General features: G+C 72.9%; 44 protein-coding genes and 3 pseudogenes (1 of these 47 running past the window's edge). 13 read left to right on the top strand and 34 right to left on the bottom strand.

The window, feature by feature from the left end:
* Nucleotides 1-131 precede the first annotated feature (131 nt).
* Nucleotides 132-518 (bottom strand): TOBE domain-containing protein, encoded by a 387-nt coding sequence (locus IO33_RS0116985; RefSeq protein WP_031165568.1) that lies wholly within the window; start codon nucleotides 516-518, stop codon nucleotides 132-134.
* Between the two features lie 584 nt (nucleotides 519-1102).
* Here IO33_RS0116985 and IO33_RS0116975 point away from each other — a divergent pair.
* Nucleotides 1103-1474, top strand: coding sequence for a winged helix-turn-helix transcriptional regulator (locus IO33_RS0116975; RefSeq protein ID WP_078963710.1), 372 nt, complete (start codon nucleotides 1103-1105; stop codon nucleotides 1472-1474).
* 48 nt (nucleotides 1475-1522) lie between these two features.
* Here the strand turns inward: IO33_RS0116975 and IO33_RS0116970 are convergent, their stop codons facing one another.
* The 3 genes from IO33_RS0116970 to IO33_RS0116960 all read right to left on the bottom strand — a co-directional run bounded on the left by IO33_RS0116970 (nucleotide 1523) and on the right by IO33_RS0116960 (nucleotide 4399).
* Nucleotides 1523-2167, bottom strand: coding sequence for an FMN-binding negative transcriptional regulator (locus IO33_RS0116970; protein WP_031165566.1), 645 nt, complete (start codon nucleotides 2165-2167; stop codon nucleotides 1523-1525).
* Nucleotides 2168-2249: 82 nt separating this feature from the next.
* On the bottom strand, nucleotides 2250-3206 hold the full coding sequence (locus IO33_RS0116965; protein WP_031165565.1) for a MerR family transcriptional regulator: 957 nt from the start codon (nucleotides 3204-3206) through the stop codon (nucleotides 2250-2252).
* Between the two features lie 47 nt (nucleotides 3207-3253).
* Complete coding sequence (locus tag IO33_RS0116960; protein WP_031165564.1) at nucleotides 3254-4399, bottom strand: permease; 1146 nt, start codon at nucleotides 4397-4399, stop codon at nucleotides 3254-3256.
* A 151-nt stretch (nucleotides 4400-4550) separates the two neighbouring features.
* Here IO33_RS0116960 and IO33_RS0116955 point away from each other — a divergent pair, with 151 nt between their 5' ends.
* Nucleotides 4551-4988: a hypothetical protein gene (locus tag IO33_RS0116955; RefSeq protein WP_031165562.1), complete on the top strand. Its 438-nt coding sequence runs from the start codon at nucleotides 4551-4553 to the stop codon at nucleotides 4986-4988.
* Nucleotides 4989-5169: 181 nt separating this feature from the next.
* On the opposite strand, the gene IO33_RS52500 is transcribed toward IO33_RS0116955, so the two are convergent.
* The 3 genes from IO33_RS52500 to IO33_RS0116940 form a co-directional block, all read right to left on the bottom strand.
* The gene (locus IO33_RS52500) at nucleotides 5170-5343 is read right to left on the bottom strand and encodes a hypothetical protein (RefSeq protein ID WP_245235821.1); all 174 of its coding nucleotides are present in this window, start codon (nucleotides 5341-5343) and stop codon (nucleotides 5170-5172) included.
* A gap of 68 nt (nucleotides 5344-5411) precedes the next feature.
* Nucleotides 5412-7808 carry a glycoside hydrolase family 65 protein gene (locus tag IO33_RS0116945; protein ID WP_031165560.1) on the bottom strand — a complete coding sequence of 799 codons (2397 nt, stop codon included), beginning with the start codon at nucleotides 7806-7808 and terminating at the stop codon, nucleotides 5412-5414.
* Nucleotides 7805-8548: a beta-phosphoglucomutase family hydrolase gene (locus IO33_RS0116940; protein ID WP_031165558.1), complete on the bottom strand. Its 744-nt coding sequence runs from the start codon at nucleotides 8546-8548 to the stop codon at nucleotides 7805-7807. The genes IO33_RS0116945 and IO33_RS0116940 overlap by 4 nt, the downstream gene beginning before the upstream one ends.
* Before the next feature lie 191 nt (nucleotides 8549-8739).
* Here IO33_RS0116940 and IO33_RS0116935 point away from each other — a divergent pair, with 191 nt between their 5' ends.
* Nucleotides 8740-9075: a hypothetical protein gene (locus IO33_RS0116935; protein WP_031165556.1), complete on the top strand. Its 336-nt coding sequence runs from the start codon at nucleotides 8740-8742 to the stop codon at nucleotides 9073-9075.
* Between the two features lie 196 nt (nucleotides 9076-9271).
* On the opposite strand, the gene IO33_RS0116930 is transcribed toward IO33_RS0116935, so the two are convergent.
* From IO33_RS0116930 to IO33_RS0116915, 4 genes are all read right to left on the bottom strand, one after another.
* Nucleotides 9272-10072: a cytochrome c oxidase assembly protein gene (locus IO33_RS0116930; protein ID WP_031165554.1), complete on the bottom strand. Its 801-nt coding sequence runs from the start codon at nucleotides 10070-10072 to the stop codon at nucleotides 9272-9274.
* A 20-nt stretch (nucleotides 10073-10092) separates the two neighbouring features.
* Nucleotides 10093-10650: a DUF2243 domain-containing protein gene (locus IO33_RS0116925; RefSeq protein ID WP_031165552.1), complete on the bottom strand. Its 558-nt coding sequence runs from the start codon at nucleotides 10648-10650 to the stop codon at nucleotides 10093-10095.
* A 155-nt stretch (nucleotides 10651-10805) separates the two neighbouring features.
* Nucleotides 10806-11363, bottom strand: coding sequence for a pyridoxamine 5'-phosphate oxidase family protein (locus IO33_RS0116920; protein ID WP_031165550.1), 558 nt, complete (start codon nucleotides 11361-11363; stop codon nucleotides 10806-10808).
* Between the two features lie 56 nt (nucleotides 11364-11419).
* Nucleotides 11420-11893, bottom strand: a complete 474-nt coding sequence (locus tag IO33_RS0116915) for a MarR family winged helix-turn-helix transcriptional regulator (protein ID WP_031165548.1) — start codon at nucleotides 11891-11893, stop codon at nucleotides 11420-11422.
* An 85-nt stretch (nucleotides 11894-11978) separates the two neighbouring features.
* Between IO33_RS0116915 and IO33_RS0116910 the strand changes: the two genes are divergently transcribed.
* Nucleotides 11979-12824: an SDR family NAD(P)-dependent oxidoreductase gene (locus IO33_RS0116910; RefSeq protein ID WP_031165546.1), complete on the top strand. Its 846-nt coding sequence runs from the start codon at nucleotides 11979-11981 to the stop codon at nucleotides 12822-12824.
* A 90-nt stretch (nucleotides 12825-12914) separates the two neighbouring features.
* Here the strand turns inward: IO33_RS0116910 and IO33_RS0116905 are convergent, their stop codons facing one another.
* From IO33_RS0116905 to IO33_RS0116885, 5 genes are all read right to left on the bottom strand, one after another.
* Nucleotides 12915-13745: an EamA family transporter gene (locus tag IO33_RS0116905; RefSeq protein WP_031165544.1), complete on the bottom strand. Its 831-nt coding sequence runs from the start codon at nucleotides 13743-13745 to the stop codon at nucleotides 12915-12917.
* 173 nt (nucleotides 13746-13918) lie between these two features.
* Nucleotides 13919-15346: an alkaline phosphatase family protein gene (locus tag IO33_RS0116900; RefSeq protein WP_031165542.1), complete on the bottom strand. Its 1428-nt coding sequence runs from the start codon at nucleotides 15344-15346 to the stop codon at nucleotides 13919-13921.
* A gap of 219 nt (nucleotides 15347-15565) precedes the next feature.
* Complete coding sequence (locus tag IO33_RS0116895; RefSeq protein WP_245235820.1) at nucleotides 15566-16717, bottom strand: LmeA family phospholipid-binding protein; 1152 nt, start codon at nucleotides 16715-16717, stop codon at nucleotides 15566-15568.
* Nucleotides 16718-16935: 218 nt separating this feature from the next.
* Entirely contained in the window at nucleotides 16936-18465 is a 1530-nt protein-coding gene (glpK, locus tag IO33_RS0116890; protein WP_031165538.1) for a glycerol kinase GlpK, read from the bottom strand.
* Nucleotides 18466-18509: 44 nt separating this feature from the next.
* The gene (locus IO33_RS0116885; protein WP_031165536.1) at nucleotides 18510-19277 is read right to left on the bottom strand and encodes an IclR family transcriptional regulator; all 768 of its coding nucleotides are present in this window, start codon (nucleotides 19275-19277) and stop codon (nucleotides 18510-18512) included.
* 194 nt (nucleotides 19278-19471) lie between these two features.
* Here IO33_RS0116885 and IO33_RS0116880 point away from each other — a divergent pair, with 194 nt between their 5' ends.
* Nucleotides 19472-19897: an ATP-binding protein gene (locus IO33_RS0116880; RefSeq protein ID WP_031165534.1), complete on the top strand. Its 426-nt coding sequence runs from the start codon at nucleotides 19472-19474 to the stop codon at nucleotides 19895-19897.
* Here IO33_RS0116880 and IO33_RS54085 read toward each other — a convergent pair.
* The 3 genes and pseudogenes from IO33_RS54085 to IO33_RS0116870 all read right to left on the bottom strand — a co-directional run.
* A pseudogene (locus IO33_RS54085) lies at nucleotides 19894-20013 on the bottom strand (IS481 family transposase); the annotation flags it as partial. The gene IO33_RS0116880 and the pseudogene IO33_RS54085 overlap by 4 nt on opposite strands.
* 121 nt (nucleotides 20014-20134) lie before the next feature.
* Nucleotides 20135-21319: a PP2C family protein-serine/threonine phosphatase gene (locus tag IO33_RS0116875; protein WP_209438867.1), complete on the bottom strand. Its 1185-nt coding sequence runs from the start codon at nucleotides 21317-21319 to the stop codon at nucleotides 20135-20137.
* A gap of 98 nt (nucleotides 21320-21417) precedes the next feature.
* Nucleotides 21418-22176, bottom strand: a complete 759-nt coding sequence (locus IO33_RS0116870) for an IclR family transcriptional regulator (protein ID WP_031165530.1) — start codon at nucleotides 22174-22176, stop codon at nucleotides 21418-21420.
* 204 nt (nucleotides 22177-22380) lie between these two features.
* Here IO33_RS0116870 and IO33_RS0116865 point away from each other — a divergent pair, with 204 nt between their 5' ends.
* From IO33_RS0116865 to IO33_RS44225, 4 genes and pseudogenes are all read left to right on the top strand, one after another.
* Nucleotides 22381-22644 (top strand): hypothetical protein, encoded by a 264-nt coding sequence (locus IO33_RS0116865; protein WP_157857868.1) that lies wholly within the window; start codon nucleotides 22381-22383, stop codon nucleotides 22642-22644.
* A gap of 221 nt (nucleotides 22645-22865) precedes the next feature.
* Nucleotides 22866-23228, top strand: coding sequence for a helix-turn-helix domain-containing protein (locus IO33_RS44230; RefSeq protein ID WP_245235818.1), 363 nt, complete (start codon nucleotides 22866-22868; stop codon nucleotides 23226-23228).
* 215 nt (nucleotides 23229-23443) lie between these two features.
* Nucleotides 23444-24001 carry a DoxX family protein gene (locus IO33_RS0116850; protein WP_031165526.1) on the top strand — a complete coding sequence of 186 codons (558 nt, stop codon included), beginning with the start codon at nucleotides 23444-23446 and terminating at the stop codon, nucleotides 23999-24001.
* A 210-nt stretch (nucleotides 24002-24211) separates the two neighbouring features.
* Nucleotides 24212-26283 (top strand): annotated as a pseudogene (locus IO33_RS44225) (SpoIIE family protein phosphatase).
* Nucleotides 26284-26350: 67 nt separating this feature from the next.
* Here IO33_RS44225 and IO33_RS0116840 read toward each other — a convergent pair.
* Complete coding sequence (locus IO33_RS0116840; RefSeq protein WP_051926812.1) at nucleotides 26351-29155, bottom strand: SpoIIE family protein phosphatase; 2805 nt, start codon at nucleotides 29153-29155, stop codon at nucleotides 26351-26353.
* Nucleotides 29156-29301: 146 nt separating this feature from the next.
* On the bottom strand, nucleotides 29302-30018 hold the full coding sequence (locus IO33_RS0116835; protein WP_031165522.1) for a hotdog fold domain-containing protein: 717 nt from the start codon (nucleotides 30016-30018) through the stop codon (nucleotides 29302-29304).
* A gap of 90 nt (nucleotides 30019-30108) precedes the next feature.
* On the opposite strand from IO33_RS0116835, the gene IO33_RS0116830 reads away from it, so the two are divergent.
* From IO33_RS0116830 to IO33_RS52485, 3 genes are all read left to right on the top strand, one after another.
* Nucleotides 30109-30618 carry a DinB family protein gene (locus IO33_RS0116830; protein WP_031165520.1) on the top strand — a complete coding sequence of 170 codons (510 nt, stop codon included), beginning with the start codon at nucleotides 30109-30111 and terminating at the stop codon, nucleotides 30616-30618.
* A 395-nt stretch (nucleotides 30619-31013) separates the two neighbouring features.
* On the top strand, nucleotides 31014-31394 hold the full coding sequence (locus IO33_RS52490; RefSeq protein ID WP_245235817.1) for a phosphotransferase: 381 nt from the start codon (nucleotides 31014-31016) through the stop codon (nucleotides 31392-31394).
* A gap of 3 nt (nucleotides 31395-31397) precedes the next feature.
* The gene (locus IO33_RS52485; protein WP_245235816.1) at nucleotides 31398-31610 is read left to right on the top strand and encodes a hypothetical protein; all 213 of its coding nucleotides are present in this window, start codon (nucleotides 31398-31400) and stop codon (nucleotides 31608-31610) included.
* Here IO33_RS52485 and IO33_RS0116820 read toward each other — a convergent pair.
* From IO33_RS0116820 to IO33_RS0116780, 9 genes and pseudogenes are all read right to left on the bottom strand, one after another.
* Nucleotides 31591-32529 carry an NAD-dependent epimerase/dehydratase family protein gene (locus IO33_RS0116820; protein WP_031165518.1) on the bottom strand — a complete coding sequence of 313 codons (939 nt, stop codon included), beginning with the start codon at nucleotides 32527-32529 and terminating at the stop codon, nucleotides 31591-31593. The two genes, IO33_RS52485 and IO33_RS0116820, sit on opposite strands and share 20 nt — an antisense overlap.
* Nucleotides 32526-33665 (bottom strand): cytochrome P450, encoded by a 1140-nt coding sequence (locus IO33_RS0116815; protein ID WP_037685537.1) that lies wholly within the window; start codon nucleotides 33663-33665, stop codon nucleotides 32526-32528. The genes IO33_RS0116820 and IO33_RS0116815 overlap by 4 nt, the downstream gene beginning before the upstream one ends.
* The gene (locus IO33_RS0116810) at nucleotides 33662-34423 is read right to left on the bottom strand and encodes a glycosyltransferase family 2 protein (RefSeq protein WP_031165515.1); all 762 of its coding nucleotides are present in this window, start codon (nucleotides 34421-34423) and stop codon (nucleotides 33662-33664) included. Before IO33_RS0116810 ends, IO33_RS0116815 begins: the two co-directional genes overlap by 4 nt.
* A complete protein-coding gene (locus tag IO33_RS0116805) occupies nucleotides 34420-35901 on the bottom strand; it encodes a class I adenylate-forming enzyme family protein (RefSeq protein WP_037685536.1) in 1482 nt (493 codons plus the stop codon). Before IO33_RS0116805 ends, IO33_RS0116810 begins: the two co-directional genes overlap by 4 nt.
* Nucleotides 35901-36641, bottom strand: a complete 741-nt coding sequence (locus IO33_RS0116800) for a glycosyltransferase family A protein (protein ID WP_245235815.1) — start codon at nucleotides 36639-36641, stop codon at nucleotides 35901-35903. The genes IO33_RS0116805 and IO33_RS0116800 overlap by 1 nt, the downstream gene beginning before the upstream one ends.
* Complete coding sequence (locus IO33_RS0116795) at nucleotides 36638-37585, bottom strand: 3-oxoacyl-ACP synthase III family protein (RefSeq protein ID WP_245235814.1); 948 nt, start codon at nucleotides 37583-37585, stop codon at nucleotides 36638-36640. Before IO33_RS0116795 ends, IO33_RS0116800 begins: the two co-directional genes overlap by 4 nt.
* A 231-nt stretch (nucleotides 37586-37816) precedes the next feature.
* On the bottom strand, nucleotides 37817-38071 hold the full coding sequence (locus IO33_RS0116790) for a hypothetical protein (protein ID WP_051926810.1): 255 nt from the start codon (nucleotides 38069-38071) through the stop codon (nucleotides 37817-37819).
* A 391-nt stretch (nucleotides 38072-38462) separates the two neighbouring features.
* Nucleotides 38463-38810 (bottom strand): annotated as a pseudogene (locus IO33_RS53795) (SDR family oxidoreductase); the annotation flags it as partial.
* A gap of 278 nt (nucleotides 38811-39088) precedes the next feature.
* Nucleotides 39089-39499, bottom strand: a complete 411-nt coding sequence (locus IO33_RS0116780) for a hypothetical protein (RefSeq protein ID WP_031165505.1) — start codon at nucleotides 39497-39499, stop codon at nucleotides 39089-39091.
* A gap of 126 nt (nucleotides 39500-39625) precedes the next feature.
* Here IO33_RS0116780 and IO33_RS0116775 point away from each other — a divergent pair, with 126 nt between their 5' ends.
* Nucleotides 39626-40018, top strand: coding sequence for a hypothetical protein (locus IO33_RS0116775; RefSeq protein WP_031165503.1), 393 nt, complete (start codon nucleotides 39626-39628; stop codon nucleotides 40016-40018).
* 42 nt (nucleotides 40019-40060) lie between these two features.
* Here the strand turns inward: IO33_RS0116775 and IO33_RS0116770 are convergent, their stop codons facing one another.
* The 4 genes from IO33_RS0116770 to IO33_RS0116755 all read right to left on the bottom strand — a co-directional run.
* Nucleotides 40061-40837 (bottom strand): hypothetical protein, encoded by a 777-nt coding sequence (locus IO33_RS0116770; RefSeq protein WP_245235811.1) that lies wholly within the window; start codon nucleotides 40835-40837, stop codon nucleotides 40061-40063.
* A 386-nt stretch (nucleotides 40838-41223) separates the two neighbouring features.
* A complete protein-coding gene (locus tag IO33_RS0116765) occupies nucleotides 41224-41652 on the bottom strand; it encodes a hypothetical protein (RefSeq protein WP_031165499.1) in 429 nt (142 codons plus the stop codon).
* Between the two features lie 104 nt (nucleotides 41653-41756).
* Nucleotides 41757-42185 (bottom strand): VOC family protein, encoded by a 429-nt coding sequence (locus IO33_RS0116760; protein WP_031165497.1) that lies wholly within the window; start codon nucleotides 42183-42185, stop codon nucleotides 41757-41759.
* Nucleotides 42186-42297: 112 nt separating this feature from the next.
* Nucleotides 42298-44273, bottom strand: partial view of a HelD family protein gene (locus tag IO33_RS0116755; protein WP_031165495.1) — the 3' portion only. The gene runs 139 nt beyond the window's last position; only the last 1976 of its 2115 coding nucleotides appear in the window; the start codon falls outside the window, past its right edge; it ends in the stop codon at nucleotides 42298-42300.

The following is a 44273-nucleotide window of genomic DNA, read 5'->3' as shown; positions in this document are numbered from 1 at the left end:
CGGAGGAGGAGCAGGCGCTGAGTGCCATCAGGGCGGCGGCTCCCGCACCGGCCAGCTGCAGCATTCGCCGGGTCCGGCGCACGGAACGGGTCATCACGGGTCCACTCCCTCAAGGTCCTTGACGGACTCATCTACGGTCTCTCGACGACCACGTTGGTCGACTTGATCACGGCAACCGCCGGAACACCGGGCTCCAGCTTCAACTCCTCAGCCGACTCGCGGCTGACCATCGCCACCACCCGGAACGGTCCGGCCTGGATCTCCACCTGCGCCGACACATCTCCGAGGATCACCTCGGTGACGATGCCGGAGAACCGGTTGCGGGCGGAGGAGCCGGTGGACTCCCGCTCGGCCTGGTGCAGCTGCCTGGCGTAAGCGGCGAGAGCCGGCCCCGGGATGATCCGGCGGCCCAGCGCGTCGCGTGCGGCGGTGAGCTTCCCGCCGTCCACCAGACGCCTCACGGTGTCGGCGCTGACGCCGAGTAAGGCGGCCGCGTCCCCGATCCGGTAGGTGTGCATGCGCCGATGATACTGCCGCAGATGCGAGGGAAAAGTCATCTGTCGCTTTGCATGAGCCGAAGCATCCCTCCGTCTCCTTGGCATGTGCGTTTGTACGTGAGGAGCGGCCGGGTACGGTCACCCGGGAGGTGGGAGCCCGCGAGTCAGCCCCTCGCAGCCGCGGGTACGACCGTCGGACCGGTGCCGGAACGTGCCCTGACCGGCGGCCGGGGTGCCGGTGCTCGGCGTGTGCCTGGGCGCGCGGCTCCTGGCCTCGGCGGCGGGCGGAAGGGCCCGGGCCTGTAGCGGCGCTCCCGTCGGCTGGGCGCGATCCGCCGCGCTCCGGCCGCGCGCGGCGACCCGCTCTTCGCCGGCGTGCCCGAACGGCTCCGCGTTCCGCACGGGCACGCCGGCACCATGGAGCTGCCTTCCGGGGCCACCCTGCTGGCCTCCTGCGAGCGTTCCCCGGTCCAGGCGTCCCGGGCCGGGGGCTCGGCCTGGGGTCTGCGGTTCCCTCTGGAACCGGACGAGAGGACCGCCGACGCGTTCGCCGCGGCGTGCCCGGACGAAGCGGCCACTGGTCGCTGCTGGTACTGCGGGACGCCATGAACGGCGTGCGCCGTTTCGACGACTTCCGCCGGCACGTGGGACTGTCGGATGCGGTGCTGGCGGACCGGCTGCGCAAACTCGTCGCCGCCGGGATCCTGGACACCGTCCCCTATCGCGAGCCCGGCCGCCGTACGCGCCACGAGTACCGGCTCACCCGCAAGGGCTGGGATCTGTGGCCCGTGATGATCGCCCTCAAGCAGTGGGGCGACCGCTACACCGCGGACGCGGAGGGGCCGCCCCTGGAGGTACGGCACCGTGACTGCGGCGAACCGGTGGAAGCCGTCGTCGTCTGCACGGCCGATCACGGGCGTCTCGATCCGCGGCAGGCATACACCAGACCCGGTGCCTCGGCGCGCGCGGCGAACTGAGGGGGCGTCAGAGCCGCGGGTGGGCCGTGGTGCCGTAGCGCGCGCTGCTCAGGACGTGGTGGTGTGCGGGTCGTGGGCACGGACCGCGGCGGCGAGCGCGGTGTCACCGGCCCGGCCGCGGGCTTCGAGCCCCGCGACGACCCCCTCGACGTTCTCCCGCGGCTGGTTCTGGCTGAGCTTGAACTTCGCTTCGACGCGGCTGATGAGCAACTCGACGCCGACGACAGCCCGCAACCGGCCCGCGATGTACCGGGCCGGGGCCTGGTCGACCGACCAGGGCTCCTCGGAACCGGCCTCGTGCCGGTCGGCCAGCCGACGCATCTGTGCCTCGATCCAGGCCGGGTCGTCGTGGACGACAAGCCGCCCGTAGACATGCGCGGCCATGTAGTTCCACGTGGGCACCACCCGATGGTGCTCGCGCTTGGTGGCGTACCAGGTCGGCGTTATGTACGCCTCGGGCCCACGGACGATCACCATGGCCTCGCCCTGCACCGGCTCGCGCCACTGGTCGTTGGCGCGGGCCATGTGCCCGATCAGGGCGCCGTGCTCCCCGGCGTCCGGGTCGTACTCGAAGGGCAGCAGGGTGGACAGCAGGCCCCGCGCGGTCATGGTGACCAGGTCGGACGCCCCGTGATGGGCCAGCAGGTCACGGACGGCGTCCTCGTCGGGCACGAAGTGCTTCGGAACGTACACGGGCGGGCCTCCGTCGGCGATCGTGAGAAGGGGGAAGAATGCCTCCGCGGGCGTCGGACGGCCCATGGCCGCCGGCACCGCCCTACAAGGGGTTCTCGCGCAGCCAGGTCAGCACCTGCTGGGCGTGTTCGTCCGGCGGGAAGACCGGGTAGAAGGCGTGCTCGATCACGCTGCCGCGGACGACGAGGGTCAGCCGCCTGAACAGCCGGGCCCCGTCGGCCTCGAAGGTGGGCAGGCCCAGGGTGTCGGCGAGGCCGAGGGCCGGGTCGGAGAGCATGTCGAAGGGCAGGCCGAGCCGCTCCACGACCTCGTTCTGGTAGCCGGTGTCCTGGCTGGACAGCCCGTACACGCGGCCGGCACCGGCTTCGAGGAGGTCCTGGAAGTGATCGCGGAAACCGCACGATTCGGGGGTGCAGCCGCGGGCGCCCGGGATGGAGTTCCAGCCCTCTGGCAGGTCGGTGCCGGGACGGCCGGTGAGAGGGTAGATGTAGATCACCGTGCGCCGGGACCCGAGTGCGTCCAGGCGGACCGCTCTGCCCGCGGTGTCCGGCAGCGCGAGGGGCGGCATCGGCGTGCCGGGCAGGTGGGCGGCGGCGCCGTCGTCCTCGGGGACGGGCAGGTCCGCGGGCAGGGTCAGGTAGTCGCTGCCTGCCGCTCCGCCCGCCTTGCGCGGTACGACACCGCTGCCGCGGTGGGCCGCGATCTGCAGGTGGGCGATCAGTGTGGCGCGGCGCGCGCTGAGCGCCTCGATGCGCCCGGTGAGTTCGTCGATCGCCTCACGGTAGGTGGCCAGCGAGGCGGGGCAGTCGTCGGCGTGCAGGCTCCCGGCGGCCAGGCACTCCAGGAAGGGCCGGGTCCGTTCGACGGGGATGCCCAGCTGGTGGAGGGCCCTGATCTCGCGCACGAGGCGCACATCGGCGTCGCCGTAGTCGCGGTAGCCGTTGGCGAGCCGCTCGGGCGTGATCAACCCGAGTGATTCGTAGTACCGCACCGCTTTCGTCGTCACGCCGGCCTGACGCGCGAGTTCACCGATCTTCATGCCGCTCACCTCGTCGCTCACGCTAAACCCTGCCCTTGGGGGCAAGGTCAAGCGCCGGGGCGCTCGGGTGCCCCGCCCATCATCCGCAGCATGGCCGGGCCGCCGGTGCGCAGGAAGCGTACGAGCATGGCGGCGGCCGGCAGCAGGAAGGCGATGTTGAGCCAGGTCGTGTAGTTCCAGCTGACACCCTCCTGGGGAAGCCTCGCCCCGGACTGGTCCGGGATGAGACCCAGGCCCCCGAAGGCGAACTCGACGAGGTATCCGGCCAGGGCCATCGCCGTGAAGAAGGTCAGGAACAGGAACGCCGCCATCCGTGCCCCGTAGTACTTCCGGTAGATGTTCAGGATCGGCAGGATCAGCAGGTCCGCGTAGATGAAGGCGATCACGCCGCCGAAGCTGATGCCGCCCTTCCACAGCACGACGGCCAGCGGCACGTTGCCGATCGAGCACACGAAGGTGGCGATCGCGACGAGCGGGCCCACGAGCGGACCGATCAGCTTCGCCGCGAGCGGATGGTCGGCGAGGAAGAACGCGCGCCAGAATTCGTCCGGCACCCATGCGGCGATCGCCCCCGCGATCAGCAGGCCCGCCACCAGGTCGCGCAGGATCGCCGCCCACTCCATGACGAAGATGTGCGACACGGAGGTGAAGCCGTCCCGGGAGAGCAGCCGGCGGAGGAAACCGCCCTCGCCCCGCATCGACATGTCCATGGCCGCGTGGCCTTCCATGGAGCCGGCCAGCCCCCGTTCGGCCTGCTCCCCGGCGCTGCGCAGAAGTCGCTGCCGCAGGAGGAGACGGAACAGGACGGCAAGCAGAATGATCATGACAGGTCCGCCGGTGAACTCCGCCACGGTGAACTGCCAGCCCATGAGCAGCGCGAGGATCACGCCCAGCTCGATCACCAGGTTGGTGGAGGCGATCTCGAAGGCCATCGCGGCCGTGAAGTCCGCGCCCTTGCGGAACAGCGAGCGGGCCAGGGCGACGGCCGCGTAGGAGCAGGACGACGAGGCCGCGCCGAGCCCCGCGGACAGGGCCAGGGTCCGCGGTCGGTCGTCGCCGAGCAGACGTACGACGGTCTCGCGGCGCACCGCCGCCTGTACGACGGCGGACAGGCCGAAGCCGAGGACGAGGGCCCAGGTGATCTCCCAGGTCATCGCCCCGGCAACGGCCAGGGCGTGCCCGATCGCATGCATGGCTTGCGCACCCTTCGCCGAAGCGGTTCCTTACCCGGAATCCTTTCCAACGTCGTTTGCGTATCCCCTCACAGGAGGCGCCGCCTCCCGGGACGGAGCAACCCCTTCGTCCCGTAGGTCTCTTGCGCACATATCAACGGCTGGAGTCATCATGACCTCCCTCTCCGTCACCGACGTCACCCTCAGAGGGCTGGGAGCGTGCTGCGCCATCGGCAACGTCGTGCTGCACGGCCTCCTTGTCCCCGATCACCTGGAGGAGAAGTTCTACATCGGCCTGCTGTTCGCCCTGGGCAGTGCCGTCATGCTCGTCGTGGCCGCGGCACTGCTGAAGCTGAGGCGTCCGGCGGCCGCGTGGCTGGCCGGATCCCTGGTCAGCCTGGGCATGATCATCGGTTTTCTGTTGTCCCGCACCGTCGGTCTGCCCGGCGGCTACTACGAACCCGGTTGGGAGTCGCCGTACGGCCCGCTCTCCCTGCTCGTCGAGGGGTTGTTCGTCCTCACCTGCCTCGCCTGGCTGGGAGCGAGGCCGACGGCCGCCGTCGCGCCGACGCCGTCACACAGGACGGCGGCCGGTTCGGTACCCCGCTAGGGAGTTGGGCCGAAGCGGGCCATGACAGTCATCGTCGGCCGGATGTCCCGCACGACCGGCAGCCTTCGCCGCACCGGCCCCGCCGTCTTCATCGCGCCGCGCAGGGTGCGTCCGCTGCACCACCGGGGCACCGCGTCGAAGACCAGGCCCCCGCCGGGAAACGCCCCGGCGCAGCCGGCGATCAGATCCCGTCTCCGAAGGGATAGTCGATGCGCTCGACGAGCTCGATCGCCTTCGCGTCGTCGAGCACCGGGTGCGGCTGCCGTGCCGCGAAAGCCCGCTGGTGGAGATTCCACAGCAGCGTCTCGGGGACGCCCTCCAGGTCGATGCGCCGCCGCCCGCCGTGGTCCGTCACGCCTTCCCCCGGTACCGGTCGCCGTCCGCCTGCCGAGGGCGGCCGTACGCAGCAGGTTCCCCGCCGCGCTACTCGAGTGTCTCTGTCCGGGAGTCCTCGTCGGCGGGCAGGCCCACCGGGTGGCGGCCCGGCGGCTGTTGCGGCTCGGGGCGCGGGGGCACGGGGGGCATCGGGCGGACCACCGGCTCGTCGCCGGTGACGGTCGTCGGCTGCCCGTGGTGCAGCACGACCAGCGGGTCGCCTGCCACCAGCTGGTATCGCGCATGGGCCGGGCCGATGTCCACCTTCAGTCTGCGTCCGCGCACCAGCACGGTGAACGCCACCCTGGACAGCGCTTCCGGCAAGCGTGGTGCGAACGCCAGCTGGTCCGGCTTTCCGTCCTCGCCGATGTGACGGCGCATCCCCCCGAAGCCCACGACCACGGCGATCCAGGTTCCGGCGAGGGAGGCGATGTGCAGCCCGTCGCGGGTGTTGTGCTCGAGGTCGTCCAGGTCCATCAGCGCGGCCTCGCCGAGGTAGGCGTAGGCCAGTCGCAGATGCCCGGTCTCGGCGGCGAGTACCGCCTGGGAGCACGCCGAGAGGGAGGAGTCGCGGACGGTCAGGGCGTCGTAGTAGGCGAAGTTGCGCGCCTTCTCCTCGTCGGTGAAGGCGTGCGGGCACTCCAGCATCGCCAGTACCAGGTCGGCCTGTTTCAGCACCTGCTTGCGGTACAGGTCGAAGTAGGGGTAGTGCAGCAGCAGCGGATAGTTCTCGGGCGGGGTCGCCTCGAAGTCCCAGCGCTGGAAGGACGTGAAACCGGCCGACTGTTCGTGGACGCCGAGAGCGTCGTTGTAGGGCACCGCCATGCGGGCCGCGGCGTCCCGCCACACCGCGGCCTCCTCGTCGTCGACACCGAGTTCCGTGGCGCGGCCCCGGTGACGGACCGCCGCGTCCGCGGCGGCGAGCAGGTTCTGCCGGGCCATCAGGTTGGTGTACAGGTTGTCCCGGGCCAAGGCGCTGTACTCGTCGGGGCCGGTGACCCCGTCGATGTGGAAGACGCCCTCCGCGTCGTGGTGACCGAGGGAGCGCCACAGCCGGGCGGTCTCCACGAGCAGGTCGAGCCCCTCCGCGCGCTCGAAGTCCTCGTCTCCGGTCACCATGACGTACCGTACGACGGCCGCGGCGATGTCGGCGTTGACGTGGAAGGCGGCCGTCCCTGCGGGCCAGTAGGCGGAGCACTCCGCGCCGTCGATGGTCCGCCAGGGGAACGTCGCCCCCGACAGCCCCAGTTGACGCGCGCGCTCCCGTGCCGCCGGCAGCGTCCGGTGCCGCCATCGCAGCGCCGACGCGACGGCATCCGGCGCGGTGAACGTCAGCACCGGCAGCACATAGGACTCGGTGTCCCAGAAGGAGTGGCCGTCGTACCCGGTGCCGGTCAGGCCCTTCGCGGGAATCGCCCGGTTCTCGCCGCGGGCCGCCGCCTGGAGCACATGGAAGAGGGCGAACCGCACCGCCTGCTGGATCTGCGCGTCGCCCTCCACCACGACGTCCGCGCCGTCCCAGAAGCGGTCCAGGTACGCCCGCTGCGCCGCGACCAGTCCGTCCCAGCCGGTGCTGACCGCGGCCGCCACCGCCCCGTCCACCTGGTCGTGCACGGCCGGCAGCGAACGCTCCCCGGACCAGCCGTAGGCCACGAACTTGACCAGCCGCAGCGGCTGTCCGGGCTCCAGGTCCGCGGTCACCGTCAGCCGGCTGACGTCGGGCTCGCTCTGCGCCGTCCAGCTCGTGCTCTCGGGCCCCTCGATCAGATGGTCGGCCGCCGCTCCCACCCGCAGCGCGCTGCGGTCGGTGCGGTGCACGAGCCGCAGCCGGGTGTCCTGCGCGAAGTGCTCCTCGGGCCTCAGCGGGGACTCGGTCGCCGCGGCGACACGCGGGTCGCCCGCGAAACGGGGCAGCTGTTCGTTGGCGACGAGTTCGGACTGCACGGCCACCGTGGTCGGTCCGTCGACCGGCTCCACCTCGTAGACCACCGCGGCCACCGCCCGCTGGGTGAAGGACACGAGCCGGCGTGACGTGATCCGGACGGTACGCCCGCCGGGCGAGGTCCACCGCGCGGTCCGGGTGACCAGACCGGAGCGGAAGTCCAGGACCCGCTCGTGGGCCAGCAGCCGGCCGTACCGCAGATCGCACGGGTGGTCGTCGACGAGCAGCCGGATGATCTTGCCGTCGGTGACGTTGATCATCGTCTGGCCGGACTCGGGATACCCGTAGCCCGCTTCCGCGTACGGCAGCGGATGCGTCTCGTAGACGCCGTTGAGGTAGGCGCCGGGCAGTCCGTGCGGCTCTCCCTCGTCGAGGTTCCCGCGCCACCCGACGTGCCCGTTGGACAGCGCGAACACCGATTCGCTCTGGGCGAGCACATCGAGATTCAGCTCGGTCTCGCGCAGGCACCACGGCTCTACCGTGAAGCTGGGATGAGTGATCACCGCGACTCCAGCAGTTCCGCCAGGTCCCGGACCACCACGTCCGCCCCGTGCGCCCGCAGTTGCTCCGCCTGGCCCACCCGGTCGACCCCCACGACCACGCCGAACCGGCCCGCCCGGCCCGCCGCGACGCCGGCCAGGGCGTCTTCGAACACGGCCGCCTCGTTCGGCTCCGTGCCCAGCCCGCGGGCCGCCTCCAGGAAGGTGTCCGGGGCGGGCTTGCCGCGCAGATGACGCTGGTGCGCCACGACTCCGTCGATCCGCTCGTCGAAGAGGTCCTCGATCCCGGCCGCGACCAGGACGTCCCGGCAGTTCGCACTGGACGAGACCACCGCGCAGCGCAGCCCGGCCTCCCGCACCGCGTGTACGAAACGGACCGATCCCTCGTAGGGTTCCACCCCGTCCTCGCGGATCCGCCGCAGCACCAGGTCGTTCTTCCGGTTGCCCAGTCCGTTCACGGTCTCCGCCTCCGGCGGGTCGTCGGGCGACCCCTCGGGCAGGCGCACCCCGCGCGCGGCGAGGAACGTGCGCACGCCGTCCTCACGGGGGCGCCCGTCCACGTACTCGTCGTAGTCCTCGACCGCGTCGAAGGGCACGAACGGGCTGCCCTCACGGGTCGCGCGCTCGCGGAGATAGCCGTCGAACATCTCCTTCCAGGCGGCCGCGTGCACTTTCGCGGTCTGGGTGAGCACCCCGTCGAGGTCGAACAGGCAGGCACGGACGTGATCAGGAAGCCCCAGCATGCCGCCGAGGCTAGAAGCCCGCTGCGCTCTGCTGCGGCAGGACACCGCCCGGCCGGCCGGAAGGCACCCACTCGGTGGAGGCGGGGCGGCAACCGGGCAGGCGGCCCACGGCGGCGCCGCGGAGAGCAGCTGCCTCTGAGGTTCCTCAAGTGGTTTGGCGGAACGGGCAGGTGACAGGCACAGTGATCAACATGAAGGCATTCACGGGGCTGACCAAGAGGCACGACGCCGTACTGCTCATCCGCGACTCCGACCTGGTCGCGGCCACCCTGCGCCAGGCGCTGGCGGAGGCGTCCGCGGAAGAGCGCCCGGGCCTGGAGCGGGCCGCCGCCCTCGTCGAGGCAACGGCCGCCGCCACGGACACCCAGCTGCGCGCCCGCTGGGTCCGTTCCCGGCTGGAGGCCGTCGGCTTCACCGGGGCCGTCGACTCGGTCGCGGCGGTGAAGGCGCTGCGCCAGGCAGAGCCCGCGCTGAGCCTGCTGGCGGCCGTGCAACTGCAGAGGGACGCGGTGGCCCACCCGGAGTGACCGGCACGCTGCGAGGCGCCCCGGCCGTGCCGTACGAGCACCGGGCGGACTACGGCGCCTTGACCGCCCGGTGCCGGTCGGAGCCGGCCTGCCGCGGTGTGCGGCTCTCCCGGAGCCCCGGCGGACTGGCTCGGGCCGGGTGAGTGGCCGCCCGCGGCCCGCTGACATCCCGGGGTGCCGCTCCCGAGGTGGTCCGTCAGTCCCGCACCGCCGCGTAGGCCAAAGACGTCCGCGGTGCCCGGTCCGGGCGCCAGGTGGCGACGAGGGCCGCCGCGAGGAGGAGTTCGGCGATGTCACCGCCGTAGTACATGATCTCCGCGCCGCCCCGCACCTGGGGGATGGGAGCGTGGACGTCGACCCAGAAGCCGCCGTACATCAGCTGTGCGACGACCGCGTGCACGGCGATGGCACAGCCGAGGCAGACCAGCCGGGCCCGTACGCCGAGACGGCCCGGGGCGGGGTCCGGGCCGGCGATGGCATGGGCGAACAGGCAGCCGGACAGCAGGAAGTGGGCGTGCAGCAGCCAGTGCCCGGCCGGATGGGCCATGGCGGTGTTGTAGAGCGGTGTGAAGTACAGGACCGCGAGACTGCCGGTGGACAGCAGCAGGGCCACGACCGGATGGGTGAGGAGACGGGCCGGACGGCTGTGCAGCACCAGGGTGAGGGCGCGGGCGCGCGGGGCCGGCAGGGCACGCAGCAGGAGCGTCACCGGGGCGCCGAGTACGAGGGCGAGCGGTGCGTACATGCCGATGAGCAGGTGCTGGGCCATGTGACCGCGGAAGTCGCTGTGGGCCAGGGGTGCGAGGGGCGGCATCAGGGCGACGGCCGCCAGGGCGAGACCGAGGCCGAAACTGACGCTGCGCCAGGAGCTCCAGCCCCGCGCGGGGTTGCGGCGCCGCGCGCGGCGGACCAGGCAGAGATGGAGGACGACGCACACCAGCAGGCCCAGCAACGGCAGCAGGACCTGCCACGCGCCGCCGCCCTCCGGGTGATGCATGGGGCCGCGGTCATGGCCCATCAGCGGACCCGTCCCGCCCGCCCGGTGCCGGTCGCCTGCGGCTCGTAGGGCCGTGCACCCCGCTGGAGGAGCAGGCCGCCGGCGACCAGCAGCGCTCCCAGGGCGAGGAAGCCCATGTCCCACCAGAGCTGGTGCGGCCCGCCGTGCACGTGGTGGATGCCCAGGATCTGGTGGTCCAGAATGCCTTCGACGAGGTTGAAGATGCCCCAACCGGCCAGAATCCACCCCCACAGAACCCGCGAGGCCCACACCGCGCGCCTGCCGGTCGTCACCCGCGCGTAGAGGATCGCGAGACCGGTGAGCACCGCGATCCAGCACACGGCGTGGAAGACCCCGTCCCACACGGTGTTCATCTCCAGCCCCGAGACGGTGTGCGGGTCGTAGTACTTCACCCCGATGCGATCGTGGTTGGTGCTGGTGAGCATGTGGTGCCACTGCAGGAGCTGATGCAGCAGGATGCCGTCGACGAACCCGCCCAGCCCCACCCCCAGCACGATCCCGGGCAGCCGAAGGTCCGGCGGTGCGGCGTCGGCCCTGGTTCCGTCCCCGATGGACATGGCCTTCCTTCCCCTGGCGTCCGCTGTCCCTCCTAGGAGCTATCAGCTCGACCGCGCGACCGCGCCACCGCCGTCGGCCATTCACCGCCGAGGCCGCCCGACGGCGAGGAATCCGGCCAGGGGCGCGGCCGGCGCTCAGGGGGCGTGTTCCGCGCTCAGAACGTCCACCGCGTGTGCGTGAAGACCCCCTCGCGCCGACCGAAGCCGTACGCCGTCCCGGGGACCACCGCGAACACCACCACGGCACCCTTGCGCATCGCGTCCCCGATGCCGTGGAAGCTGCCTTCGGGCGAGGTGATGTGCGGCCCGTACTTCTCCTCGTACGCCGCGACGACCTCATCCAGCACGGCCGGATCGGAAACCGGCTCGGCCCTGCCCTCGACCACGAGGTCGAGTCCTGAGCCGAGCGCGTTCCCGCCGGTGGTCAGCGCGCAGTGGCTGTCCTGGGCGAGGTTCCTCGCCTTCTGTTCCTCCTTGCCGGTGGAGAAGTACAGCACCCCCTCGTGCCAGGCGGCGATCACGGGTGTGACGTGCAGCCGGCCGTCCGGGCGTACCGTGGACAACCAGAAGATCTCGGCGGCCGTCATCTGCCGTTCGGCCTCGGCCCATTCGGTGGCGGTGACGTCCGCGGCACCCGGGCGCGGATTGAGAGCGGAACTGTAGCGGGCGTCCAGCTCGGTCCTGGGCTGTCCGGCGGATCCCTGTGGGGGCATGGCGGATCTCCTTGTGTCCGGGCCGCCCGAAGGCGGAGCCGGGCTTCGCGGCGCGCTCAGCCCGAGGTGGGTGCGTTCTCCTTCGCCGCCTTGAGCTTGCGCCACACCGTACCGAGGGCTTCCATGTCGTGCTCGTCGAGCAGGTCCGTGAAGACCGGGGCCAGGACCTCCCGGCGGGTGGCGTCGGCCTCGGTGAAGACGCGGTGGCCCTCGGTGGTGAGGGACACCTCGACCGACCGTGCGTCGCGCGCGGAGGGGCTGCGGGTCACCAGGCCCCGGGCCTGGAGTGCGTCCACGACCCGTGAGACCTGGCTGCGGCTGAGCATGGTGCTGTTGCCGAGGACGGAGGCCGGAACGGGGTCCGGGCTGGACGCCAGCCACAGCATGACCTCGAACCAGGACACAGGGAGGTCGTGCGCCTTGGTGAGGGCCCGGTCGACGCGCTCTGTCAGCACGGTGCCGGCCCAGACGAGCCCGTAGAAGGCGTAGTCGGCGGCGGGCATCTCGGCCTGGGGCAGCTTCTTCGGCATGGGTCCAGTATAGACGAGTTGCGTGTGCACACACATAAAGCTATGTTGTGTGTGCACGCACATAAATGATCGAAAGGCCTGGACCATGTCCACCACCCCGCGCACCGTCCTCATCACCGGCACCTCCTCCGGCATCGGCCTCGCGGCCGCCGTCGCCGCCGCCCGGGCAGGCTGGCGGACCATCGCCACCCTCCGTGACACCACCCGCAGTGAGGCACTGCGCAAGGCTGCCACGGAAGCGGGCGTCGACCTCGACATCCGCCGGCTCGACGTGACCGACGAGGCGTCCGTCGCCGCCGCCGTCGACGGCGTGATCGCCGACTACGGCCGCCTGGACGCCGTCATCAACAACGCGGGCGCCGGCCACCTGGGCACCCTGGAGAACGACGCCGTCGCCGAGGTCCGCACCGTGATGGAGGTCAACTTCTTCGGCGTGCTGAACGTCTCCAAGGCCGCACTCCCGCACCTTCGGGCCACCGGCGGGCGCCTGATCACCGTCACCAGCGTGGGCGGCGTCATCGGCCAGCCGTTCAACGAGGCGTACTGCGCCGCCAAGTTCGCGGTCGAGGGCTACATGGAGAGCCTGGCCCCGGTCGCGCGGACGCTGGGCGTGAGCGTCTCCGTCGTGGAACCCGGTGCCGTCGCCACCGAGTTCGTGAACAACCTCGGCTTCGACCTGGAAGCGGACATCGAGGAAGGCCCGTACTCCGACGCCCTGCGCCACTACATCGACCGTACCGTCGAGCGGTTCCTGGACGGCAGCGCCCAGACCCCGGCCGCGGCGGCGGAGGCGGTCATGGAGGCGCTCACCGCGGACCGGCCCGCGTTCCGGATCCAGACCTCCGACTGGGCCCGCGCCTTCGTCGGCACCAAGCTCGCCGACGTCGACGGCTCCGCGGTCCAGGACCTCACCGCGGCCTGGGTCGACTGACCGGCCGGCCGGGACGCCGGCCGCGGGGCCCGACCGCGACGAGAGCGTGTGACCGGGCGAGGCGTCTCCCTCGCCGGGCCGGTGCCTGGATCAGCCGAGGGTGGTGAGGGCGGTCGCCGCCGCCGCGGCGAGCAGGCCGGTGACCTGGAGGCGGGTCGAGCGCTCGGCGAGCAGGACACGGGCGAGCAGGACCGTGACCGCGGGGTAGAGGGCGGTGAGCACGGCGACGACGGCGAGCTGGCCCTGGCCGGTGGCGGCCAGGAAGAGCAGGTTGGCGGTGCCGGCGAGCAGGCCGGCCACCACGGTCGGCAGGACCGCCGGTCGCCAGTCGCCCTCCCGGGGACGCGCTGCCCGCGCGAACGGGAGCACGAGGACCAGTGCCGCGGCCTGGCCGGGGACCAGCGGCCAGGCTCCGGAGGCGGTGCCGGCGCGGTCCAGGGCGATGAACAGCAGTGCGAATCCGGCTCCGGCGACGATGCCGTGGCCCAGCCCGGCGCGGCCGCGGCGGTCGGACCGGGGTTGCCAGGACACCAGGGCGATCGCCGGCACCGCGATGATGACGCCGGTCATGGCCACAGGGGAGAGGTGATCGCCGAGGACGAGCCCGACGAGGGCCGGGATGACGGCGGTGAGGACGGCCGAGCAGGTCGCGGTCACCCTCATCGCTCCGACCGAGAGGCCGCGGTACAGCGCCAGCGTGCCCGCGGCGCTCCCGAGCCCGCTCAGCGCACCCCAGGTCAGTACGTGGGACGTCGGCCCGGCCCCGGGGAAGAGCAGGACGCCGACGCCGGCGGCGAGCAGCCCGAAGGCCTGCACGACCGCCGTGACCGGCCCGGCCGCGAAGCGCCGGCTGCCCACCCCGGCCGCGAAGTCCGAGCTGCCGTAGGCCAAAGACGCCAGCAGCGCCAAGAGGGCACCCACGGACCTGTACAACCGCCGGGATCCGGCGCATGTTCCTCAGCCGCCCCGGGCGGCGCCCGGCGGGCGGAAGCGGCCGGTGGCCGTGGCGGTCGGATCGTTGCCGAGCCGACGCGGCGCCGCGCGCCCGTCCGCCCTCCGGCCTTCGCCGGCCCCCGGCCGCGCAGCGCGGTGCCTCACACGTGCGGACGGCGGCCCCTCTCCTGGCGCGGGAAGGTCTGGTCCGCTCCCGGGAGCGTCGGCTTCGGGAGCGTCGCCACCTCCCTTCTGGCCCTCTCCAGCTGCCGCGCGGTGTCCTCGGGGAGCCGGGGCGGGCGGGGGCGGGCGTCGCGGAAGCGGAAGGCGGTCGTGAGGTCGCCGAAGGTGGCACGCCGCCACTCGCTGATGTTCGGCTCCGCCACCCCGGTGAACCGTTCCAGGAAGCGCAGGGCCGAGGTGTGGTCGAAGGCCTCCGAGGCGACCCAGCCACCGGCGGTCCAGGGGGAGACGATGACGGCCGGGACGCGGAAGCCGCCACCGATCGGCAGACCCTGGACGTACTCGTTCGGCGTGCCCACGGGCGGGATGGGCGGGGGCACGTGGTCGAACAGGCCGTCGTTCTCGTCGTAGTTGAGGATGAAGGCGGTCTTGCGCCACACCTTCGGGTTCGCCGCGATCGCCTCGATCTTCGAGGCCACGAAGTCGGCGCCGGCCGCCGGGAGGTGGTCGGGGTGCTCCGACTGGTGGCTCGTCGGCATGATCCAGCTCACGGCGGGGAGGCGGTCGCCCCGGGCGTCGTCCTCGAAGGTGCCCTCGGGCTGCGGGCGCACGCCCCGCTCGTACAGGTCGGAGCCGGGCCACGCGTTCCTGAAGGCGGCGAACTGCTCCAGCATGTTGCAGCCGTAGTCGTCGTCCTGCTGGTACACCTTCCAGCTGATCCCGGCCGCCTGGAGCCGTTCGGCGTACGTCGTCCAGCGGTACGGCGTGGGCGCGACGTTGCTGATGACCGGGCCGCCCCTGGTGCCGCCCGGGTCGATCGTGCCGGTCATCCACATCAGGCGGTTGGGCCAGGTGGGGCCGAACACCGAGCAGTAGTAGTGGTCGCAGACGGTGAAGGTCTCGGCGAGCGCGAACTGGAACGGGATGTCCTCGCGCGTGTAATAGCCCATCACATACGGGCCGTTGACGCCGTCGGCCCTGCGGTGGGCGGGCAGCCACCGGTCCATCCTGCCGCCGTTCCAGGCCTGGTGCTGCACGGACCAGGCGTGGCTGGTGGACGGGATGGCCTGGGCGCTGGATGTGCGGGTGTCGAGGTGGAAGGGCAGCAGATAGCCCTTCGGGTTCGCGGTGTCGGGCTGGTGGAAGACGGAACGGCCGTTGTCGAGCCGGAGGGCGTGCGGGTCGTCGAAGCCGCGGACACCGGACAGGGTGCCGAAGTAGTGGTCGAACGACCGGTTCTCCTGCATCAGCATGACGACGTGCTCGATGTCGCGCAGCGAGCCGTGCCGGGGCGGCCCGGCGGCGACCGCCCGCTGCACGCTCGGGGGGAGGAGGGAGAGGGCCGCGGTGCCGCCCAGCGCGCCCGCGGCCGCACCCAGAAGTCTGCGGCGTGTCAACTCGGCCATGATGGCCCCTTCTTGAGCGGTGAAGCTCTCGGAGTGACGGCCGGCCCGGCGAGAAGGCGGGCCGCCGCTCATCCTTCGCCCGTCAGGGCGGGGCGCATCAGGGAGGTGCGGTGAACAGGTGACCAACGCGCCGGAAGGGCTTGGCCAAGCCGTGACTTCCCACACCTGGGCGTTCCGCGGCCGTTGCCGCGCGTTGGGAAAAGGGTGGCTGCTACACCCTCACCGGGGGTGTCCCACGAGCAGTCCCGCCCCCGACACGTCGGCGTGGATGCCGTCCTTGGCCACCGTCACCCCCTGCAGGCGCATGGTGCCCCCGGGGGGCTTCGGGAGCTGAACGGCGAAGGAGAAGCGGTCGGCGATCTGGGGACGGGTGAGCTTGGTCAGTGCGGTGAGCAGCGACGGGTCCAGGCCCAGCCGTTCGAGGAGCGCCGGATGGGCGAGTGCCGCGTCCACCAGGTTCACGCGGGTCAACTGGTGCAGGAAGCGCGGTGCGCCGGTGAGTCGGTGGAGCTTGTCCTCGTCGTGGAGCGCGGCGCGCACCGCGCTGTCGGGGACGCCCAGGCGGTGCACGATCTCGGGGAGCGCCAGGAGAGCCCTGATCTTCTCCGCCTGCCCGGTGAGACGGCGTGCCGCGGCGGGGGTCAGGTGGAGACCCTCGGTCGGCCCGGTGCCGGGCCGGTAGGTCGCGAGGTCGTCGATGTCGAGCCGGATGCCGTCCACGGAGGTGGCGATGCCGCGGTCCCCGTCGCGCCGGATACGGGCGTCGGCCCGGACGCTCAGCTCACGGCCCGCCATGCGCAGGGTGCCGTGGGCCCGGACGCGGTCCGGCCCCTGAGCCGTGAAAGCCACCTGGGAGGCGCCGAGTTCGCGGTTCATGTCGGCGAAGGACAGCAGGACCTGGCCGTGCAGCTGCCGGACGAGCGCGCCGCGCACCGTGGTGGGTCCGTCGCCGTCGATGCGTATGTCGTGTGCGGTGGCGGTGACCTGGGTGAGCGTGACCCGGTGCGCCGGGATGTCGGGGACGGTGACCTGGACCGAGTCCAGGCGCCGGGCGGCCAGTTGCGTGAGAAAGGGAAAGCCGCCGATCCGTACCTCGGGGGCGGCGGCGAGATGCAGCTTGTCCTTCAGCTGTTCGGAGGCCTTGTGCTCGGCGTACAGCAACGCCCAGCGGTCGGCCAGGGTGACGAGGCAGGCGAGGGTAAGAACCCAGACGAGGAAGCGGGCCACGGTGGGCAGACCGGTGGCGCGGTTGCGACGGCGGCTGCCGCGCCGGTGGTTGGGGGGTGCCCAGGGCTCCTCGGCCTCGTCCTCCAGCCGGGCCGGCGTGCCGTCCTCGGTGAGGAATTCGTCGAGCGGATCGTCCGCCAGCAAGGCCAGTTCGTCGTACGGATTCCGGCGGGATGGAACCTGTTGCGGGGGAGGCCCGTCCGACTGAGCAGCGTGATGCGTCGTTGTGTGGGGGGTACGCATCGGTAGATTTGATCACATAGCCACACCAGCTGTGCAAGTTCCGCCTGAAGTAAGGCGTGAAACACATCACTTCACGACCGGAGCCCGGCCGACAGCGGGAGTTGCGCGGGCGAACGGCCTCAGGGCGGGCCCGACTCGGCGGATCGCGAGGGTCTGGCCCACCCCAGGGACCGTTCGACCGCCCGCTGCCAGTTCTCGTACTCCGACTCCCGCAGCGCGGGATCCATGGCGGGCAGCCATTGCGCCGCCCGGTGCCAGTTGCGGCGCAGCACTTCCAGGTCCGGCCAGTAGCCGTCCGCGAGGCCGGCCGCGTAGGCGGCGCCCAGGGAGACCGTCTCGGCGACCAGGGGCCGTACGACGGGCACGTCGAGGACGTCGGCCACGAACTGCATGAGCAGGTTGTCCGCGGTCATGCCCCCGTCCACCTTGAGCTGCTGGAGGGGCACCGAGGAATCGGCGTTCATGGCGTCGACGACCTCCCGCGTCTGCCACCCGGTGGCCTCCAGGACGGCACGCGCCAGATGCCCCTTGGTGATGTACGAGGTGAGGCCGACGATGACCCCGCGTGCGTCGCTGCGCCAGCGGGGCGCGAAGAGCCCCGAGAACGCGGGGACGATGTAGCAGCCGCCGTTGTCCTCGACCGTCCGTGCGAGGGTCTCGATCTCCGGGGCGCTGCTGATCAGGCCCAGCCGGTCACGGAACCACTGGACGAGTGCGCCGGTGACGGCTATGGACCCCTCCAGGGCGTAGGCCGGCCGCTGGTCCCCGATCTTGTAGGCGACGGTGGTGAGGAGCCCGTGCCGGGACCGTACGACGTCGCCGCCGGTGTTCAGCAGCAGGAAGCTCCCCGTCCCGTAGGTGCACTTCGCTTCACCCGGGGAGAAGCAGGTCTGGCCGAACAGAGCGGCCTGCTGGTCGCCGAGCGCGGCCGTGATGGCGACGCCGGGGAGCAGCGCGCGGGCGTCGCCGTACCTCTCGGCCGAGGGCCTGATCTCGGGCAGCATCGAGCGGGGGACCCCGAAGAAGGACAGCAGGTCCTCGTCCCAGGTGAGCGTGCGGATGTTCATCAGCATCGTGCGGCTGGCGTTGGTGGCGTCGGTGATGTGCAGGCCGCCGTCGGCGCCCCCGGTGAGGTTCCAGATCAGCCAGGTCTCCATCGTCCCGAAGAGCACCTCGCCGTCGACGGCGCGTTGCCGCAGATCCTTGACGTGGTCGAACAGCCAGCGGATCCGCAGCGCCGAGAAGTACGTCGAGGGGGGCAGCGAACACCGCTGCAGGAAGAACTCCTCGCCCGGGTTCCTTCTGAGGTCCTCGACGAGCGGCGCCGTGCGGGTGTCCTGCCACACGATCGCCCGGCCCAGCGGGGCGCCGGTCCGCCGGTCCCAGAGAACCGTCGTCTCGCGCTGGTTGGCCAGGCCGACGGCGGCGACCTGTCCGGTGCCGACACCGGCGTCGGACAGGGCCTCGGGCACGACCCGTCGGAGGTTCTGCCAGATCTCGACCGCGTCGTGCTCGACCCAACCGGGCCGGGGGAAGTGCTGCTGGTGCTCCTTCTGCGCGACCGAGACCAGCCGCCCGCGGTGGTCGAACAGAATGCATCGGGTCGAGTTGGTGCCCTGATCGATGGACATTACATACCGTTCAGCCATGATCGGGTCTGCCTTCCGACGGATCGAGGGGCGGCTGTCCGGGCCTACCAGCGGGCGGCTCCCAGGTCTCTGGAGATCGCGCGCGCGGCTTCCCGGATCAGGGTGATCAGACTCGGGCGGGGCTCGCCGTGGCTGTCGCAGATCCGTTCCACCGGCCCGGACAGCCCGATAGCACCGACGACGAGGCCGCCGTGGCCCCGGATCGGCGCGGCGAGCCCGGCCTCGCCCATGCTCATCTCCTGGATCTCGGCGGCCCAGCCGAGTTCCCGCACCTCACCGAGCGCCCGGGCGAGCTGCTCGCGATCGATCAGCGTGTGGCGGGTGTAGGCCTCCAGTCCCGGCTGGTCGGCGTTCTCGGGCGTCGCGGTCCCGAAGGCCAGCAGGACCTTGCCGAGCGAGGAGGCGTGCAGGGGCAGCAGCGAACCCACGTCCAGCGTCTGGAAGGTGTCGTCCGGCCGGAACACATGGTGGACGATGAGCACGCTGCCCTCCAGGGGGGTGCCCAGGCGTACGGCCTCCCCGCTGCGGGCGGCGAGGGCGTCGGCCCAGTTCAGGGAGCGCGAGCGGAGCTCGTTGACGTCCAGGTAGCTGGTGCCGAGGTGCAGCAGGGCGGCTCCGAGCTGGTACTTCCCGGTCGCCGCGTCCTGCTCCACGAAGTCCACGTGCTGGAGTGTGCGCAGAATGCCGTGGGCGGTGCCCTTCGCCAGCCCGAGCGAGGCCGCCACCTCGCCGAGGCCGAGTCGGCGGGGCCCGCCGGCGAGCAGACGCAGGATCGCCGCCGCCCGTTCGATCGACTGGACTGGGCCGGCCATGAGGCGAGCCTATTACCGCTGTGGACGCTTCGCCGCGCGGGCGGGACGGCACTCGGTGGTCGCAGGGGAAGATCGGCGTTCGGTAATGCCGACCGCTGTTCATTGACGCGCCTGATTTGTCTTCATAGCGTGCTACGAGGCCGGAATTGCGAGACGCGGCGCCGGACCGGCAGCACACACCATCGGGAGAGACCATGACGGCTCAGCTCAACACGCTCATCCGGGCGGCCTACGAACATGTGTGTCCGGTGCCCCCCGTCGCCGGCGCCGTCTCGGCCGTACGTCGCCGTGTCGCGGCGGTCCTGGCGGACTGGAGGGTGTCCGCGGACCTGGTCGAGGACTCGCTGCTCGTGGTGTCGGAGCTGGTCACCAACGCGATCATCCATGCCTGCCCGCCGGCCGTACTCCGGTTGTCGTGGCTGCCCCGCGACGGCGCGCGGACGCTGTGCGTCGAGATCACCGACGCGGGACCCGCGCTCCCGATGGGCCGGTCGGTCGCCGGGGTCGACCCGGACGAGCACGGTCGGGGCGAGACGATCGTCCACGCCCTGGCGACCCGGCACGGCATACGCGTCCACACCGGCGGGATCACCCGCTGGGCCGAGATCGTCGCGCTCTAGTTGTATTGACCTGAAGCGTTGTTCACGCGGCTGATCGGTGGGTGGCCGCCGAGTGCGGTGTGGCAACGGTGGTGGTTGCAGGTGTGCAGGAAGTCTGCCAGGGCTGCGGTGCGTTCCGGGCAGTACGGTGGGACACGAAGACCTCCGTGCGGTGCGTTCCTAGACAGCTCCACCACACCGGAGGTCTTCGCCATGATCAAGCCCGACCGGCGTTGACAACGCTCGTGATCAATACGTCTAGAGCGCGGCCTCGGCCCGGGACGGCAGGGGGGCCTGCGCGTCGTCCGTGGTGTGCCTGCGGAGCAGGAGCAGCGCCGCGTCGTCGTGCAGCCGGCCGCCCACATGCGCCAGCAGCTCGTGGTGGAGCGCGGTGAGCGTACGGGCCGGCTCGTCGGAGACATGCCGGGCCACCCCCTCGGCCAGCGGATAGAACTCGCGCGCGTGGTCGCGGGCCTCGGTGACCCCGTCGGTGTACAGCAGCAGCTGTTCTCCCACCCCGAAGGGCAGGCGCTGCAGGTGAGGGGCCTGGCCCGAGAGCGCGCGCAGCCCCAGTGGGGGCGTGGGGCGGGCGGGCTCCACCGCCCTGACGTCGCCGGACGCGGAGATCAGCAGCGGAGGGGCGTGACCGCAGTTGACGACCTCCAGATGTCCGGACCGGGGGCATCCGGCGATCACGGCGGTGACGAAGTCGTCGGGGCCGAGGTTGCGGGCGAGGCTCCGCTCGATCCGGCCGACGACGGCCAGCAGATCGGGCTCGTCGTGGGCTGCCTCGCGGAACACACCGAGCACCAGTGCGGCGGTGCCCACGGCCGGCAGCCCCTTGCCGCGTACGTCGCCGACGATCAGCCGCACCCCGTGCGGGGTGGGCACCAGGGCGTAGAGATCCCCGCCGATCCGGGCCTCGGCCGCCGCGGCGCTGTAACGCACGGCCACCCGGAACGGGCCCACGGCCTCCGGGACGGGCGGAAGCACCGCGTGCTGGGCCGCCTCGGCCACCGAGCGGACGGCCGCGAGGACCCGCTCACGCCGGCCACCCAGCGCGCTGGCCAGCCCGCTGGCGGCCGTGACGGCCAGCAGGGCGCACAGCACGGCCGTCAGCTCGCCCGGCGGGACACCGTGCCCGATGCCCAGCGCCGCGCCCAGCGCCGCGGCGAGGAGACCTGCGCACAGCACACCGCGCGGCCCGTTGGTCGCGGGGGCCAGTGCGGGCCCGGCCGCCAGCAGCGGCAGCCAGATCAGGCCGGCCCCTCCGGCGAGGTCCACGAGGACGACGACGGCGAGTACCAGCACCGGCAGCACCGGCGTCCTGCGGGCCAGCTGTCGGGCGGCATGCCGGCGGACCGACGCCGCAGCGTCCGCCGCGCGGTTCCTGAACGGCCTCCTCGGCTCCTGCTCGTCGCCATGGTGTCCGGCCTGACTCATGTCTTGTCCGCACTCCTTGCCTGTACGGGGTGCACACCCGGAATGTCCCTTTCGTTCAAGGAAACGGGCTGGGTGCGGCTGTCACAAGGAGCGGATTTTCAGATAGTGAGCGAGAGACTTCTGGTCACCCGGCCCGCGATGGGGAGCAGGCGTGCCCCGATCCGCTGGAGCTGCGTCTGCCGCTCCACGGGCACGGAGACGCCGAGCGAGCCCGGCGTGCCGCCGCGGTAGACCGGCACGGCGACGCACACCGTGCCGAGTGCGTACTCCTCCAGGTCCGTGACGACCGGTGCCATCTGGGGTGATGCGATCCTGCGCAGCAGCTCCGGGAGGCTGGTGATCGTCCGTGGCGTGAGGTCGGGGAGGTGGTGCCTGGCCAGATAGTCCCGGCGGGCGTCCTCGTCCAGCTCGCGCAGCACGGATTTACCCAGGGCGGTGGCGTGCCCGGCGTCCTCGAACCCCACCCACAGGTCCACCCGGGGCGTACGGGGCCCGTCGACGATCTCGGCGACCCTGATCTCGCCGTCCTCGTAGAACGTGAGGTAGCAGGCGCTGGACAGCTCGTCGCGCAGGGCGGCGAGCGTCGGGCGGACGCGGCTGAGCAGCGTCTGTGTGTGGCCGGCCGTGTGCAGGGAGTTCAGCCGGTCGCCCAGCACGAAGCCGCCGTCGTCCAGTTTCCGCACGTATCCGTCGTGCACCAGGGTGCGCAGCAGATGGTAGGCGGTGGCCAGGGGCAGCCCGGTCTCGCGTGCCAGCTGCTTCGCCGGCGCGCCGTTCTCGTGCGCGCTCACCGCCTCCAGCAACCGGAAGGCCCGCTGCACGGACGTGATGAGCGTGGGGCCGTCCTGAGCGCTCATAGGACCAGCCTGCGCCGGGCGCCCGGCAGCGGCAAGGCAGGCGCCCCCAGGGAGCGGCGCCCGGCATCCGTACGGACTCTGGCCGGGTGCCCCGGGTGTACGAGTCGGGCGTCACCTGCGGACCGGCCGGGCGTTGACACGGCGACCCTCGCCTCGGATCGGTGGGTGTCGTGCCAGGAGAACGAAACGCCTCGAAGGATGGACATGACCAAGTCTCTGCGTATCGCGGCCGTCACGCTTCTTGCCGTCGCCGGCCTCGGCGTCTGTCCGGCCGACGTGTCGGCGGCCGCCGCGCGTGCCGGCTCCGCGCCGGTCGGTGGCCCGGCTGCCGCGCCTGCGCGCATCCCGGCACCGCTCACCGGCGACAACCCTGACAGGTCGTCCGCGGGCGGGGTCCTGGGCGGCCCCGCCGACCCCATCGGCTTCGGGCCCCTCAACGTCGCCGTCCCCGCGCTGGGCGTGCTGTAGCGGATGGCCGGGCCGGCCCCTCGCGCCCCCGGGCCCGCCCGCGGGCCGTGGTCATGAGGCCACGCCGGTCAGGGCCAGGAACTCGCTCCGGGAGCGGGCGTCGGACCGCAGCAGGCCGAGCAGGGTGGAGGTCATGGTGCTGGAGCCGGTGGCCTGCGGGCCGGCCTCCTGCTGGACGCCGTCCTGACGAGGGCGCCGGCGAACGCGCCACGCGGGCGGCCATGCGGACCGCCGAACAGCGGGGCCGGCAGATGGGCGAGGCCGCGCGGGACGAGACCCGCCCGGGCCGGCTGGGCCCCGAGCCCGGGCTGACCGCGTGCGAGCGGCTGCTGGATCACCACGGCTCCGAACCGGTCCGGGAAGGCCCCACGCACCTGCGGCTGCGCAACTGTCCCTTCCACCCGCCGGCCGCGAAGGCCCCCGACCTGGTGTGCGGTATGAACCAGGCCTTCCTCAGCGGCTGCCTCCACGGCCTTGAGGTCAGCGGAGTCGACGCCGTCCTCGCCCCGGAGCCCGGGGAGTGCTGCGTGCGGCTGGGCCCGAGCGACCCCGACCGTGACGACCGGACGGCCCAGGACCACTGACGCGTCACCGTCCGCACGCCCCCGTGAGCCCTCGCCGCCCGGACGTACGCCCCCGTGAGCCCTCGCCGCCCGGATGCACGACCCCGTCCCCGGCGCAAGGATCGTGGGGGGAGCACGCTCCGCGCCGCTGCGCGGGGACCGCTCGTCACCGGTTGCTCGGCATCCGTCCGAGCTGGGGGAAACGCCCGACCCGGCGTTCCGACCGGAGCATCGCCATGTTCACCAAGCGCATCCTGAACCGTTCTGCTCGTTCCACGGAACCGGTAGCGCATCCCACCACCGCCCCCCTGGCCACGGCCGCCGACGTGGGCCTGCTGCTCATCAGGCTGACCTTCGGTCTGCTGATGGCCGCCCATGGGGCTCAGAAGGTCTTCGGGTTCTTCGGGGGCCCGGGCCTGACCGCGACCGGCAAGGGGTTCGCGGCCCTCGGGTACCACCCGGGAAAGCTCTTCGCCGCCATCGGAGGGCTGTCCGAGCTGCTCGGCGGTCTCGGCCTGGCCCTCGGACTGCTGACGCCGCTGGCGGCCGCCGCCCTGATCGGCGTCATGATCAATGCGATGGCCACGGTCACCGGCGCCCACGGCCTGTGGGATGCGGACGGCGGCGTGGAATACAGCGTGTGCATCGCCATCGTCGCCCTGGCCGTCGCCGCCATCGGCCCCGGCCGACTGGCCGCCGACCACTTCTTCCGCTGGGGCGGGGGCGGCTGGAAGGAGGCAGCCGTCGCCCTCGGCCTCGGCGGCGCCGCCGCCGCGGTGACGCTCGCGCTCTGAAGGTCCGGGGCCGTCGAGAGGCGCCGGGTCCGCTCGGCGCCCGCGCGGGGGAGCGGGCCGCCGAGCCGGTCGTCGGCCCACCGGAGCCCGGCAGCGGCGAGATCGCGGTCCGGGAGGCAGGCCGCTTTGAACGCGGTGACTATGAAGGAGGAAGGCGGTGAGGCGCCGACGCGGCGCGCGCTCCCACCGCGTGGGAGAGGAGAACGGCCTATGGGCAGGGCGGGCCCCTCACGATCCGGCGCCCCGGGCCGGCCCGCGCCCGGTACCGGCTCGTCGCCCACCGGCCTGCTCGACCTGCTGAGCGTCGCCGCGGTGGTCCTCGACACACACGGGCGCGTGGTCTTCTGGAGCCCCCAGGCGGAGGAACTGTTCGGCTACAGCGCGCAGGAGGCGCTGGGCCGGTTCGCGGCGCGCCTGCTGGTCCACGAGGAGAACTGGGACCGGGTGGTCGCGCTGTTCGCCCAGACCATGGAGTCCGGCGCCGACTGGGCCGGAGCCTTTCCGGTCCGGCACAAGGACGGCAGCACACGGCTGGTGGAGTTCCGCAACATGCGGCTGCTCGACGACCTCGGGGACACCTACGCCCTGGGCCTGGCCGTGGACCAGGCGACGGTGGCACGGGTCGAGCGGGGCGTCGCCCTCTCCGCACGCCTGGTCTCCCAGTCCCCGATCGGCCTGGCCATCCTCGATCCCGACCTGCGCTACGTGACCGTGAACCCGGCGCTGGAACGCATCCACGGCCGCTCGGCCGCCGAACATCTGGGCCGGGGCGTCCGCGAGGTCCTCACCTTCCTGGACGCCGAGGCCGTCGAAGCCCGGATGCGCGAGGCCCTGAAGACCGGGCAGCCGGTGTCCGACCGGTACGTCGTCGTCCGCACCGGTGCCGATCCGGACCACGAGCGCGCCTGGTCCGTGTCGTACCACCGGCTGGACGACGCCACCGGCCGGGTGATCGGCCTGGCCACCTCCGTCATCGACATTAGCGAACGCCACGAGGCCACCCAGGCCGTGACCCGCGCCCGCAACCGCCTGGCCCTGATCGCCCACGCCTCCGCCTCCGTCGGTACGACTCTCGACGTGGAGCGGACGGCGCACGAGCTGGCCGGCGTCGTCGTACCGGACCTGGCCGACGTGACCGCGGTCCACGTGCTCGACAGCGTTCTGCGGGGAAGCACCCCCTCGCACACCGGCCCCGCCCGATTCCGTGTCGCCGCCGTCGCCGCGACACCCGCCTGCGCAGCGGCACGGGCGGCCGCCGACGTGCCCGGAGGACTCGCCACCTACGACAGCGACCGTCTGATCACCCGGTGCGTGCGCACCCGCCGGCCGGTGCTGGTGGCCGAGACCACCCGCGGGGACCTCCGGCACATCGCCCGCACCAGCGAGGCCGCGTCCCTGCTGGAGGCGACCGGTGTGCACTCCTACCTGGCGGTGCCGCTTCTGGCCCGCGGAGAGGTCCTGGGCGCGCTCAGCCTCGAACGCGTCCACACACCCGCGTCCTTCGACGAGGACGACACGCTCCTCGCCTGCGAGCTGGCCGGCCGCGCCGCCACCTGCATCGACAACGCCCGCTGGTACCAGAGCGTGCGCGACACCGCCCTCACCCTCCAGCGCCGTCTGCTCCCCGAGCTGCCGTCCCGCCTGGCCGGACTGGAGATCGCCTGCCGCTACCGGCCGGCCGGAGCCGTCACAGAGATCGGCGGCGACTGGTTCGACGCCATGCGCCTGCCGGGCGGCAAGGCGGCGCTGGTGGTCGGGGACGTGATGGGCAGCGGCATCGACGCCGCCGCCAGCATGGGCCAACTGCGCAGTGCCACCCGTGCCTTCGCCGAGCTGGACCTCGACCCGGCGGAGGTCCTGCGCCACCTCGACCGGCTGACCGAGGACGTCGAGCACACCATCGCCACCTGCGTCTACTGCCGGTACGACCCCGAGCGGGGCGAGTGCCGCATCAGCGTGGCCGGTCATCTGCCGCCCGCCCTGGTACGGTCCGGCCGGCCGAGCTGCTCGACGTCCCCTCCGGCGTGCCCCTGGGCGTCGGCGGATGCGCCTTCGAGACCACCGTCTTCGCCTTCCGCCCCGGCGACCAGCTCGCGCTGTACATCGACGGCCTCGTCGAGACACGTGGCGACCCGATCGACGCCCGCCTCGCCATCCTCCGCGACGCCCTGACCACGACGGCCGGCCAGGACCTGGCAGAAACGTGCGACCGGGTGCTGGAGACGCTCCGGCCCCCCGCCGGCGACGACGTCGCCCTCCTCCTGGCCCGCGCCCGGCCCTGAGGGAGACCTGCGAGGCGCTGAGCGCCGCACGGTGCGCGACGGCCGCGGCGCGTGGGGCCACGCGGGCTCATGCGCCGGGGTCGTCGAACTGGTCGAGAAGGAAGTCCACCGGTGCGTGGCCCAGGGCGGCGGACGCGCCGTCGCCGAGCAGCTGTTCCGCCCAGATGACCTTGCCGCGGGTCGTGTACCGCGTTCCCCACCGCTGGGCGAACTGCGCCACCAGGAACAGCCCCCGCCCGCCCTCGTCCGTGGTCGCAGCCCGCCGCAGCCGCGGCGAGGTGCCGCTGCCGTCCGACACCTCGCAGATCAGACAGCGTCCGTACAGCAGCCGCACCCGGACCGGCGGCAGGCCGTACCGGATGGCGTTCGTGACCAACTCGCTGACGATCAGTTCCGTGGCGAACCCGGTCTCCTCCAGCCCCCACTCCCGCAGCGTCTCCCTGCAGCGCGCCCGTACCGAGGGAACCAGCGCCGGATCCGGCGGCACGTCCCACTCGGCCACGTGCGAGGACGGGAACTTCCGGGTGCGTGCCGTGAGCAGGGCGATGTCGTCGCGGGAGGATGACGGCTTCAGCGCGTCGATGACCGCCTGGCACGTCTCGTCCGGAGTGCGGCCCCCGGATCCGCGCAACGCTTGGCGCAGTCCCTCCATCCCGACGTCGATGTCGTGGCTCCGGTTCTCCACGAGGCCGTCGGTGTACAGCACCAGCTGGGAGCCCTCCGGCAGGGACAGCTCGGTGGTCTCGAACGGGTAGCCGCCCAGGCCGAGCGGTGCCGAGGGCGGTACGCCGGGACAGGTGACCGTCCCGTCCGGGTCCACCACCACCGGTTCCGGGTGTCCCGCCCGGGCCATCGTGCAGGTCCCCGACACCGGGTCGTAGACCGCGTACAGACAAGTCGCTCCCGTCACGCCCTCCCCCTCGTGGCCTTTCGCGACATCACCCGCGTCGTCCTCGTTGTCCATGCGGACGACCAGGTCGTCCAGGTTCCCGAGCACCTCGTCCACGGGCAGGTCCAGGGTGGCGAAGTTGTGCACCGCGGTGCGCAGCCGGCCCATGGTCGCGGCCGCGTGCAGCCCGCGACCGACGACGTCACCCATCACCAGGGCCACCCGGGCGCCCGGAAGCGGGATGATGTCGAACCAGTCCCCGCCCACCCCCGCCTCCGCGGGCAGGTACCGCCAGGCCACCTCCAGGGCGTCCTGGTCCGGCTGCCCCCGGGGCAGCAGGCTGCGCTGCAGCGTCACCGCCATCGCGTGCTCGCGGGTGAACCTCCTGGCGTTGTCGATGGCCACCGCCGCCCGCGCGGCCAGTTCCTCCGCGAAGGCGAGATCCTCCGACTCGAACGCCGGGGAGTCCACCGTCCGGTAGAAGTTCACCACGCCCAGCGGTACGTTCCGCGCCCGCAGCGGCACGGTCACCAGCGACCGCAATCCGCACTCCAGGGCCATCCTGGCGCGCTCCGGGTCCTGTTCCCGCCAGCCGTGCGCCTGCCGCAGGTCCGCCTCCAGCAAGCCCCGTCGCTCCTGCAGCGTCCGCATCTGCGGGGTGCGCTCCGAGAACGTGATCACTTCGCCCAGCGGATACACCGGCATCATCTGCTGTTCGCCGCCGATCGCCGCCCGGCGCAGCTGCCGCCAGCCCTCCGCCGTGGGCTCCCACCCCCGCAGGACCGCGTCGAGCAGGTCCACCGTCACGAGATCGGCGAACCGGGGCGCCGCCACGTCGGCCAGCTCCTGGGCCGTACGCTCCACGTCCAGCGTGGTGCCGATCCCCACCCCGGCCTGGTACAGCAGCTCCAGCCGCTCCCGTGCGAACGCGGCCCGCCCCGAGACCGCCGCCAGCTCCGTGGTGTCCCTGAGGGTCACCACGCTGCCGCCCCGTTCGGAGTCGGGGTACGTCGGCCGCTTGTTCACCGCAAGCAACCGGTCCCCGGCCCGATGCAGCTCATCGGTGACCGTCTCCGGCGACGTCAGCAGCTCCGTGATCGGCTCCGGCAGCCCCAGCTCCCCCGCCGGGCGCCCCCGCGCGTCCGCCGGCAGGTCGAGCAGCCGGATCGCCTCGTCGTTGGCCAGCAGCAGTCGTCCGTCGGCGGCGGTGATCAGCACTCCTTCCCGCACCGAGTGCAGCACCGCGTCGTGGTGCTCGTACAGCTGCGCCAGCTCCGCCGGGGCCAGACCGTGCGTCTGCCGGCGCAGCCGCCGGGACACCAGCGACGTTCCCGTCACGGCCAGGGCCAGCGCGGCCGCGCCGCTGCCGAGGATGATCGGCAGCTGCGGGATCCACAGCGCCGCCACGTTCTTGACCGTGACCCCGGCCGAGACCAGGCCCACCACCTTGCCGTGCGCGTCGGTCACCGGGACCACCGCCTGCACGTCGGTCCCCCTGCCCGCGGGCAGGGGCGGCCCACCGGCCTGTTCGACGACGGTACGGCCCTTCAGCGCCGGTTCGATGGTGCCGACGAACTTCTTCCCGATCTCCCGCGGGTAGGGATACGTGTAACGGGTCCCTTTCGTGTCCATGACGATGACGAAGTCCACGCCCGTACGCTTGCGCGCCGTCTCGGCCTTGGGCTGGAGCACGGCCGTCGGGTCCGCGCTCTGCAGCGCCTCGGCCGTGCCCGGCGCACTCGCGAAGGACTGGGCCGCGACGACCGAGTCGCGACGGCCCCGCTCCAGTGCGTCACGCGCCGTCTGGAACACCGTGGCCGTCACCGCCGCCACGACCAGCAGGACGACGATGACGACCTGGAGAAGGAACACCTGACCGGCCGCACTGCGCAGGTCCAGCAGGGAAGCCTGGCGTGGGCGGGAGCGTCCGGCGGCGGGCGGATGACGTTCCGGGCTCCGATGTCGCCCGGAAAATACCTCCATACACCCTTGATAACACCGCTGCGGGGAGGCCGTCGCCGCAGGCGTGGGGAGGAGGGGTGGCAGGGACCCCGTGCCGTCGGAGGCGGGGTGGCCCACGCCGGCCGCCCGCCGCTGCGATCAGCGGGTGCGGCCGAGCGTCGGGGGCGTCATCGGGGGTCCACCCACAGTGCCGAGGCGACCGCGCACAAGTCGCCCCGCGCGGTGGCCAGGGCGGCACCGACCCGGTGCTTGCGCCCGTCCACCGAGCGGACCCACGCGTACGACACCAGGCGCGAGGAGACAGGCACCGGCTGGAGCAGCCGAGCCGTGAGCGAGGCCGTCATCGCCCCCTCCCGCATGCTCCCCCGCAGCCGCCCCGCCGCGCTGCCGGGGCAGTCGAGCGCTCCCCACACGAGCTCCGCCGGCAGCATCCCGTCGGCGTCGGCGAGCGCGGACCCGGCCGTCCACGCGGCGGCCACCAGATCCCGTCCCGGCACGGCCCCGCAGTGCAGGCGCAGCCCGGTGTCGGGGGTGCGGTCCAGTCCGCACCCGAAGCAGTCCACGGCTCCCGCCGGCGGAGCCGCGCGGTACGCCTCGGCCGCCGCCGACGCCTCGGCCCACGAGGGCGGTTCGGGGGCTTCGAGGTCCAGCTCGTCGGGCACGGCCACCGCGAGCACGCCGTCCGCACCGGTCAGTACGGCCCCGCCGCCGGCGGTCTCCGCGAGCGCCACCGGTACGTCCACCGGGGTCGGCCGGCGGAAGTCCACCCGTACGGTCTTGGCCGCCGCCCGCCCGGCCAGCACGCCCGCCACGTATCCGCCGAACGCCACCCCGGGGTACCCCCGCAGCCGGCTCGGCACCGTGATCGTCTCGATGTCGGTCATGGCGCCCACTCCACCACACCCCCGGATTCCCGGCGGCCGCAGGGGCGGGGTACGTTCGACGCTCCTAGCCCGTCCCGAGAGGAACTCACCGTGACCGTCGAACGCATTGGCCCGCCTCTCTTCGGCACGGAGCGCGAGACGCTGCGGGGGTTCCTGGAGTTCCACCGGGCGACACTGGCGATGAAGTGCGAGGGCCTGACGGAGGAGCAGCTCAAGGAGCGGTCGAGCCCGCCGTCGACCCTCTCCCTGCTCGCGCTGGTGCGCCATATGGCCGAGGTCGAACGCGCCTGGTTCCGCCGGGTGTTCGACGACAACGCCGCTCCGATGGTCTGGTCGGAGAAAGAGTTCGACTTCCAGGCCGCGTACGACACCACGGACGCGAGCGCCGAGGAGGCGTTCGCGGTGTGGGAGGCCGAGGTCGAGCACTCGCGCCGCATCGAGCGCGAGGCGGAGTCCCTGGACCTCGCCGGGTACCAGCCGCGCTGGGAAGAGGACGTCTCCCTGCGGATGGTGATGCTCCACATGATCCTGGAGTACGGCCGCCACAACGGCCACGCGGACTTCCTCCGCGAGGGCGTGGACGGCACGGTCGGCGCCTGAGGGTACGGCGGCGGTCGGACGGTGTCTGATGAGGGGATGGAGACCCCCGACCGCGCAGCGACCCCGGCCGTCGACCCGTGGCCCGGGTACTTCGCCGACCGCGGACATCCCGGAGCCCGCCGCATCGGCGCGGGCGTCGAGGGCGCCGTCTACACACTGGGCGGCGGCCGGGTGGCCAAGGTGTGGGCGGGGCGTGGGCCGGCCGAACTCACCCGCCAGGTGTACGCGGACCTCGCACAGCACCGACTGCCCTTCGCCACACCGGAGATCTTCGAGGTCCAGGAGCACGAGGGCGTCGTCGTGACCTACGAGCGCGAGCTGCCCGGCGCGCCGCTCGGGGCGACTCCGCCCACGGGGGCTTCCCGCGCGAACTGCCCGTCCACCACGAGAACGCGTTGCTCGCCGTCCTACGCGGCCTCGCCTCGATCCCGGGCACCGACGCGATGCGCCGGCTCACCGTCCAGGGCGACGACCGTCCGCTGTGGCAGGGCCACGACCGCTTCCAGGACGCGCTCGCCGCACTCGTCGCCCGGGCCGTGGCCCGGCACGGCGCCGCTCTGGCCGTGCACGTGCCGGACCTCGACGCGGGCACCGCACGCACGCTGAACGCGCTGACGGCGCTTGCCGACGCTCCGGTCACGGCGATCCACGGTGACCTCGTCCCGCCCGACATCCACACCGACGCGGCCGGCCGGCCCGTCGCCGTACTCGACTTCGGCTTCTGCACGACCGCCGGCGACCCGGCCTTCGAGGCGGCCGTCACCGCGGCCGTCTAGGACATGTACGGCCCGCACGCCGAGGAGCACACGGCGGAACTCACCCGGCTCTTCGCCCGGGAACTCGGCCACCCGCCCGCCGCCCTTGCGGTCTACCAGGCCGTGTACGCCCTCATCACCTACGATCTGTTCGGCCTGGACGACGGCGACGGACACTTCCGGTGGTGCGCCGGACAGCTGAGCCGCAACGCCGTGTTCAACGCCCGGCTCCCCTGACCCGCTCCGGCACGGACAAGGCCGCCGCCGTGTGGTCGGCGAGGGTACGGCCACCCGTCCACCCCTGGGACTCCGCCTTGGACACGTCCAGGACAACGGAGTTGGCCAGCTGGTCGACGGCGTAACGGGTGAGGAAGGGTTCCGTGCCCGGACTCAGTCGGGCCAGCACCTGAGCGGTGTTCGCCGCGGCCCGGGCGGCCTTCGGGGGGATGTGGTGGATCCGCGCCCGTATGCCGTGGGCGCGGAGGACTGCCCCTACGGCCTGGTCCCGGTCGTACGGAACGGGGTCGGCGATGTTGTAGGCGCCCGGCGGCCAGCCGGCGGCGGCCAGGCACGCCTCGGTGAGGTTCTCCACGGCCGTCAGACTGAGACGGACGCTCGGACCGGGCAGCAGGAGCAGCCCACCGCGGACACGGGACACCAGCCGTGGCACCAGATGGGGATCGCCGGGGCCGTACACCGCCCGTGGGCGCAGCACCACGGCACCGGCGGCGAGCGCCAGCGCCTCACCGGCGGCCTTGGTGCGGCCGTACGCGTTCAACTGGCCGCGCACCGGGTGGTCCTCGGTGATCCGGCCCCGGCCGGGGCCGGGCGCGTAGACACTCGCGCTGCTCACCCAGACCACCGGTCGGCCGGCGGCCGCTCCCAGCAGGCGCGCGGTGCCGTCGACGTTGACGGCGGCCATCGCGGCCTCGGCGGGGGAGCCCGGCACCGGGTCGCCGACCGCCGCCGCGCAGTGCACCACGAGGTCCGCGTCGGCGAGATCCGGCACCTCGCGGGCGGCGTCCCACGGGAGGTGCCGGCCGACCGGGCCGGGTCGGCGCCCCACACACAGCACCTCGGCACCCCGTGCGGCGGCCGTCGCGGCGACATGGGAGCCGCAGAAGCCGCTCGCCCCGGTGACGGCGATCGTGGTCATCGGGCCTCCGCAGGGCGGGTCGTGGAGCGGACGGTGAGGGAACGCCAGCCGGGCAGGGCCGCGGTCCGGTCGACCCGGGCCCGCACGACGCCGGGGCGGTGGCGGGCGAGTGCGGCGAGGGCGTCGTCGAGCTGTGCGCGGGCCAGGCGCGCGCCGGGACAGGCGTGGGCTCCGGCGCCGAAGACGAGCTGGGCCACGTCGGGCGGCGCGGGGGTGCGGGCGTTCGGGGGGTCGGTGTGGGCCCGGGCCGCGTGCCGTGCCACCAGGATCAGGCGGTCCCCGGCCCGTACCGGGCACCCGTCGAGAACGGCGTCGGCCGCGGCCGCGCGCGGCAGCAGCGGCGACGGAGCGATCACCCGCAACAGCTCGCCCACCAGGGCCGGCCGCAGCCGGTCGTCGGCCGCCTGGTCCCACCACCCGGCGTCGGCACACCAGGCGGCGGCACGCGGGAGGGCGGCCACGGTGGTGTTGACGGCGGCCACCGCGAGCATGGCGTGCAAGGCCGCTGTCCCGGCCCCGCCGGGTGCGCTGTCCGGCGTGAGCAGGGCCTCCAGCCGCGCCGTCGCCGCGGCCGCCGCCCGGGCCGTGCCGGGCGGCCGGGGACCGGGCAGGTGGTCGCGTACGGCGGCGGCAGCCGCGCGGGCGGCCGCCTCGGCGACACCCTCCGGGTCCCCGCCCGTACCGAGCAGCGCACAGACGGTGGCCCCGGCCAGTTCGCGCGCCAGTGGCACGAGGTCCACGGTCCCGCCGGTGGCGAGCGGGGCGAGCCGCCGGGTCAGGACCTCCCGCCACAGCGGGCGCAGCCGTTCCACCCCGGCCGCGCCCAGGCCGTCGGCCAGCGCGCGGCGCGTGGCGCGGTGACCGGTGCCCTCCTGGTCGAACAGCGTCCCGCCGGCGGACAACTCCCGTGCGGCACCGCCGGTGGTGCCGGCCGCGGTGCGGTCCAGCGGAACCCGGGTGAGGGCATGCCGGCAGGCATCGCTGCCGTGCACCAGCACCGCTCCCGCGAGCCGGGTCACCGTCCGGCGGCGGGTGGCGGCGAGCAGGGCGAACAGCACCGGGTGGGAGCGGACGTAGACGCGCCGGTCGCGGCGGCGCGCCGCCCGGACACCGGACGGGAGGGACGGGACGGTCATCGGACGTGCACCTCTCTCGGGTCGGCGGGGCGGTAGCGCCGGTCCCAGCACCACAGCAGGGTCCGGCGCGCACCCCATGCCCGCAGGCGGCGCAGACTGGTGTGGACCACCATCCGCTCGGCCCGCACGATCCGCTCGCTGGACAGGCGCGCCCGGTTGAGGAGGACCACGTCCTCGGGCGGTCCCTCCAGCGGGGTGCGCGGCGCGCCCCCGCAGCGCAGGTACAGAGCGGCCGTGACGGCGAGGTTGTGGCCGTGGCACAGCACGTAGGGCGCGCGGTAGCGCGGGTGGCGGTGCTCCTCGCGGAACCGGCCGTACAGGGCGGTCGCGCGTATCACCGCCGGCAGCAGGTACCGCTCGGCGAGCGAGGGGTGCTCGTCCCGGCGTGGCACGCTCCGGCCGCAGGCCAGCTCCGCGCCCCGCCCGAACTCCGTACGCACCGCCGCGATCCAGTCCACGGCGGGCAGACAGTCGGCGTCGGTCCGGGCCAGCAGTGCGGCGCCCCGCCCGATGGCGTACCGGAATCCGGTGTCCGCGGCGGCCCCGGTGCCCGGCTCCTCCTCACGGACGAGGTGCACGGGAAAGGGCGCGGTGGCGGCGAAGCGGCGCACGACCTCGGCGGTCCCGTCCGTGGAGGCGTTGTCGACGACGACCAGGCAGAAGCCGGTGTCGGTCTGCGCGGCGAGCGCGGCGAGGGTGGCCCCGATCCCCGCCTCCTCGTCGTAGGCCGGGACGACCACCCACAGCGGTGCGCTCATGCCGGGGTCCTTTCCGCGAGGCGGGACGCGGCCAGGCGCGCGGTGGCGGCACGGTCCGGCTTGCGGGAGCGTCCGGACAGCGGGATGTCGGCCAGCAGTACCGCATCCGGCCGCGCGGAGCCCATGCGCTCCAGCGGACCGGTCAGCGCGGCCCGCAGCGCCTCGCGGTCGGCACCCCGGCCCGGCTGTACGACGGCGACCAGACGCTCGTCGCCGTCACCGGCCGGTACCCCGACCAGCAGGGCCAGTTCGACGCCGGGTACGTGGAGCGCGGGCTCGTACAGGCCGGGGTAGATGTTCTCCGCGTGCCTGAGGACCATGTCCTTCAGGCGGCCCCGCAGCACGATCCGGCCGCTGTCGTCGAGGTGGGCGCGGTCACCGGTGCCCACCCATGGGTCGGGTTCCTCGCCCAGGTAGCGGTCCCTGGCCGCCGGGCCGGACAGCAGCAGTTCCCCGGAGGCGTCCGTCCTGGCCGTCACCCCCGGCAGCGGGACACCCACCAGATCGCCCTCGCCCGTGAAAGCGGCCTTGTCGGCCTGTTCCACCGCGGCGGCGGGAAACAGTTCGGTCAGCGCGTACACGCCCCACGCCTGCTCCGCGCCCGCCTGCTTGACGCGGGTGAGCAGGTCGGCACTGGCCGGAGCCGACCCCGTCCACACCCGCCCGCCGAACCGGGCCCCGGCCGCGAGCAGCGTCCGCAGCTGCGGTGGCGTCAGATAGGTGGCCTGCGGGTCCAGTCGGCGCAGCTGCCGGGCCAGGACGCGCGGTGAGCGGGCGGGCAGTGCGACGGGCGCGCCGCTCGCCAGGGACGGCACGAGGACGAAGAACGTCCCGCCCAGGACCGGCCGGTCGGCCTCCGCCCGCACCAGGCCGGTCACCGTGGCCATGCCGGCGGCGAGTGAGGAACGGGTGTGCACCACCGCACGGGGCCGTGACGTGGTGCCCGAGGTGAAGACGATGACGGCGTCGTCGTCCTCGTCCACCGGACGCGGAACGGCCACCGACCCGGTGCCGGCGTCCAACGCGGGGGCGCAGCCGGGCAGTTGGGGTCCGACCGTGGCGACCGGACCCAGCGTCGCGAGGTCCGGCAACGCCAGCTGCGCCCGTCGGGCGAGCGGGCGGGCCCACCCGGCGGCCGCCTGGGCGGTGGCGTCGGCGAGGACGACGGCGGGCCGGGCGAGCGCCAGCCGGGCACGCAGCACGTCCGGTCCCGCTCCGGGGTCGAGCACCGCGGCCCGCGCGCCGAGCCGGTGTACGGCGAGCAGCACGGCCAGAGCCCGCGGCCCGGGCCGTACCGCGACGCCGACGGTGCTGCCGCGGGCGATGCCCCGAGCGTGCAGGGCGGCGGCGTAACGGTCGGTGAGGTCGGCCAGCTGTCCGCAGGTGGCCCTGACCCGTACGGCTCCGCTCCGGGTGGTGCCGAGGACGGCGGGCCGGTCGGGGCGCTTGCGCAGGGCATGGGCGAGTGTGTCGAGCATCAGCGTGGGTCCTCCGTGTGGCGGCCCGGGCCCCGGTCGAGGTACCAGCGGGCCGTGCCGGCCAGGCCGTAGGCGCGCAGCCGTCGCGTGGAGTTCTCCACGACCATGGCGCGGGCGTGGACGATGGCGGTGGTGCGGCGCCGCACCCGGTTGAGGAAGAGGCGGTCGGTGGGGGAGGGGCGGCGCGGCATGCCCCCGACGGCTTCGTAGAGGGCGGCCGTGACGGCCATGTTGTTGCCGGCGTGCATCCGGTACGGCGTGCGGTAGCCGTGGCGGCGCCAGTGGGCGGGGCGGATCCGGCCGAAGAACGCGGCGACGCGCACCAGGGTGCGGAAGGCGGCACGCCCCAGCGGCCCGTGCTCGTCGCGACGGGCGTCGATACGGCCGCACACCAGGCCCGCACCCTGCCCCAGGGCGGCGCGGGCGGCGGCCGTCCAGCCGGGGCGCGGCAGGCAGTCGGCGTCGGTGCGGGCCAGCATCGTCGCGCCGTTGCCGATGGCGTACCGGAAGCCGGTGTCCACCGCACAGCCGACGCCCTTCTCCGGCTCGTTGAGGACGTGGACCGGGAAGGGCGCCCAGCGGGCGAAGTCGTGGGCGATCGCCGCCGTGGCGTCGGTCGAGGCGTTGTCCACGACGACGAGCGTGAAGTCACGGTCCTGCTGGACGGCCAGTGCGTCCAGCGTGGCGCCGATCCGTGCGGCCTCCTGGTGCGCGGGCACCACCACCCACAGGGCACTCACGCCTTCTCCCACACCATCGTCATGATGCTGACGCCCCCGCCCAGGCTCACGAACAGCACCCGGTCGCCGGGAAGCAGCTGCTGGTGGACGAGGTCGAGCTGCACGCCCAGTGTGGCGCTGGCCATGTTGCCGAGCTCGGGAACCGTGACGACGAGCCGGTCCCGGGGTATGCCGGTGAGCTCCACGAACCGCTCCAGGTACGGCACCGTGACCTGGTGCACCAGGACGTACCGGAAGTCCGTCCAGGCCAGGCCGGTGCGCAGCCTCATCCGGTCCAGCACCGACGTGCCGATCTTCTCGAAGACCTCGCGCAGTTCGGCCCCGTCGCCGCGGAAGTAGGTGTGCTCGTCGCCGCGCGGGTGGCGCGAACCGCCGCCGAAGATCCCGCCGACCTGCCAGTGCTCGGAGTGCGTCTCGGTGTCGACGTCGAGGATGCCGCCCTGGTCCACGGCCTCCAGCACGACCGCGGCTCCCGCGTCACCGAAGGTGTAGCCGGCGAACCCGTCCCGGAGCTGGTCGGGGCCGGACGGGGCGTGCCGCACCGCCCGGCTCGGGGTTTCCCCGGTGACCACCAGGGCCCGGCGGGCCCGGCCGGCCAGGATCATCGCCCGCGCCGCGTCGATCCCGTTGACGAAGCTGTTGCACGCGTTCGTCACGTCCAGCGCGTGCGCCCGGGAGCCGAGCTCGGCCTGGACGACGTGGGCGGTCGCCGGTTCGACCATGTCCCGGGTGGCGGAGGCGAACACCAGCAGATCCACGTCGTACGGGGCCAGCCCGGCCCGGTCCAGCGCGGTACGCGCCGCCCGCACCGCGAGCGTCGAGGCGTACTCACCCTCCGCCACGGCCCGGCGCGAGACGATCCCGGTGACCCGTTCGAGCATCCGCGCCGGCCACCGCAGCCCGGATGCCGTGGAGATCTGCTCCTGCAAGTGCTGCGACGTCACCTGGAGCTCCGGCAGGCAGGACGCCACTGATGTGATGCCCGCCCGGAGCACTGGACCTTGAGCAGCGTGGTCTGTGTGCATGGGGTGGACGCTATGAGCGGGCACGGCGGGCCTGCCTGAGCACGCGTACTCAATCGGCATGGGTAGCCGGCCCCGACAGCGTCAGGAGCCCGGCGGGAACGCGCGGGAGGGCGCGCCCGCGGGCGCGCCCTTGATCGCCTGCGACGACCGCTAGCCGACCACGATCACGACCACGCCGTTGTCGAACCGGTTGTTGAATCGGTGATCGAATCGGTGATCGAAGTTGCCGAAACAGGCCCGGGGGTGGTTGAAGCAGAAGTCTCGGTGGTCGAAACGGAACCCGCCGTGGCCGAAACAGCGCCAGTCGTCATGGCCGAAGCACTGGTCGGTGGCCACCCGGGTATGGACGGCCGGGGCTGCCGCCGCGGCCGTGCCTGCTGCGCCGATCGCAGCGCCGCCGGCCATCAGAAGTCCGGCCGCGGACGCCGCGGCGACACGCCTCGCACCTTGTACTCGCATGATGGATGCACCCTCTTCTTCCCATCGTCTCGCGCGGCTCTCAGGGGCCCGAGAGAGATGGCCGCAGCTGGGGTGACGAGACGGCGGGCGTACCCCGGACTGCGGCCCTACCCTCCATACGTCGGTGGCGCCCTTTTGGATTGCGCCGTGGCGGGAACGGATGCGCCGGACCGAGGGCCCGCGGACGGGCTTGATCGCGTTGCCGGTGCCTCGAACTCGCGGACGCGGCGTGAGCGCGGTCTAGCGCGCCGGATCATGGCCCGGGGTCGGACGGCTTTCTGGAACGGGGGTCGGGCGGCCTCCGGATACGGCTGGCGATCGAGGACACGCCGACCTGTCAGCGGGTGGTGTAGCCGCCGTTGACGAAGAGCGTCTGACCGTTGGCCCACCAGCCCTCGGTGAGCAGGTGGCGTACCCACGGGACGATGTCCTCGATCTTGGTGAGGTCGCCGTTCATGGCCGACGACTTGTGGTAGGCGATGGAGTCGTCGTCCTCGGCCGGGTAGAAGAACGAGGTGTCCATCGGTCAGGGAGCGATGTTGTTCACCGAGATGTTCCGGCCGAACAGCTCCTTGGACAGGGCGCGGGTGAAGTGCTCGACCGGAGCCTTGCTGCCGGCGTAACAGGAGTACAGGCCGGTGTAGGCGGCCAGCAACGAGGTGACGATCGTGATGATCTTCCCGCCGGCGCCCAGGGTGGCGCTGATCAGTCCACCGAGGTTGCGGGACGCTCCGCCCACGAAGGCGACCTTGTCCCTGAGCGTCTTGTCCGGAGCGTCGACCACGAAGCCCTCCTTGATCCGGCGTCAGAAGGAGCGCGTACAGCGGACCGCCGACCGGGGAGCACCGGCGGCCCGGAGGCGCCCGTACCCACGCATCACCGTCCGGGCGTCCCGGCATCCCGGACGGTCCGATCGGCCCCGCCACCGGTGGCGCCCTGCGCGGACCGGCGCCCCCTGCGCCCTCACGGCAGATCGGCGCGCCCCAGCCACGCCGGCTTGACCGGCACCCCGTCCGCGTCCCGCGCGACCTGCTCCTCCGGCTCGTCCGGTGCGCCGACGGGCCCGCTCGAAACCTGCACAGGTTCCGGGGCGGGGGGCGCGTCGGAGTCCTCCAGCAGTTCCGCCACCGTGAACCGCGTGGCGAACGACTGCCATGCGCCGTCGACGACGAGGAGGAAACCGTCGGCTTCCCGCAGGAGCCTGCGGCGCCGCGGGCTTCTGGGGTGTTCGGGTGAGTGGCTCCGGGCCCGCCGCTCCAGCTCCGCGAGTGCCTCGGTCCGGGATCCGGAGATGTGCGCGACCACATGGGCCTCCATGTGCTTGCGCTCACTCGCACCCACGGTCGTCTCCACGACCAGTGCCCACGTCGTCATGTCCTGCGCCCCCTGCATGCTCGTATCGCCGTCCACAGTAGAAGGCGCGGCGGGCTGAGTATGTGGACCGTGCTGTTGAGTACGTGTGCTCTGTCGCGGGGGAAGGCCGGTCGCCACGCTGGAGGCATGCGTGAAGGACGAACCACATCCGTGGCCCACCTGTTGTCGTCGATCCTCGTCCTGGCGGCGGTGTCGATGGCAGCCTGGGCCGCCTGGCTGGGCTGGGACCGGCACCGTGACGTGCATGCCGACGGCTCGACGAGCGGCCCGTACCAGGCGTGGCAGGTGATCGGGCTGGTGCTGACCCTCCTGGTACCGGTGTGCTGGGCGGCGTACCGGCGCTACACCGTGGCCGCGGTGTCGGGCACGACGGCCGGTCTGACCCTTGCCGCCTACTACGACTGGTCGGACGACACCACAGGACTGTTCGCCGTCGGCGTGGGGCTGGTCATGATCGGCACGCTGGTCTCGACCCTCGCCGTTTCCGCCGTGATCGCCTCCGGAACACGACGGGGATGACGCTTGAAACCCTGATGACCTGGGGGAGGCCGGGAAGGAGCCCTACACACCCTTGCGGCGGAACCAGCCACGCCGGGGCGCGGGCCCGGCGGCCGGCCCCGGATACGGCGGGGGAGCGGGGGGGGGGTATGCCGCGGGGACGGGGTGCGCGGGCGGGGTCGGGCCGGCGGAGGGGGACGCAGGCGCGCCGGGCTGGGTGTGCGCCGGCGTCGGGCCGGGGAACGGCGGCAGCGCCTTGAACTGATCGTGGAGGGTGACCGTCGGCGTGATGCGGCGCAGGGCGGCGCGGACCAGCGTGAGCGGGTGGTCGGGGAACCGGGGGTCCCACTGTTCCAGGTCGGCCACGTGGTACGGCAGCCCGCCGAACTGCCCGCCCCCGGCGTACGGGTGGGGCTGGAAGTAGTGGGCCGGCTCGACCTGGGCCATCACCGTGGCCTCCCGCAGGCCGGTCGTCGCGCCCTCCGCGGCCTGCACCTTCACCACGGTGCTGCAGCGGTCCTTGGGCAGCGTCCAGCTCGCTATGAACGCCTGACCCGTCCTGCTCTGCAGCGGCGTCTTGATCAGCTGGTGCAGCGCCGGGACCCCGTCCACGGTTCCCACCCCGGCCTCGATGAGGCCGCCCCCATGGCTCGCCGCGCCCTGCGCGGACCCGAACCGGAGTCGGTCCAGGTCGTGCAGCGGAGCCGGCAGGTCGGGGACGAGGGGAAAGAAGTGGACCGACAGGACGAGCCCCGCCGCGTCGGTCCACAGGCCGGGCTCACGCTCGGTGAACCCCGTGAGGTCCAGGCCGGTGATCGGGGTCTGGGCGATCGAAGTCATGCTGATCATCATGCCGGTTCGGCGCGGTGGCACCGTGACCGGGATCGGATCCGCGGAGGCCCGGCGGTCACCAGGCACCTCTTCGCGCGCCCGTCCGTTCGGCGAGAGAGGGGTCCGCTCCTCGCCGACGGTCGTGCGCGAGCGCACTCGGCTCGGTTCCGGCCCCATGGGACGGAGCCGGTACGCCGGTGATACCGCTGCACATGTGTGAAAGTTGGCCCCCGCTGGTCCGCCGCCCCGGGCTTGGCGGACCAGCGCCTTGGAGGACGCCGTCGCGGGGTAAATGGAACCTACGCCTCCAGTGGCGGTGGCGGAAGACCCGCAGATGTGTGGTCCAGGTCATATTGACCCAGGCAGGTCGTAGTCCCGCGCGGCCCCGGCCCGGGTCAGCCGATGAGTGAGCGGAACTGCTCGATCGTGCGGCGCCGCGTGGTCAGGAAGGCGAGCCAGGAGCCGTCGGCGTAGTGCAGCCGGAAACGCGCCATCAGCTGGGTCCGCGGTCGGCGTTCGACCCGGATCACCCAGGTCCGCGGCACCTCCCACACCGGGGTGCCGTCCAGCGGCCGGACGAGTCCGACGCGCTGGTCGGTCACGCGCAGCAACAGCGCGCCGGAGGTACCCGGCATCTGCGCGGCGATGCTGCCGGCTGCGCCGGACTGGGCGCCGACGCTGTTGACCAGGTCGTTCGCGAGGGACCGGGTGATGTTCGGGCCGATGCCTTTGGCGCTCTTGGCGGGGACGACGGTGCCGTAGCCCAAGAGCCGCTCGCCGGCAGCCAGTTGAGTGAGGGCGGAACGCTCGTGCAGGGCGGACATACTCGTGATCATATGCCGTACAAGCGGAAGCTACGGCACCGGCTGCCGCGTCCCGGGCCGCTCGCGGCGGGTTCCGGCACACATCGACGTGTCAGGTCGTCGAGTCAGCCGCCCGTGCCGGCCGCGGCCGGCAGGTTCAGTTGCCAGGAGACACCGAACCGGTCGTTGACCCAGCCGAACCTGGCGCTGAACCCGTAGTCTCCCAGCTGCATGAGCGCGGCGCCGCCCTCGCCCAGGGCCGCGTAGAGGCGGTCGATCTCGGGCTCGCTCGCGCACTGCACGAAGAGCGAGACCGCAGGCGTGAAGGTGAAGTCGTGCTTCGCGGGGCTGTCGATGCACATGAACTGCTGGCCGGCGAGTGAGAACGTCGCGTGCTGCACGCTCCCTTCGGTGCCCGCGCCCTCGGCACCGTACCGGGTGACGCCGATGACCTCGGCGTCGTCGAAGAGCGAGACGTAGAAGGTCATCGCCTCCTCGGCGTTCCCCTCGAACATCAGGAACGGGGTGATCTTCTGCGATGTCGTGATCTCCATACCGCTTGCTCCTCCAGCGTCCCGGGCAGCCGACACACGGCCACGGTATCCGCACCCGAGACCGTCGGGCGGGAGCCGCTCGCCCGGATCACCCCGCCGCCGCTCGCCCGGATCACCCCGCCTTTCCCGCCGACCCGGCGATGCTGTTCGGCGGGACGGTGATGGTGCAGAGCCGCTTCGTGGCCCGCGTGAGGGCGACGTACAGATCGCGTTCGCCGCCGGGCCGGGCGGCGGTGATCCCGTCCGGGTCGACCACGACGGCGGCGTCGAACTCCAGGCCGCGCGCCTGTGAGGCCGGCACCAGCCGGGCATGCCGCTCGACCCCCGCAGCCGCGAGCCGCTCCGCCCTGTCATCGGCGCAGACCACCCCGACCAACTCGCCCGGGTACGCGGCGCCCTGCTCCCGCAGCTCCCGCACGAGGGCGGTGACGAGCGACTCCGGGGCCACTGCGAGGGTTCGAGGCACCTCGCCGCGCCGGATCGACCGGATCGGTGGCCGGCCCGGGGCGATCCGGGCGAGCAAGTCCTCCGTGGTGGCGAGGATCTCCTGCGTGGTCCGGTAACTGACGGTCAGGGTGCGCAGGTCGAAGCGCTTCCCGAGATGCGGGCCGAGCGCCTCGTTCCAGTCCCGGGCCACCGTCGCCGGGCCTGCCTGGGCGAAATCCCCGACGAGTGTCATCGACCTGCCCGGGCAACGGCGCACGACCATCCGCCACTGCATGACGGTCAGCTCCTGTGCCTCGTCGACGACGACGTGCCCGAAGACGTGCTCAGGCGGGCCGTCGACCAGGCTCGCCGCCTCGTCGAGAAGCGGCACCTCGGCGTCCGTCCAGGGCGCGCCGGGCGTTCGCCGCAGCAGGGCCCGCTGGTCGTCGGTGAACTGCCGCAGGTACACGGCCAGCGCGTCCGTATCCGTCAGCAGGGTGTCGACCACGTCGCCGGGCGTGAGCCGCGGCCACAGGTCGTCGACGGCCTGATCGAGCGAGGCGTCGTCCAGGAGGTCGGCGCGCACGGTGTCGGCGTCGAATTCGTCGGTTCCCGTGGCGGGGGCGTCGTCGAAGCCGAGGCGGCGCAGGTCCGCTGCGGCGGCCTTGTCCAGGTCGAGGCCGGTCAGTTGCGCGACCTGGGCGTCGATACGCTCAAGCGCCTCGCTGCCCGTGCGGACGAGTTCACGGATGAGGGCGTCGACCAGCAGCTCCTTGAACAGCCGACGCGCCCGGTTGTGCGCGAGACCACTGGTCTGTGCCGACTCCCGCGCCTGTGCGACCTCGCTCTCCTGCAGACGAATCCACTCCTGCCCGACCCGGACCTCGAAGTCGTCGTCCGGAGCCTGCCGTGAGCGGACCACAGCGGCCAGCGCGTCGGCCAGTGCGGCACTCCCCTTCAGCCGTGCCACCTCGAAGGGGTCCGCGGCTCCCGGCACGACGCCGGCCAGTTCCCCGCACGTCGCCAGGACGACGTCGTTCTCCCCGAGCGAGGGCAGGACCTGGCAGATGTAGTCGAGGAACCGCGCGTTCGGTCCCAGTACGAGCACGCCGCGCTCGGCCGCCTTCGGGAACGCGTACAGCACATATGCGGCACGGTGCAGCGCCACCACCGTCTTTCCGGTACCCGGACCACCCTGCACCACCGTCACCCCGCGGTGCGGCGACCGCACGATCGCGTCCTGCTCGGCCTGGAGCGTGGCGACCGCCGCGCCCATCCGCCCCGTGCGCCTTTCCTGGAGCGTCGCCATCAACGGGCCGTCACCGACCACGTCCTGTCCGGTGGGTGCGGAGCCGTCGAGCAGTTCATCGCTGACCCCCACCACCGTGCGGCCCGTCAGGCGCAGATGGCGGCGCCGCCGCAGCCCCATGGGGTGAACCGGCGTCGCCTCGTAGAAGGGCCGCGCGGCCTCGGCCCGCCAGTCCACCAGCAGGGGCAGCTCGTCCGCATCCCTGTGCAGGCCCAGCCGCCCGATCCGCAGGACGGTCCCGTCCGCCAGGTCGATCCGGCCGAAGACCAAGCCCTCCTCGGCCCCCCGCAGCCGACGAACCTCCCCTGCCAGCCGACCGGCCACCACCTCCCGCTCGTACGCCTCGCCCGCGC

Source organism: Streptomyces durhamensis (assembly GCF_000725475.1).
GTDB lineage: Bacteria > Actinomycetota > Actinomycetes > Streptomycetales > Streptomycetaceae > Streptomyces > Streptomyces filipinensis.
The sequence above is the reverse complement of the archived record's forward strand: the minus strand, read 5'-3'. Positions and strand labels throughout refer to the sequence as shown.

Excerpts from the sequence above, each read along its gene's own strand:
- IO33_RS0116985 (WP_031165568.1), bottom strand. The coding sequence starts at position 518 with ATGCACACCTACCGGATCGGGGACGCGGCCGCCTTACTCGGCGTCAGC.
- IO33_RS0116975 (WP_078963710.1), top strand. The coding sequence starts at position 1,103 with ATGAACGGCGTGCGCCGTTTCGACGACTTCCGCCGGCACGTGGGACTG.
- IO33_RS0116965 (WP_031165565.1), bottom strand. The coding sequence starts at position 3,206 with ATGAAGATCGGTGAACTCGCGCGTCAGGCCGGCGTGACGACGAAAGCG.
- IO33_RS0116960 (WP_031165564.1), bottom strand. The coding sequence starts at position 4,399 with ATGCATGCGATCGGGCACGCCCTGGCCGTTGCCGGGGCGATGACCTGG.
- IO33_RS0116955 (WP_031165562.1), top strand. The coding sequence starts at position 4,551 with ATGACCTCCCTCTCCGTCACCGACGTCACCCTCAGAGGGCTGGGAGCG.
- IO33_RS0116940 (WP_031165558.1), bottom strand. The coding sequence starts at position 8,548 with ATGCTGGGGCTTCCTGATCACGTCCGTGCCTGCCTGTTCGACCTCGAC.
- IO33_RS0116935 (WP_031165556.1), top strand. The coding sequence starts at position 8,740 with ATGAAGGCATTCACGGGGCTGACCAAGAGGCACGACGCCGTACTGCTC.
- IO33_RS0116930 (WP_031165554.1), bottom strand. The coding sequence starts at position 10,072 with ATGCATCACCCGGAGGGCGGCGGCGCGTGGCAGGTCCTGCTGCCGTTG.
- IO33_RS0116925 (WP_031165552.1), bottom strand. The coding sequence starts at position 10,650 with ATGTCCATCGGGGACGGAACCAGGGCCGACGCCGCACCGCCGGACCTT.
- IO33_RS0116920 (WP_031165550.1), bottom strand. The coding sequence starts at position 11,363 with ATGCCCCCACAGGGATCCGCCGGACAGCCCAGGACCGAGCTGGACGCC.
- IO33_RS0116915 (WP_031165548.1), bottom strand. The coding sequence starts at position 11,893 with ATGCCGAAGAAGCTGCCCCAGGCCGAGATGCCCGCCGCCGACTACGCC.
- IO33_RS0116910 (WP_031165546.1), top strand. The coding sequence starts at position 11,979 with ATGTCCACCACCCCGCGCACCGTCCTCATCACCGGCACCTCCTCCGGC.
- IO33_RS0116900 (WP_031165542.1), bottom strand. The coding sequence starts at position 15,346 with ATGGCCGAGTTGACACGCCGCAGACTTCTGGGTGCGGCCGCGGGCGCG.
- glpK (WP_031165538.1), bottom strand. The coding sequence starts at position 18,465 with ATGGCTGAACGGTATGTAATGTCCATCGATCAGGGCACCAACTCGACC.
- IO33_RS0116885 (WP_031165536.1), bottom strand. The coding sequence starts at position 19,277 with ATGGCCGGCCCAGTCCAGTCGATCGAACGGGCGGCGGCGATCCTGCGT.
- IO33_RS0116880 (WP_031165534.1), top strand. The coding sequence starts at position 19,472 with ATGACGGCTCAGCTCAACACGCTCATCCGGGCGGCCTACGAACATGTG.
- IO33_RS0116875 (WP_209438867.1), bottom strand. The coding sequence starts at position 21,319 with ATGAGTCAGGCCGGACACCATGGCGACGAGCAGGAGCCGAGGAGGCCG.
- IO33_RS0116870 (WP_031165530.1), bottom strand. The coding sequence starts at position 22,176 with ATGAGCGCTCAGGACGGCCCCACGCTCATCACGTCCGTGCAGCGGGCC.
- IO33_RS0116865 (WP_157857868.1), top strand. The coding sequence starts at position 22,381 with ATGACCAAGTCTCTGCGTATCGCGGCCGTCACGCTTCTTGCCGTCGCC.
- IO33_RS44230 (WP_245235818.1), top strand. The coding sequence starts at position 22,866 with ATGCGGACCGCCGAACAGCGGGGCCGGCAGATGGGCGAGGCCGCGCGG.
- IO33_RS0116850 (WP_031165526.1), top strand. The coding sequence starts at position 23,444 with ATGTTCACCAAGCGCATCCTGAACCGTTCTGCTCGTTCCACGGAACCG.
- IO33_RS0116840 (WP_051926812.1), bottom strand. The coding sequence starts at position 29,155 with ATGGAGGTATTTTCCGGGCGACATCGGAGCCCGGAACGTCATCCGCCC.
- IO33_RS0116835 (WP_031165522.1), bottom strand. The coding sequence starts at position 30,018 with ATGACCGACATCGAGACGATCACGGTGCCGAGCCGGCTGCGGGGGTAC.
- IO33_RS52485 (WP_245235816.1), top strand. The coding sequence starts at position 31,398 with ATGTACGGCCCGCACGCCGAGGAGCACACGGCGGAACTCACCCGGCTC.
- IO33_RS0116820 (WP_031165518.1), bottom strand. The coding sequence starts at position 32,529 with ATGACCACGATCGCCGTCACCGGGGCGAGCGGCTTCTGCGGCTCCCAT.
- IO33_RS0116815 (WP_037685537.1), bottom strand. The coding sequence starts at position 33,665 with ATGACCGTCCCGTCCCTCCCGTCCGGTGTCCGGGCGGCGCGCCGCCGC.
- IO33_RS0116810 (WP_031165515.1), bottom strand. The coding sequence starts at position 34,423 with ATGAGCGCACCGCTGTGGGTGGTCGTCCCGGCCTACGACGAGGAGGCG.
- IO33_RS0116805 (WP_037685536.1), bottom strand. The coding sequence starts at position 35,901 with ATGCTCGACACACTCGCCCATGCCCTGCGCAAGCGCCCCGACCGGCCC.
- IO33_RS0116790 (WP_051926810.1), bottom strand. The coding sequence starts at position 38,071 with ATGGCCGGCGGCGCTGCGATCGGCGCAGCAGGCACGGCCGCGGCGGCA.
- IO33_RS0116780 (WP_031165505.1), bottom strand. The coding sequence starts at position 39,499 with ATGACGACGTGGGCACTGGTCGTGGAGACGACCGTGGGTGCGAGTGAG.
- IO33_RS0116775 (WP_031165503.1), top strand. The coding sequence starts at position 39,626 with ATGCGTGAAGGACGAACCACATCCGTGGCCCACCTGTTGTCGTCGATC.
- IO33_RS0116770 (WP_245235811.1), bottom strand. The coding sequence starts at position 40,837 with ATGACTTCGATCGCCCAGACCCCGATCACCGGCCTGGACCTCACGGGG.
- IO33_RS0116765 (WP_031165499.1), bottom strand. The coding sequence starts at position 41,652 with ATGTCCGCCCTGCACGAGCGTTCCGCCCTCACTCAACTGGCTGCCGGC.
- IO33_RS0116760 (WP_031165497.1), bottom strand. The coding sequence starts at position 42,185 with ATGGAGATCACGACATCGCAGAAGATCACCCCGTTCCTGATGTTCGAG.